The sequence below is a fragment of the Brevibacillus sp. 1238 genome, from assembly GCF_029892995.1.
In the GTDB taxonomy this organism is placed as follows: Bacteria; Bacillota; Bacilli; order Brevibacillales; family Brevibacillaceae; genus Brevibacillus; species Brevibacillus parabrevis.
In genome coordinates, this window is sequence record NZ_JARXWC010000005.1 from 346,028 (window position 1) to 388,559 (window position 42,532).

Genomic DNA, 42,532 nt, shown 5'->3' on the forward strand with positions numbered 1-42,532 from the left:
CGTCGATTGCAGCGGGATCATCTCGCCATGAATTTTTTTGGCTTCTTCCGCAGACAAGCGAAGCGTATTAATCGTACGATCCAGTTCGTTCATCGCATCTTTGCGCGTTTTCCCGACTTCGCGGATGAGGGAAAGCTCCATCTCGTCCCGGCGCGCTTCCATCAGCTCAGACGCCTTCAGCAAAATTTTATAGCGCTGAAACGGCGTCAACCGATCGTTCCGAAACGTCTCCCACGCTGCCTCTACCGCTGTCTGGACATGGTGCCGTTCGGCGCGGGCAATCTGCGAGATGCACTCGCCGGTGTATTTGTGCAAAACAGGGATATAGCTGCCCGTTTTGATCCATTTTCCGCCGATGTACAAATCATACGCTTTCGCTTCCATACTCTCTTCCTCCCTTGTCTCTTTATCTCGTCCCCAAATAAATGTGCCGGACAATCTCGTCCCCCAACTCTCTCGTGGACGCCTTGCCCCCCAGGTCAGGCGTCAGCACCTTGCCCTCCTGGACAACTTGCTCGATTGCGTTCATGATGACAGCACTGATTTCCGGCAAATCGAGATGATCCATCATCATGCTCAGGCTCCATACTTGCGCGATCGGATTGGCGATCCCTTTTCCGGCAATATCAGGGGCTGATCCGTGGATCGGCTCGAACATCGACGGGTATTGGCGCTCCGGATTGATGTTGGCCGACGGAGCCAGCCCAAGCCCGCCGACTATGGCTGCCCCCAGGTCTGTCAAAATGTCTCCAAACAAGTTGCTCGCAACCACCACCTCAAACGTCTCCGGTCTGGTGATAAAATAGGCGGCCAATGCGTCGATATGATATAAGTTGGTGCGAACGTCCGGGTGCTCCAGGCTGATCTCCTTGACGATCTCATCCCAGAACGGCATGGAATGGTTGATTCCGTTCGATTTGGTAGCTGCCGTCACGCTTTTTGTCGGACGTTTCTCTGCCAGCGCGTACGCGTAGCGAAGAATGCGCTCCGTGCCATACCGGGTGAAGACGTTGTTTTGCACCGCCATCTCGTAAGGCGTCCCCTGGTGCATCCGCCCTCCCATGTTGGAATACTCGCCCTCGGTGTTTTCCCGCACGACGACAAAATCGAGATCGGCATGGCTTTTGTAGCGCAGAGGGCTTTCCAGACCTTTGAGCAGCTTTACAGGCCGCAGGTTCACATATTGCGAAAAGCTGCGGCGAATCGGCAAAATCAACTCCCACACCGATACGTGATCGGGCACCTCTGGCGCTCCAATCGCTCCCAGCAAAATCAGATCGTGGTCTTTCAATATGTCCAGTCCATTTTCCGGCATCATCCTGCCGTTCGTGAGGTAATACTGGCAGTTCCAGTCCATAATCTCGCGGGTAAAACGAATCCCTCCATGCGCTTCCTCTACGGCCGTCAACACCTTCAATCCCTCGTCCATCACCTCTGGACCAATGCCGTCTCCTGGTATGACTGCGATCGAATATTGCAGCAATCGTCTCCCTCCTTGAATTAATTCAATTTTAAAGAATAATCGGATGCACTGATCTAATGCACCTTTAATGCCAATCGTTCATCTTTGCACAGAAATACCCGAAACATTCAGTCTTTTTATTTTTTATATCATAATTTGGAAGTCATGCTTATTTTTTTTTAAAAAGTGTTGCAACAAAATGTTGCAACACTCAGACTGTCGGCAGTTTTTAATTGGTCAAGCAGCTCCGTTCATGCCCTTTCCTACATTCCATAATGTGACATTTTACTTGCAGGTCGTTTTTCAAGCGAAGCACTCCTTCATTGGATTTTCATTCTAAAAAAGACGAACTCTTTTTCTCCCATGCAGAGAAAAGCAATTCGTCAGTATTTCCGCCGAGTTGATTTACTTCGATGAAACCCCACTCTATTCGTCGTACAATGCCGACTTAGCCTGCAAGGGGTTTCCTCATTCAAACGTTGCGCTTCAAACGTAGGCTATAAATTAAGCTACATTCCACTTTCAGCTTATTTGATAACACTCTCTTCAATTTTTCCATTTACGTTACTGTAAAAATGAATATGTTTGTCGGTACCTAGATAAGTGATCGTAAACAACGTTATCTTTTCATTTTTCCAACCGATGAATAGCTCCACTCCTGCTTTTCCACTTAACATACCTTCTTCGTCTATCATATGATCCGGGCCCGCAGGCTTGTAATTGACATCTCCAAGGAATCGATACGTCCAATGCTCGTCATTCCCATTCTCAAGATCGCCGTTGTCGTTAACTAACGTATAGTTACTACCATAAAGCTGTTTTATTTCATTCATCGTTAGACCGATCTTGACTTCATTCTTTATTTTTTCAACTTCATTAATCACATCATTAGCACTGATCGACTGAGTTTCTTGTATGCTAACGGAGCGTCCAATAATGCCCGTTGAATATAAAATAACGAATACAACTACCAGCAATCCGAGAATGAGTAGGTACCCTTTTTTGTTCTTCATGTTATTCCTCCTTACTTGATATTGGAAAAATCTACACTCCCATGTTCAAATCACGGGAGTGTAGATTTTTTACTGATTTGCAGATGCGTTAATAACCTCTGCTTTTTCCTCTTGTGTCAACTTCGTGTTCATAATTTCTTCAATGTCATTATCGCTTAAATTAAATTGCTTTTTGAAATTTTCCGTCGTTCTTTCAGACTCTTCGACTGAATAGAACCAACTATAAAACGCATCCGACCCGACATAAGAAATAACCAGGAAGTCAAAGAAATCTTCATCTTCAGGATGAGTATGCCCATTTTCCTGTTCATGTTCTCCATGTCCTTGTACATCCAAAGCACTTAACGAGTTTGGCCTATTTTCTGGCCAGAATACCCAAGGAGAAAAAGTATCCCGATCTCCCGGTTTTTCCAAACCTTTTGCATTTACATCAAAGTGCAAATGATATCCAGTCGCTCCACTGGTTCCAGACATAGCAATCGTTGTGCCTTTTTTTACTTTTTCATTCGTTGTATAGTAAAGCTCTTTAGGTTCTAAGTGAAGGTATCTCGTAATTAGCTTCTTATTGGTATCTGGGTCTCTATCGTTATGTTCAATGGTAATAGCATAGGTAACCCCATCTTTAAAATGCCCGCTTTGAATGACTTTACCTTCGGCCACTGAATATACATCTTTCTTTTTAACTCCAATGTCAATTCCCTTATGCCAACGGTCACCAACATCACCATAATCATCGGTGATCCTTGTACTCGTTGTTGGCCAAGCCCATCGCATATCTTCTTCCTACTTCTTAATTTTGGGCCATTTCCATTGCCGATACTACCTATTCATGCATTGATAGAAAAAGGAGAGATATTTATGAAAAAATGGTTAATCATTTCTGCATCAGTTGCGATTTGTGCAGTTCTTTTATTTGTCGGTTTCATTAACTTCGAAAAATATAAGTTAAAAAGAGATGTTGAAGAATATCTTTTACAATGAAAGGATATAAAGGCAGCGACATCATATCTATTACCACTCACTATGGCAAACTCCCATCCTTTGGAGCAAGGGTGATTTTTGCCGATGAACCCGAAGTAAGACAGTATGCTACACCTGCTAATTTAGGCTCCGATAAAACGAATAGTGTGTTCAAGCACCAGGAGAAAAAATATTAGTCTTGGTTAAGACGCCATACAATACTAAAACGGCACCCGATAATACCGGGTGCCGTTTTTTGTAATGCAAATCGTATTGTTTAGTTATCATTTCCCTACTCCAATGAGTTGTGATTTTACAGCTTCAAGTTAATGCAGAAGAGTTCACGTTATTTGCTAAATGCTATCTGATCGAGTTTTTATCAAACTTGTACCACTTCGTCATGACTCCCCCATATAAAAAGGCGCCCCAAGCTGATACTCCGCCATCTTGCGGTACAGCGTATTCCGCCCGATCTGAAGCAGCTTTGCCGCTTTGCTGACGTTGCCGCCGCTCGAATGGAGCGCGCGTCTGATCGCCACAAGCTCGGTCTCCCGCAAAGACGGAATCCCTTGCTCATGCTCCGCTTCTTCCGTCAAGCCCTCCAGCTGGATGTGCTCCTCGCCAATATCATCGCCATCGGACAAAAAAGCGGCCTGCACCAGCACTCCTTGCAGTTCGCGCACATTTCCCGGCCAGGAATAGGCAACGAGCTTCGCTTTCGCACTCGGGAGCAATTCGCTTGGCTGCTCAGGGGCAATTTGCTGCATCAGATGCTCCGCCACCTGGATGATATCGCTTCGTTTTCGCAACGGCGGCAAGTGAATCGAGACTCCTTTGAGCCGATAGTACAAGTCAGCCCGGAAACGTCCCGCCTTGATTTCTTCCGGCAAATTGCGATGCGTTGCCGCAATGATTCTCGCCTGAATCGGCCGGGACTGGTTGCTGCCTACTGGCGTGACGACCTTCTCCTGCAACACCCGCAGAAGAGCGGCTTGTCCGCGCAAAGACATATCGCCGATCTCATCCAAAAAGATCGTGCCTTTTTTCGCCGCCTCAAACTTGCCGATCCTTCCTTCGCGATTCGCCCCGGTAAATGCCCCGCTTTCGTAGCCGAACAATTCGCTTTCGATCAAATTTTCTGATATCGCACTGCAGTTCACGGCGATAAAAGGCTCCTGCGCCCGTGGTCCCGTCTCGTGAACCATCTGCGCGAACAGCTCTTTGCCCGTGCCGCTCTCCCCCAGGATCAGCACGGGAAAGTCGACCTGCGCCGCCTTTTGCCCCAGCATTTTCGCCTGCAAAAACAGCGGGCAAGAACCTGCGAGACGAGGAAACGGCTTGAGCTGCGTCTTTGGCTTTTTCAAACTTTTCAAAGCATCCGCATCCGACGTCTTGGATGAAGCATCTGTCCATGAGCCTGACGTGAACAGGCGCGGGCGTTTGTCCTGCACCTCTCGTCCTGCGCGCTCGTACTCTTGCGGAAGCCTTTTCCCAAGTGCTTCCGTTCCCAGCTGCTGCTTGGCAGGCTCATTGAAGCCGATCAGTCGTCCGTCCCGATCCAGACCGACCAGTGGCACTTTTCCCGGCTCTCCTTTCACAACCGGACTCTCGCCAAGCGCGATGACCCGCTGTGCATCGGCGTACAAAAAGCGGTTTTGCAGCGTTTCCGCAATCATGCAAGCGATGGTCAAAGCAAACGGATGGGAGTATTCCTTGCGCGTACTGATGTCGATGACGCCGAGCAACTCGCCAGTCGGTGAAAAAATCGGCGCCGCCGAGCACGTGAGAAAGCGGTTCTCCAAAAAGTAGTGCTGCTCTCCTTGTATTTGAACAGGCTGCTGCGCGATCAGCGCCGTCCCGATCGCGTTCGTTCCTTTTGAATTTTCTGTCCAATTCGCCCCGATTTGCAGTTGCACTTTTTGCGCCTGATTGGCAAACACGGGGTCGCCGACAGTGTGAATGATATTGCCATCCCGATCCGACAACAAAGCGATGTGCTCTGTCGACAACAAAAAGGGAGCGAGCTTGTTGAACAGCGGGAGGCTTTCCTGAATCAGAGGGTGATTTTCCTGAATGATTTCTTTGATTCTTTTGCTGGAAATGATTTGGTCATTGGCTTTCTCCCAAGCATTGAGGTTCGATTCCTGGCAGCGCTTCCAAGATTGCTTGACAATCGTTGACAACACTCTTCCCTCCCCCAAAAATCATTCACTACCAGTATAGCACGAGTAAGTATGCGAATCTTGGCGGAAAAAGCAGTTCCTTGTCTAACGCTCCCAAATATTTACGAGGTGTCCCAAAACGGAACAACTTTTGCTCCATTATGGAGCATTTTTGCTGTCTTACTTTTTCGAAAACGCTGTCATTTCCAGCTTCCCGGCAGTTGGTACAGGATTTGCTTTTAGAAAAAGCCGTAAAGAAAAAGGTGATATTAGAGGAGGCGTTCGCATGATCTACGCTCAACCCGGTCAAGCCGGTTCCAAGGTGACTTTCAAAAATCGCTATGAAAACTACATCGGGGGCAATTGGGTACCGCCGGTGAAGGGTGAATATTTTGAAAACTTATCTCCTGTAAACGGCAAAGCATTTTGCGAAGTAGCTCGCTCCACTGCAGAAGATATCGAGCTTGCACTGGATGCCGCCCACGAAGCCAAAGACGCTTGGGGACGCACCTCTGTTACACAGCGATCCAACATCCTCTTGAAGATCGCAGACCGCATGGAAGCCAATCTGGAACTTTTGGCAACGGCTGAGACGTGGGAAAACGGAAAGCCCGTCCGCGAGACGCTGGCTGCCGATATCCCGCTGGCGATCGATCACTTCCGTTACTTTGCCGGAGCGATTCGCGCCCAAGAAAGCTCGCTGGCTGAAATCGACAACGACACAGTCGCTTACCATTTCCACGAGCCGCTCGGTGTCGTCGGACAAATCATTCCTTGGAACTTCCCGCTGCTGATGGCTACATGGAAGCTCGCTCCCGCTCTGGCAGCAGGAAACTGCGTTGTCCTCAAGCCCGCAGAGCAGACTCCTGCTTCGATCATGGTGCTGATGGAGCTGATCGGCGACTTGCTGCCTCCGGGCGTCGTGAACGTCGTAAACGGCTTCGGTCTGGAAGCTGGCAAACCGCTCGCATCCAGCAACCGCATCGCCAAAATCGCATTTACCGGAGAGACGACTACAGGTCGACTGATCATGCAGTACGCCTCCCAAAATATTATTCCGGTCACATTGGAGCTGGGCGGAAAATCTCCGAACATCTTCTTCCCGGACGTGTGTGCCAAAGACGACGCTTTCTTGAACAAAGCAATTGAAGGCTTCGTGCTGTTTGCACTCAACCAGGGCGAAGTTTGCACATGCCCGTCCCGCGCCCTCATTCACGAAAGCATTTACGACCAGTTCATGGAGCGCGCTCTGAAACGCGTAGCCAGCATCAAGCAAGGCAATCCGCTGGATACCGACACCATGATCGGCGCCCAGGCTTCCCTGGAGCAAGTTGAAAAAATTCTCTCCTACCTCGATATCGGAAAACAGGAAGGGGCAGATTGCCTGATCGGCGGCTCCCGTGCGCAGTTGGAAGGAGACCTCGAAGGCGGCTACTACATCCAGCCTACCGTCTTCAAAGGACACAACAAAATGCGCATCTTCCAGGAAGAAATCTTCGGCCCGGTAGTCTCCGTGACGACCTTCAAAGACACGGACGAAGCGCTGGCTATCGCCAACGACACGCTGTACGGCCTCGGCTCCGGCTTGTGGACGCGCGATGTGAACACCGCGTACCGCGTAGGACGTGAAATCCAGGCTGGCCGCGTATGGACCAACTGCTACCACGCTTACCCGGCGCACGCCGCATTCGGCGGATACAAAATGTCCGGTATTGGCCGCGAAAATCACAAAATGATGCTCGCCCACTACCAGCAAACCAAAAACCTGCTGGTCAGCTACAGCGAGCAGGCATTGGGCTTCTTTTGATCGATGAGCCAGCCTGAGAAAGTGCTCGCTACAGACGCTGCCCTGGAGCTGATCGAACGGCTGCGCGCCAAGCATGGCGACTTGATGTTTCATCAATCAGGGGGCTGCTGCGATGGAAGCTCGCCTATGTGCTACCCGCTAGGTGAATTTCTCGTCGGGGAACAGGATGTGCTGCTGGGCGAAATTGGCGGCTGCCCGTTTTACATGGGAAAAGCGCAGTACGAGTATTGGAAGCATACTCAGCTGATCATTGATGTTGTCACGGGTCGTGGCGGAATGTTCTCGCTCGAAGGGCCCGAAGGAGTGCGTTTCCTTACACGTTCGCGCGTCTTTCCAGACAGCTGATCGGAATACACAAAAGACCGTTCCTGCCTTTTTCCCGGCGGAACGGTCTTTCTTTTTCATCGCTTTATTTCATTCAGCGCTTCTTGGTCCTTCGAGCGGTGCTGCCGCGTTTTGCTGGCGCCGGACTTGGCCGTTTGCCTGTCTGTTTTTGGCCATCAAAACGAGCGCTGCCACCATGCTGCTTCTCTGCTCGCTTATGGGAAAAAGCCCCCGGCTTGCGCGAAGCATTTGCGGATTTGCCCGCAAAATCGCTTCTGCCTGCCGCTCGCTCGCTGCTCTGCCCTGTTTTCGTCATCCGTTCCTGGGTTCGCTGGTCATCCCCATTTTTTGGGGCCAAGCGAGCGGTTTGCTGCTGGCGATCGGCTCCGTGCTGCCCGCGTTTTCCCGTCTCGCGCTTCCCTTTTCCAGCCTGTTGCTTACCCTCGGCTTTAAGTGGTTTGCCCCCACGTTGACCGCCCTCAGCTCTGGCTGGCCTGCTCCCACGGTGCTCGCCTTCTGCTCTGGTTGGCCTGCTTCCACGGTGCTCGCCTTCTGCTCTGGCTGGCCTGCTCCCACGGTGCTCGCCTTCTGCTCTGGCTGGCTTGCTCCCACGGTGCTCGCCTTCTGCTCTGGTTGGCCTGCTTCCACGGTGCTCGCCTTCTGCTCTGGCTGGCCTGCTCCCACGGTGCTCGCCTTCTGCTCTGGCTGGCTTGCTCCCACGGTGCTCGCCTTCTGCTCTGGCTGGCCTGCTTCCACGGTGCTCACCTTCTGCTCTGGCTGGCTTGCTCCCACGGTGCTCGCCTTCTGTTCTGGCTGGTTTGCCTCCACGCTGACCGCCTCTGCCTGCGCGCTCCTGCCCCTTATGCTTTGTCTTGTGCTGCTTATGCTCCTCGTTCTCCCCGTAATCCGCCGCCCGCTCGCTCGCACGCCGCTCCAAAGTCATGGCGATTCCTTTTTCAATCTCTGCGAGCTGTGCCCGATCCTTGGCCGCCACCATCGTATAAGCGATGCCCTTTTCTTTGGCCCGGCCCGTTCTGCCGATCCGGTGAATGTAGCTGTCGACATCTTCCGGGATGTCGTAATTGAACACGTGAGTGACTCCCTCGACGTCAAGCCCGCGCGCTGCTACATCCGTTGCCACCAGTAGCTGGATTCTCGCCTCCCGAAAACGCTTCATTACATCCTCGCGTTTTGCCTGCGACAAATCGCCGTGCAGCTCGTCCGACAAATAGCCAAAGCCTTGCAGGGCGGCATTCAACGTGCTCGCCCGGCGTTTCGTGCGACAAAAGATGACTGCCAAAAACGGGCGTTCTTCATCAATCAAGGTACGCAAGGCAGACTGTTTCGCACGATCCGTCGTTTCCACGGCGATTTGCCGGATATTCGCCAGTGTAATCCGTTTGCCTTGCACCCGGATATCTTCCGGATTTTGCATGAAGCGCTGCGCCAGTGCGCGCACCTGCGGCGTCATCGTCGCGGAAAACAGCATCGTCTGCCGCTTGTCAGGCAGGCTCGCCGCGATGTCTTCCACCTCTGGCAAAAAGCCCATATGCAGCATCTGGTCTGCCTCATCGAGAACAAACATGGAGACGGTCGACAAATCGATCGTTCCTCGTCTCATGTGATCCAGCAATCTGCCGGGAGTAGCGATCACCACCTGCTTTTTGCCCGCCAGCTTGCGCAGTTGCCGGTCGACGTCTTGTCCGCCATATACGGCCAGCACGTGCAGATCATCTGTGGCAGCCGTCAGCTTTTTCACCTCTGCCGTAATTTGCAGAGCCAGTTCGCGGGTAGGTGTGAGCACCAGCGCCTGCACATCGTTTGAGTCCGGGTCCGCTTTCTCCAAAATCGGCAGGACAAAAGCAAGCGTCTTCCCCGTTCCTGTCTGCGCCTGGGAAATCACATCCTTGCCTGCCAACAGCGCAGGAATCGCTTTTTCCTGGATCGGGGTCGGCTCTGTAATTCCATTTGCTTGCAGCGCATCTATCCATTCTTTTCGTATGCCCAATCTAAAAAAATCCGTCAGTTTCGCCATCTCCAATCATCATGTATCCGAGCAGGATCATTTCGTACAAACAGCCACACCGATAAAGTAGCGCACGCCATCTCGCGGCTTTTCAAACGTCGGCCCTCGCTGATAGTAAATCTCCACCTGCGAAAACCGGACAAACAGCTCCTCAAACTCTTGGGGAGTCAATTGATGCACATGAAAAGGCTCGCTCGTCTCCTTGCCTCTCCCTCGGCCAAACGGACTGGACAAAACCAGTGTTCCGCCCGGTTTCAGCATGCGATACAGGTTGTCCATGAACAACAGATCGTCCGCTACATGCTCAATCGTTTCAAAGCTTAAAATCGTATCAAACAAGCCCAGCTTCTCGGGAAGGGCGGGATCGAGAGCGTCGGCTTTCTGGTACGTAATTTTTTGATGGTGATATTCCCGATTCGCGTAAAAAATCGTGTCGTCATCAATATCGACAGCGATCAACTCGGTCAATTCCCGCTTCCGATCCTTGGCAACCATATGACAGCCGTATCCTGTCCCGCATGCAATATCAAGCACTCTTCCTTTAATATAAGGAGTAGCAAAGTAATAGCGGGCGATGTGCTCCAGAAGCATGCCATTCGTCGGCTTCAGCAGCTTGGGGATGATTCTCTCCCCGGTCCATTCCAGCAAGGTCATCACCATTTCCTCGTTTTTACTTCCTCACATCTTACCCTATTTTTCGTCCAGTTCCTATCTCGGACAACTATTAAGAAATTTGTAAGAGATTTCTATGCTGTTTTGTCAAAGCTTTTCGTTAAGATAAAAACATGAATGCATTCATAAGGTGGGAAAACAATGGCGAACTATCATGTCCTCGTAGTCGACGACGAGGCAGAGATCAGAGATGCGATCGAAATCTATCTCAAAAACGAGTCTCTGATTGTGCATCAAGCGAGCAATGGTCTAGAAGCATTGGATATTTTGGAACGGGAAGAGATTCATCTCATTCTTTTGGACATTATGATGCCTCAGATGGACGGAATTACGGCAACTTTTAAAATCCGGCAGGACAAAAATATCCCGATCATCATGCTTTCTGCCAAATCGGAGGACACCGACAAAGTTCTGGGCTTGAACATCGGGGCCGACGACTATGTGACCAAGCCTTTTCATCCGTTGGAGCTGGTGGCGCGGGTCAAGTCCCAACTCAGGCGTTATACCAATCTCGGCAATTACAAGGCAACCGAAGACGAGATTCAGGTGCGTGGATTGTCGCTGAACAAAAGTACGAAGTCCGTCGCTGTAGATGGCAACGAAGTCCGCTTGACCGCTACCGAATACAAGATTTTGGAGCTGCTGATGGAAAACAAGGGCCGGGTCTTTTCCATTGAGGAAATTTACGAACGCGTCTGGCGAGAGCCATATTTGAATGCAGAAAACACGGTTGCTGTTCACGTCAGGCGCATTCGGGAAAAAATCGAGATCAACCCGAAAGAACCGAAATATTTGAAGGTGGTATGGGGAATTGGATACAAGATCGAAAAATAGCCGCTTCACGCTGCCAGCGCTGCTCGCCCTGGTTGTCAGCGTCGCGCTTCTCGTACTGATTATGGCGGATATTTACCGCAACCGCGAGTATTTGCAACGGGACAACTACTTCCAGAGCGAAAGCTTCAATAGCGAAGTCAGACTGTTTGTAGGTCTGGTGAAAACGGTTCATGTCGACTTTGCCGACTATGAACGCAAGACGCCAGAACAAAAGCTAGGGAAAGCAGCCGTAGAGCAGTTCCAGCAAGACCGCAACAATGCTTATCAAGAGATCAGGCAGCGGTATGCTGACATGCACCCCGACGATGCTGCAGCGAAAAAGTCCGAGATGATCCGCGAGCTTGACGAAGCAACAGCCGAATGGGATGCGAAATTCAAACAAATGGTCGCGGAAAAAGATGCCGAGTACGAAGAACGGAAAAACAGCCTTGCCCTTCGCAACCCATCGTTCCACTACTATGTCAACGACTACAAGACAGGGAAAATTTACTCCAATAGCCACACGCCAACGGATGCAGAATTAAGCGAGAATGCCCGCTACGTAATCCGCTTTCCGGAAAACTCAGATCAAAGGTACGGCGATTTTGCCGACATTAACCGCATGTATCAACTGAATCAATGGTCCGGCACTTTTTTTGTTCCGAAAATTCCTGATGGCTACAGCCAAGTACATGCAGATGCTGCCTACTTCGATGCCAAAAGGGATCGGCTGCGCGGAGAAGTCGTCCTGTTGATCGTGACATTGCTCTCTACCGCTGTCCTTTGCTGGTTTTTGCACCGGAACAAAGGCATTGAGCAACCGATTGTCGGCAAAACGCTGAGACTGTTCCGGCGTATCCCGCTCGATATCCGCATCCTCTTGCTGTTTCCGCTAGGCGCTACTTACCTGGCTATGATTTTCAGTCTGCGCTTCTTCTTTTTGCCGGTGGATGTCGAGCATTTCTTCACTCTCGGATTCATGTCTTTGTTTACCGCCTATTGGCTGCTGCAAGTTCTGGAAGCATGGCATATGTATCAGCAACCTGAGTCTCTTTCGCAACAGTGGCAAAGAAGCCTGTTTGCCCGACTGAAACTTGTTCTGCGTGAAAGCTACGCGCACAAAGGCTTGTTCTTCAAGTCTTCCCTGTTGTTCATTTTGACTGTCGGATTCGGCATGAGCGCAGCACTCGGCCTCGTCTCCATCGCGAAAGGCTCGGAAGAGTTGTTCGTGCTCAGTTTTCTGTACGGCTTGTTCTACCTGGCAACCGTCGTTCCGTACATTTTTCGCCGTTTGGCACTCATGAACCGCATCATGCGCGGAGCTTCCGAGATGTCAGCGGGAAATATGCAGGCCACGATTGAAAAAATCCATAAAGGGAGCCTCTCCGATCTCGCGCACTCGCTCAACAACATCAAGCTGGGCTTAAAACACGCGCTGGAAGAACAAATGAAGAGCGAGCGCATGAAGACGGAGCTGATTACCAACGTCTCGCACGATTTGAAAACGCCGCTCACCTCGATTATCAACTACGTGGACCTGTTGAAACGGGATAACCTGTCGGCGGAAGAGATCAAGAGCTACGTCGATGTGCTGGACCGAAAAGCGGGCCGTTTGCGAGTGCTGATTGATGACCTGTTCGATGCCGCGAAAATGTCCAGCGGAGCTGTCGAGCTGCACATTGAGCAAGTAAACCTCTCGGCACTGCTCAACCAGGCGATCGCAGAGTTCAGCGAAAAGATCGAGCAATCCTCTCTCAAGTTTCGCGTCCAAACCGAGCAGCCGAAAATCATGGCTCCGCTCGATGGCAAAAAAACATGGCGCGTTTTCGAGAATCTGATTGGCAACGCCTTGAAGTATTCCATGCCGAATACGCGCGTCTTGATTGATTTGATCGAAAAACAGGATGAAGTCGTGCTGACCTTCAAAAACGTCTCGGCCTACGAAATCGACTTCGATGCCCAGGAACTGTTTGAACGATTCAAACGCGCCGATCAGTCCCGCCATACGGAAGGTTCCGGACTGGGGCTGGCGATTGCCAAAAGCATCGTGGAGCTGCAAGGCGGAAAGCTGTTGCTGGAAATCGATGGCGATTACTTCAAAGTAACGGTCGTGTTTCGAAAAAGCCTCTGATCGATAAAAATCCGTTGCCCGAACATGAAAAAGCCAATGCCCGCACTGTCAGGCATTGGCTTTGCGATTTTTTATACGGCAAAGTTCCGCTGAAACAGCGACTGCAAAGCCGACGCTGTCTCCTGCTCGTCGATGCCCTCCACCTCAAACGTCATTTCATCGCCGGTCTTCGCCCCCAGCGCCATGACGCTCAAGATGCTTTTGCCGTTGGCCTGCTTGTCATTGTAAATCATTTTGACCGACGAGCGGTATTGATTGAGCAAGTTGACCAGTACAGAAGCCGGACGGGCATGAAGGCCGCCGCTTACGGTGATTTCTACATTAAATCGGACCATTTCACACCTCCTTTTCTGCATCGTGTATGCCGAAAAATTTCTGGATGACGGCCGCCACCCCATGTTGATCGTTCGTGTCTGTCACATGTCGTGCCAGCCGCTTGACTTCGTCTGGAGCATTGCCCATGGCGACGCCCATCCCGACAAATTGCAACATTTCCAAGTCGTTGTAATTGTCGCCGACAGCCACAATTTGTTCCGGACTGATTTCCAGTCTTTTTGCCAAAAGCGCAAGCCCGCTCGCTTTGGAGATTCCCTCTGGCAATATCTCCAGATTGCGTGCACCGGAAGTCGTTACCCGAATTTCCGGCAAGTCGGTTGTCTCCAACTCTTTTCTGGCTACCGCAATCTCGCTTTCCTCGCCCATGACGAAAATTTTCGGTACGCGCACCGCATGCTCCTGGACGTGCCCGATCAAATCAGCGGAAGTCATCAGTTTGACCGGATAGCGCTCCCGCCAAAGCTGGCGCAAGGTGCGCGTGTTCACCAACGGATACAAGTCCTTCCACTTCCAGCGCCGATTGGTGAGCGTATAAGCTTCGTGCAGCAGCATGACATCCAGCTCGTACTTCGCCAAAATGTTTGTCACCGAAGCGGTCGTTTCAACAGGTATCCGACTGACGTGCAGTTCCTCGTCTGTCAGCGGATCAGCCACATACGCCCCGTCATGCGACACGAGCGGAGTGCTGATGTTCAACTGTCGGGCCAAAGCTTTCGCTGACGGATACGCCCGTCCGGTAGCCAGCGTTACGAACACGCCTCTGTCTGCAAGCCCGCTGATCGCTTGCTGCGTGACTTTTGCCATCGAATGATTCGACATCAGAATGGTCCCATCCACATCCAGGGCGAGCAGCTTGTATCTCGCGCTCTCGTTTTTTCTCTCAGCTTGTTCCACGGTTTTCCATCCTTACGTTACTGGCTTGAAAAACTGTGGCAAATGCTCTTTGTGCGCCTCCAGCATCTCGTCGAGAATTTGCTTGGCTACCACATCGGACGGCACCAAAGGATTGATCGTCATGGCGAGCAAAGCCTGGTGATAGTCACCCGTTACAGCCGCTTCCGCCGCCACTCGTTCAAACGACTTGATCTGCTGCACCAACCCGCGCACAGGCACTGGCAAATCCCCTACGGCAAGCGGGACTGGCCCTTCCCGGGTAATAACGCAGTTTACTTCCACAGCAGAGTCGTCAGGAATGCTCGCAATCGCCCCGTTGTTGCGGACGTTCACTGGCTGAATATCCCGTTTGTCGTTGTAGATCGAGTAAATCAGATTGCAGGCTGCTTCGCTGTAATAGGCACCCCCGCGCTTTTCCAGCTGCGGCGGCTTGATGTTCAGGTCAGGGTCTTCATACAGCGCGAACAGCTCCGCTTCCACCTGCTTGACCACTTCTGCCCGCGTGCCGTTTTTGCTCGCTTCCTCCTGCTCGTGCTCCAGCATGGTGCGAGTCTGGTAGTAGTAGCGGTGATACGGGCAAGGAAGAATCCCCAACGCTTTGATGAAATCTTTGTCCCAGCCAAGATCGAGAATGTTTTGCATCGTAATTCCCGATTGTTCGCCAGTCAGCTTGTCGATGATCTGCGGAGTGACGTTGTTTCCGTCCAGGTAGACTCCCAGCCCGAACACCATATGGTTCAGCCCGGCAAAGTCAATGTGTATCCGCGACTGATCGACCCCCAATATGGTCGCGACTCCCATTTTCATCCCGATGGGCACATTGCACAGCCCGATTACTTTCTTCCGGTTCGTGTATCGCAGAACAGCTTCCGTCACCATGCCAGCCGGATTGGTGAAATTAATCAGCCAGGCATCCGGGCACAGCTCTTCCATATCGCGGCAAATGTCCATGATGACCGGAATCGTGCGCAGCCCTTTGAACAGTCCGCCAGGCCCATTCGTCTCCTGACCGATGACCCCGTACTTCAGCGGAATGCGCTCATCCTTGATTCGGGCGTCCAGCAGCCCCACGCGCATTTGCGTTGTGACGAAATCCGCGCCCGCGAGCGCTTTGCGCCGATCCAGCGTCAGATGCACCTTCATAGGTACTCCGGCCTTTTCCACCATCCGCTTCGCCAGAGCACCGACGATTTGCAGCTTCTTCTCACCCTCGGGAATATCGACGAGCCACAGTTCGCGTACAGGCAACTCGTCGTATCGTTTGATCAGACCTTCCACAAGCTCTGGCGTATAGCTCGATCCCCCACCGATCGTTACGATTTTGATTCCGCTCACACTCCCGCCTCCTTTGCCGCGTGGACATGGCTGTACAGCTCGACAAACTCGCTGGCCAAATCCTTGATCGTCATCGCATTCATCAAATGATCCTGCGCATGGATCAACAGCATGCTGATCTCCGGTTTCTCACCCGCAATCTCCTTTTGGATAAAAGTCGTTTGGTGGTGATGGGCCCGGCTCAGCTCTTCGCCAGCTCGTTTCAGCGCATCTTGTGCGCCCGCCATGTCTTTGTTTTTCGCCAGTGCGATTGCTTCCATCGCCAGGCTTCTCGCGTTCCCTCCGTGTAAAATCAGCTGAAAAATAACGTCTGTATGGTCCAAATAGATCTCCACCTATCCGAGTTCTTTAAATGTCACGAGCTGTATCTGCCGTGTTTGCACGTACTCTTTTATCTCTTTTGCCGTTAAAATTTGCAGCTCCCGTGTACGCGGCAGCGCGTATGAACTGCCTGTCAAAATCGCTTCATCCAAATATGCGGGATGGGTCATCATCTCGGCCACAGAGCAGTCCGCCAGCTCCTCGACAATATCGAAGAAAGTTTGAACAGACAGGTCGTCTCCGTAAAAGCGGTGGGAAAAGCCTTCCGTGGTCAGCACATCCGGCTGCTTCTCCCTTTTCCCTGCTTGAAACCCCCACGGATTGCGCACCGGAAGCCGATATTCTTGTGCCAGGCGCAAAACGATCGGCAAAATCGCTGCATGAGCATGGACGTGATGATGACTGTCGATGTGCGTCGGGGTAAGTCCCGTCGCCAAATACTTTTCGATTTGGCTGCGCAGCTCCCTTTCTACATCCTCCGGCGACGTCGTGCCCAAATAGTCGTATCCACGGTGAAACCGCCCATGCTCATCTGTCAGGGATGGTACATCGTGGCTGACTGGAGCGCCACAGGTGAGCACCAGATGGATGCCCACCCCGAGTGTCGGCGTTTCCCTGGCCAATTGTACCGCGTGTTCGAAACCGCCCATGTTCACCATGGTCGTTGTAGAGGTGACGACGCCCGCCCGGTGCGCCTCGATGATCCCCAGATTCACCCCTTTCGAATAACCGAAATCGTCCGCATTCACAATCAGCTTCATAAAGCGCCTCTCCTCTGGTAAATTACAAGTTTACGGCTTGGTTCGAAGCGGCATTCGCCTGCTCCTCGCTCACCTTTTGTTTATCCCACAAGCGGAAGAACGGATAGTAAATCACCAACGCAATGACGAAATTCACAAGCTGGAGGACGCTGCCCGAGATTTTCCCGCCGGAAGCCAAATAGCCGCTAATAATGACAGGAGTCGTCCAGGGAACTGCCACGCCGCTTGGCTTTGCTACCCAGCCCAGTGACATCGCCACATAGCTGACAATGACCAGCACAACGGGCGCAAGAATAAACGGAATAATCAGAATCGGATTCATGACGATCGGCATCCCGAAAGTGACAGGCTCATTGATGTTAAACAAGCCTGGACCGATGGAAAGTCGGCTAATGTTTTTCATTTGCTCGCTGCGCGCACGGAACAGCATGAGCACCACGAGCGCTAAGGTCGCACCTGAGCCGCCCGCGTACACCCATAGATCAAAAAATTGGGTGGTGATGATGTTCGGCAAATCTCCATTCGGGTCCGCCTGGAACGCCGCCCGGTTTTGATCCATCAAAGTGAGCCAGATCGGGCTCATGATTCCGCCGACAATCGCCGCTCCATGCAGACCGAGCGCCCAGAGCAGATGGACGAGCAACACGCAGACAATCGCTCCAATCAAGCTGCTGCCCAATGCACTCAGCGGGCCGACCAGCAAATCTTTCACGATGTTGTGGATGCTTTCAAACGAAGTATTTTCAATGAGGATGCGCAAGAGCCAGACGACCAGAAGCACGGCCGAAGCAGGGATCAAAGCGACAAAGGAGCGGGAGACAGCGGGAGGCACACCATCGGGCATCGACAGGACGATTTTCTTTTGAATGATCTTGCGGTAAATCTCGGTGGACAGCACCGCCAACAGCATCGCCACGAACAGCCCCTGGCTTCCCATCAAGGCGACCGGGATCACTCCGCCTACCTCTTGGGCTGCTGTAGCTCCCTCAGGGGTAAACATCGTCTTGTACGGGGTCGCGAGCAAGAAGGCAGCGACAGAAATCGCACCTGCCGACAGCGGATCAACCTTGTACTTTTCAGCCAATCGGTACGCTACTCCGAAGCTGACGATGAGCGCCATGATGTCAAACGTGGCATTCACCGGATACAAAAGCTTGGTTCGCCACAAGTCGCCAAACAGCCCAACCATGAACTCGTTGTAACCAGGGATAGGTATGAAGCCGATAATGAGAAAAAGAGACCCGATAATCAGCAAAGGCATGGTGAGAATGATCCCGTCACGAATTGCCTGCAAATGCTTCTGCTCCGCGATCCTGCCCGCCACAGGCATCACGCGGGCCTCCAGAAAAGAATTGAACCCTGCCATACGCATCCCCCTCTACTGTTTTAGACGAAGAGCAAATTCCAGCACGTTCTTCCCGTTCAGAGAACCGTAGTCAACCGTACGGATTACATCGACTGGAATCCCTCTTTCTTCCCCTACTTTTTTCATTTCCGCCAGCTTGTAGCGCACCTGAGGCCCCAGCAGGAGTACCTCGGCTTGGTCAATATGACTTTTTACGTCATCTGCTGATACCGCCCAGATTTTCACTTCCAGCCCTTTTTCCCGTGCAGCCTGCTCCATTTTTTGTACCAGCAAGCTCGTTGACATCCCAGCTGCGCAGCATAGCAAGATATTCAATATAACTTCCTCCCCTCAGTTGGTTATGTCCTTTTTCTATAGCAAGTCGCGTGCCAAAACACCTTGTTTGTATGCGCTTTCACCAAAAAGGGCACCGTTGTCGCATTTTAAGAGTCGCAAAGTCAGCTTGCGCCAAAAGTGTTTGAATGAAAGCGCTATAGTGTTTGGGAAACAGGGACAATTTGGCAAAAAATAAAACACTAGCTACACCAGTGTTTTATTGTGTATGAAGAAATTCATGACGAAACAGACATCGTCCTCACTAAAAGTCACGTCGTATTTGTCTGCCAACGGCTGCAACTCATGGCGGATCAGGTTGTGCAGCGTGCGATTGCCCGCTAAAAATACGGCTTTGTCTGTATACGCGATGGAATGCTCTCCTGCTTTCAGCCGATCGACGAGACAACAAATGTGCAAATAGGCTCCGATTCTCGTATCAAAAGTAAGCGTGTTGCCCAGTCTTTCTTCCATGCGGGTCACACACGTCCTGACGTCATCGAGAATGTCCTGCCCTTTTACCATTTTCAGATGTTCTTTGAGCGATTGTTTCATTTTCACGTACGCTTCTTCCAGGTCGATCAGCTGCTGGATATCGGACAGCGCCTCGCCGTTCATCACATCATCCATGCTGTAGCAGCGCAAGCCGCGATCGAGCATGTAATTGCTCACGACGCACAAAACGGTCCGTTCTTCCTTGATTTTTTTCAGCCGACTTTTGGCCTGTGCTTTGTCCAGCAGTTGCAGCGGCACAAATTCCAACAGCTTTTCGTCATATCGCAGCCGCGATTCCAGCAGTTGTTTTAAAAATAGCGCGCTGCCCTCGCCCGACAGGCAGGCTGCTACAATCGTCAAAGCTGGCGACAGCTTGGCTGGCGGCTCCTTGGGCAGCTCCTCCCGATGTAGCATCGATATGCTGACGACATCGCGGTACACATCCTCCAAAGAATGTCCGAGCATGGCCTTGCGCGTCGCTTCGATGACGTGCGGGGTGCTCACCATCGGCACTACCTTTACCGGGATTCCCAGTTCCTTTTCGATCATTTCCCCAAAACCGAGCAGCGAGCCCATATCGACGAGCAAAAGCAGGCCGGATGCGCTACCGATGTCCCGCGCTGTCTTGATCGCCTGCTCCAGCACAAGCATGGAGTCTTCTTCCAGCGGCAAGTCAATTGCCCGCGCGTATTGGGTGACAAGCAACCGATTGGTCACATCGACCATGGCTGTCGCGCCTCCGCTGCCGTGTGTAATGACAAGCACGCCCACCGTTTCCCGCTCCTCTTGCATGCTCTCGTCATCCAGCACGAAAAACATGGTGAGGTAGCCCGCTTCGCCAATCGGCAAGTCCATGAGCAAAGCTTCCTCGATCATCCGCACGCATTCCAATGCTACAGCGAACTCTTTTTTGTACTTGAGCCGCACGCTGTTGATATGCGGATGGACGATCTGCTTCCCTTGCGACAATCGCTCCTTTGACGTCTGGATGTGCAGCGCCAGCCCGAAGATTACTTTTTGGCTCAAAATTTTCTCCAGCTTCGCTTCCGCATAGCGCACGATGTCTTCGACCAGGTGGATAATGATCGGATCAATGATACGTGCCATATCTCCTTTGTTGATTCGCTGATGAACCCCTTTGATGAAGGTCGTGAAGTAGTTTTCTATGTCAAATTCCAGCTCTTCTTCGCTGACTCCCTGATTTTGCAGCTCGTATATTTTCTGCTCGATCTTTTCATAGACGCTGTTGGCAGCATCCTCCTGCTCGCCGCCAAACCAGATGCTTTCCTCGGACGGCTGCACGACAAAACATTTGTGCTCGGTGCCAATCAGCTCGTCCATCTCCTGCCTGTAGTCTTTTGCCATGAGCAGTCCCTGCTTGACGTGATGGGGCACATCCTGAATGGAGATGTGCAAAACATGCTTTTTCAGGGAGATATACTCGGCATAAGCGCTGGCGCAGGTCAGCTGGATGTCGGTCTTCAGTTGTCCGATGTTGTTGGGGCAGTGATAGCAAAGAAACGCCTGCAACACGCTCGCTGATATTTGAATCTCCCGGCCCAAGCGAAACGCTTCTTCACGGAAAATTTCCATGACGAGCCCGAGACGCTCCTCCATCCCCCGCTCCAGCAATGAGGGGAGCTTGATCACCATCGGTATGCGGCGCATGAACGTCTTGAGCAAGCTCGACTCCGGATTTTCGGTCGTCGCCATGACGATTTGCACCTGAGCCGTACGTTCCACTTCCGTCTCGCCGACCCGCCGGAACGTCCCTTTGTCCATGAAGGTAAAAAAGATTTCCTGGCCTTCCGCTGGCAGCCGATGAACCTCATCGAGAAACAGAATGCCGCCGTCCGCCTTCTCTACCAAGCCTTTGCGATCCATTTCCGCTCCGGTGTATGCGCCCTTTTTGACTCCGAACAATTGACTGATCAAAAGCTGCGGATTGTTGGCGTAGTCAGCGCAGTTAAAGACGATGAAGGGCGCCCCCTTGTCCAGACGGCCGATATCCACAGCAAACTCGTGAATCATGCCCGCAAACCACGACTTGCCCACTCCCGTCTCCCCGAGAATCAGACAATGCATGCCGCGCGGCGGATACAGCACAGCCGCTTTGGCCTGCTCGATGCGCGTAATCAGGCTTTTGTTTTTCTTCGCCAGCCTGTCCAATGCGGTTTGCGCCAGGTAGAGCGAATCCTTCGCCTGTTTGACATAAAACAGGGTAGGACGCCCCTCCTCCTTTTCGATGCGGCCTTCCTTCCACAACCGGTTCAAATCACTGCTTACGTTGGCGCGGCTAAGACCCAGCAGCTCAGCCAGTTCGCTTGCACTGAGCTTTGTATCAGGACCTGAATCAAGCAGCTTCTGGTAAATGAAATCCACTCGTTTCATTGCGATCACCTGCCTCACAACTTGTCCGTTTTCATTTCAACAATATTTTGGAAAAACCTGCTTACCCATGAATATGATGGATGTACATGCCTCATCACGAAAAAACAGCCACCCTTCCAAACAGACAGGGTGGCTGTGTACAGTCGCTATACATTGACTTGCTGAATCGCTTTTCTCATGTCCAGCGTGTTGGCATTCAGGACAGCAGAAGCATCGTACACTTGCTTCATCATCTCCAGCTGCCTGTTCGTCATCGTCCGAATCTGTTCCGTCTGCTCGCTCACACCGGAAGCGATGTGCGCAATGCTGTTGACCGTAGCCGCTACTTCCTCAGACCCGGCAGACAGCTGCTCTGTCGTGACGGATACTTCCTGCACCTGCTCACTGACCAGCATGAACGCCTTGACCGCATGCAAAAACGATCGCTCTGCTTCAGTCGACAACTCTACGCCCTCTTTGATCTCTGTCGTGACCGTCTCCATCTCGACACTGATTTTCTCCGAATCTTTTCCGATGTTGCCCAACAAAGCAGTGATTTGCTGGACAGAAGCGGCCGAGGCATTCGCCAGCTTGCCTACCTCCTGCGCCACAATCGTAAAGCCGAGTCCGTGTTCGCCCGCTCTCGCCGCTTCAATCGAGGCGTTCAGCGCGAGAATTTTCGTCTGCTCCGTGAAGCCTTGGATCGTGCCTAGCACATGCTCGATTTCCTGCGAATACGCTTTCAATTTTTTGGCGATCTCATAAGTCTGCTCAGCCGAAAGCGAAATGTCTTGCATCTGCTGGCTCATCCGTTTCATTGCCGCGTCACCGGATTGGGCGATTTCCAAAGCGTGAATGGAAGCATCGGACACCGTAGCGGAAGATTCAGCGATCCGCGCTATGCCAAGTGCAATCTCTTCAATCGCATTCGCACTGTCGTCCGCGCTTTTCTTTTGCGCGTGCGCTCCGTCGTAAATGACTTTGACGCTGTCATTCATGCTCTCTCCCATCTCCAGCATCTCATCGGCACTCACTGCCAGTTCTTTCGATGAGAGGACCAAATGATCGGACGTCTTGTCCATATTCACTACCAGTCCGCGAACCCGGCTGTGCAGATGTTCGGACATCGTCAGCATAGACTGATAGACGGTGCCGATTTCATCCACGGACTTTACCGGAGAGGAACGCAAAATGACTCCGGCTGCCGCCAGATCGCCCTCAGCCAGCTTCTCCGCGCTCTCCTTGACGACATGCAACGGACGCAATGCCCGCTGGACAAACCAGACAATCGCGAGCACAGCCGCGAACATGACAACGAGCATCAGGATGTAGATCGGAACGCTTTTCCACAGCACGTTGGTCGCCAACTGCTCGTACACCTTTACATCGGTATCAATCCCCAACGCCCCGAGCACTGCACCGCTTTTGTCTTTGACAGGAACATACGCCGATATGTAAGTCCCGTACTCCGGATTTTCGATAATGGGCGAGCTTGCCTTGTTCCCCGCCATAATCGCCTTCACAGCATCTGGGGGCATATCTGTCACTTCATCAATCGGAGAAGCAGCCGGATCGTTGGGCGGACGTCCATCAATCATAATTTTCGGCACTTGATTCTCATCAAATCGCACGAAGTAGACGTAAATCGCTCCGATTTGTGTGCGGAACACATCCAGCTCCTGTCTAAGCTCCCAGTACAGGTCCGTTTCCTTCGGCTGCTTCAGAAAATCAGCATACTGCTCCGGCTTCATTTGAGCAGCATAGCTTTCTGCAATGCGCATGTTGTAATTGTTGATTCCTTCTTCAACCGCATCTCTCGTCTGCACAATCTGCGTGGCAATGTTTCCCGCAGCGACCAGAACCAAGACGGAGATGATGACACACAAAATACGAACAATCAGATGCTTTTTCATAAATGACATCATTCGTCTGCTTCTCCTCCGCGTCTCATGATCAATAAAAATGAGTTCTGTATGACTATCTGCATGAATACCATCATAGGCGATTTTTGGAATCAGGAACAGAGCATATAGTTCAAAATACCCATATCTGTCACAATTTTTTCACTCTTCCCGGCAGATCGTCTCTGTTCGCTTTTCATGGACAGTTGATTAATTTTCGTTTCATTCTCCGCAGGTACGATATAATGGTTTTATCATGACTGACAGGAGATCACGATTGCCATGATGGTTTTCACCTTGTTCACCATGTGGGCATTGGGCCTGCTGGCTCTGTTCACCGACCCGAAACGGACGTCGATCCGCTGGGCCTGTGCCACTGCATTTGTCGGAGGGGCTGGCTTTCTCTCTGCGGTCATCGATGAAACGATCATGCCGCTTTGGGCGGAGATGTTCACCATGACGCCTGGTACAGAACAAACCTTGCTTTTTCTCAGCCGCCTGTCGTCTTTTATTTGTCAGGTCGGACTGCCTTATTCGTTTCTCATGTTCGCCGTGCATTCGGCGGAGTTTCTTGCGCGCAGAACCAAACTCATCACGCAGTTTGCTGCGCTCTGCTTCCCGGTCTCGATGCTTGCCATTACGCCGATCCACCCGGTTTTGGCCTTCAACTACTGGATCATGGTCGCCTGGGTCATTCCTTTTTTTCTGGTTTCGTGCACGCTGCTCATCGTACAGTACCGGAGCGAGAAAGACCCGCTGGTCAAAAAGAACAGCTTTTTCACCAACGTGCTGATTATCGTCCCGCTCTTTTTCGTCTTTATTTTTATTTACGTCATGCGCATCCAAAACGATTACGAAGCCTGGCGGTACAACATGCTCGTCGTCGCCATCCAGTTCATTCTGATTGTCGCCATCAGCCTGAAATACGGGTTCCTCGGCGTCCGGCTGCGCGTAGAAAAAAGACGCCTGGACAGCACGCTGCGTGCTCTCACATCCGGTGCGCAAATCATTAATCATACGATCAAAAACGAAGCAGGAAAAATCTCCTTGTACGCGGATCGCATCGAAACGTATGCAAAGGAAACAAACCAGCCAGGCTTACAGGAAGATGCCGTAGTGCTCCTGCAATCGTCCCAGCACATGCTGGACATGATGAACCGCATCCAAACCCAGTTGCGCGACGTGGAGCTGCAAGAGTCCCCCACTGCGCCGAGCGAAATCGTCACACAAGTCATCCACAATTTGAAGCCGTACACGGAAAAATATCAGGTTCAAGTGGAAGCCGAGCTGGATGAGAGCCTTCGTCTGCGCTGCGATGCCGTGCAGCTGCGGGAAGTGTTGACCAATCTGTGCATGAACGCGATCGAAGCGATGCGCTCGGGCGGAAAGCTCCATGTGCAGCTCTTTTTGTCCAATCGGCATCTCGTCATCGCCGTCGCGGACACGGGAACAGGCATTTCCAAAGAAAATTTGCCGCATGTCCTCGATCCGTTTTTCTCTACCAAAAGAACCGGACAAAACTTCGGGCTTGGCCTGTCTTATTGCTACAATGTCATGCAAAAACATCAAGGAATGCTGGAAATATACAGCGAGCAGGGAAAAGGCACGACCGTCTTTCTGTTCTTCCCGAAAAAACGCGTCATAACACATTGATGAAAGCAGGAAGGGGGCTATCGGCATGGAAGCCATCAAAGTATTTCTCGTAGAAGATGATCCCGTCTGGCGAAAAGGTCTGATCGATTACTTGAACAAAGAGCCGGGTCTGGCCGTGGTCGGCGAGGCAGGGACCAAAGCAGAAGCTGTGGAGCGGTTTTTGAACGCAGGCGCTGACATCGTCCTCATGGATATCAACCTGACCGAAAACAATCTCGATGGCATCGAAACGGCCATGGAGCTGATTTCCCTGCAAGCGGACTGTAAAATCATCATGCTGACGTCATTGACAGCCGAGGACGTCATCGTCGAGTCCTTTTCCGCTGGTGCCGTCAATTACATCAGCAAATCCAGCTTCAAGGAAATTCCCGAAGCGATCCGCGCTGCCCACAACCGCCAGTCGGCGATTCACCCGACCGCCGCAGCCGCTTTGCGCAACGAGTTTTTGCGCCTGAAAAACGAGGAGAACCAAAAGCTGCTTTCCCCGGCAGAAAAGGACATCCTCCAACTGATTCACCAAGGAAAAACCCAGACGCAAATCGAACAATCCTTGCACATCACCAAGCGCACGATCAAAAACCACATCAACCGCATCCTGAAAAAAATGGGCGTGAAAACGAGCAAGGAAGCGGCCTCCAAAGCCAGCCAAAAGAAGCTGTTCTAGGTCTTATTACCAGGTACCAATGAATGTTGGTACTTTTTTTACTTCCCCCACTCCTTACAATGAAAACATAAAGCAACGCCATTATTCCTTGTAAAGGTGTGGTCCACATGGTCCTCATTCATTCCTTCCTGAAAATGATTTTAATGCTGTGGTTTCGACCTCGCGTTCACGGACTAAACAAAATCGATCTGACGCAGCCGTCTCTGATCATTCCCAATCACGTCTCCCTGCTGGACGCGGTGCTCCTGTCGTTCTGTTTGCCAAAAGGAGCGACCTTCGTCGTCAACACGGAGATCGCCAAGCGCTTCGCCTTCTTCCTGCGCTTCCGCAAGCACATCGCCATCGATCCGCTGAACCCTTACTCGATCCGCCATATGCTGCGGGTGATCCGCAAAGGGGAGACGCTGGTGATCTTTCCGGAAGGCCGCATCACGACGACTGGCGGCCTGATGAAAATTTACAGCGGCGTAGGCTACCTCGCCATGAGAACGGGCGCGACTGTTTATCCGATCGCGATCAACGGACTGGAGCGCTCGATCTTCTCCTATCTGAAAGGCAAGCTGCGTCTCTTGCTGTTCCCGACCATCACCATGACCGTAGGCACCCCGTTCACCATCGCACGCGAAGAAAACCGTTCGATGCGCGAGCAAAAAGCAGCAGCCAATGACCTGATCCTCCGCACGTTGCAAGATGAAATTTTTCAAAGCCGAATGAAGCAAAATGTAAACCTGTTCGATGAAACGATTGCAGCCGCGCGCCTTAACGGATCAAAAATGGAAATCGCCAAAGACTTGACCACAGCGATCAACTATCGCACGTTGCTGATCGGAAGCTACTTGCTCGGCAAAAAATTGCAGCAGCCGCTGACGGGAAAACCAGTGGTCGGCGTGTTCCTCCCGAACTCGGTCGGTCACCTGATTACGTTGCTGTCCTTGTTTTCGATCGGAAAAACGCCTGCGATCCTGAACTTTTCGCTCGGCATCCGCTCGCTTCTGGACTGCTGCGAGACGGCTCATATCGACACGATCCTGACATCGCGCGCCTTCATCGAAAAAGGCAAGCTGGATCACATCATCGCTGGCCTGTCGCCGAGCATGCAAGTGATTTATCTCGAAGATTTGAAAGCATCGGCGACCGCTTTTGACAAACTGGCTGCCTTTGGCTCCTATCTGACTGGCAAAAAAGCGGCGCACGGCGCCAATGAGCTGATCCTGTTCACTTCCGGCAGCGAAAGCAAGCCAAAAGGCGTCGTGCTGACGCACACCAACCTGTATGCGAATATCCAGCAGGTGACCAGCATGATCGACATTACGAGCCGCGACAAGTTTTTCAATGCATTGCCGATGTTCCACAGCTTCGGCTTGACTGCCGGCACGCTTTTGCCAGTCGTCAAAGGGATTCCCGTCTACTTGTACCCTAGCCCGCTGCACTACAAGGCGATTGCGGAGCTGGTGTACGACCAGAACGCGACGATTTTGTTCGGCACCTCGACGTTTATGGCAGGCTACGGACGAATGGCGCACCCGTATAACTTTTACTCGCTACGCTATGTGTTCGCAGGAGCGGAAAAACTGAAAGACGATGTTCGCAAGCTGTGGATGGAGAAATTCGGCGTGCGGATTTTTGAAGGGTACGGGGCAACCGAAACGGCACCGATTCTCGCTCTGAACACGCCGCTGGCGAACAAACCCGGTACGGTGGGACGCTTGGTGCCTGGCATGTCGTATCGCCTGGACCCTGTTGCCGGAATCGACGCAGGCGGAGAACTGCTCGTCAAAGGCCCGAACGTCATGAAAGGCTACCTGATCCACGGAAAAGGCTTCGTTCCGGCAGAAGAGTGGTATCACACCGGAGATTTGGTGACAGCCGACCAGGAAGGTTTTCTCAGCATCCAGTCCAGACTGAAACGCTTCGCCAAGATCGGCGGCGAAATGGTCTCGCTGAATCTGATTGAAGAATTGGCGATGCAATGCTTTGGACATTCCGGCTTCGCTGCGATTACCGTCAATGATCAGCGAAAAGGCGAGCGCGTCCTGCTGTTTACGACAGACGAAAATGTGGCGCTCGGTCAACTGCGCTCGTATTTGACCGAAAAGCAATACTCGCCACTGCTCATCCCTGGCACCATGCAGTTCATCAAGACATTGCCGCTGCTCGGGAGCGGGAAAACCGATTACGTCAGTCTGAAGCAACTCGCAGAAAGTGGAGGAAACTGATGTGAAAACGCGACTACAACCATTGCAAGCTCTGTATTTCACGCAATTCCTTTCGGCTTTTGCAGACAACATGATTTTGTTTGTCATCGCCAACTTGTTGCGGGAGAACGGTTTTTCTCCCGCGATGCTCGCACTCGTATCGATTTCCTTTTTTCTGCCTTACGTATTTCTGGCTCCGCTCGTCGGACCTTTTGCCGACAAACATGCCAAATCGTTTGTCCTGGTGATCGGGAACTTGATCAAAGCACTCGGCGTCGTACTCTTGTTTGTGATCGATCATTCGAGCATTTTGCTGTTGATGCTCAGTTACTTTACGGTAGGCGTGGGAGCCGTCGTATACTCGCCTGCCAAGTACGGCATTTTGCCAGAGCTGACGCGCAATGAAAATGAGTTGTTCCAGGCCAATGCGCGCATCGAAGCGTATACGATCGTCGCCATTTTGACCGGAATCGGCGGAGGCGGAGCGATTGCCTCCACGACCGCACCGCTCTTGTCGTCGAGCATCTGTCTCGCTCTCTACTTGCTGTCACTGGGCATGACCTTTTTCATCCCGCGCATCAAAGGAAACAGCCTGATTCGCTACGGTGCGGAGGCTCGCCGCTTTTTCATCGACTTCCAGCACTTGATGAACCGCCCGGAAACGAGCTTTTCTTTGATCGGCACAGGGGCGTTCTGGATGAGTTCCGCTGTGCTGCGGGTAGCTGTGCTTGCCTGGATTCCCGTCGCTCTGGGGATCAATCCGCAAAGCTTCTCCGTCTCGCTGATTTTGGCTACGACTTCCATCGGAATCATCATCGGCGCGTTTCTCGCACCGAAGCTGATTCCGCTGTCCCGCTTCACGCGCTCGGTCGGTTACGGCTTCGGCATGTTTCTCATCATCGTGCTGTTCCCGTGGATTCACGTAATCGGCATTGCCATCTCCCTGCTGCTTTTGGTCGGGTTCATGGGAGGAGTATTCATCATTCCGATGAACACCGTCCTGCAAGAAGAAGGCAAAAAGATGGTCGGCTCCGGGAAAACCATCGCCATTCAAAATTTTATCGAAAATTTCCTGATGGCAGCCGGCTCGGGGATTTACTACCTGATTGTTTACCTCGGCGCTTCCATCTCCGCAGCGATTGTCGGCCAAGGCTTGCTGCTGCTCGTGTTCTTGCTGTACCTGGTGAAGCATCGCAAGCGAATCGTCGGTTAGTCGATTAGTTCCTGAAAAAGCTGCGAAAAGAAGACCGCCTGAACAGCAAAAAGCCGTGACTGTAAGCGTCACGGCTTTTTTGGTGCGGTTCGAGACCAAGCTGCGTTATTTCTTCTGTTGCGTAGTCGTCGCAGGGGCGGCAGGGGTTGCTTGCGCTTCCTTGGCCGCCGCTGCTTTTCTCGTTTCGTTCAGCAGGCGATAAAACTCGCCTTTTGTTTTCACGTTCGCGAATTTCGCTGCGTCGACTTTTGCCTTCGCTGTCAGTTCCGCGATTTCTTCTTTGGTCACCGCATCTTTGATGTTGATCGAAGCGATATTGGTGTATTTGCCGTCTTCTGTTTTCGAAACGCTCAGGACGCCAGCATTGATCAGCTCTACTACGTCTTTGCGCTCAGGAGCAGAGGTGTCGACGCCGATGATCTTCCAATTGTTTTGCACTTTTGGCTCATATACGCCTTTTTTCACTTCTTGCAAGTACGCGATAGCGCGGTTGCGGATTGTTCCGCCTGTTTCTCCAAAAGCATCATTTGCTTTGGACGTCCACAGCTGATCGAACTTGCGTCCTTCCAGCGCGCCGCCTTTTGCTTGCAGGGCTTCCATCCGGTACGCATTCATGCCGAGCTTCAAGCTGTCCTCTGGCTTGATTGGTGTTCCGTCGAGCTTGCGCAAGTTGGTGATGCGGCTGCCGTATGGCTTGGTCAGGTCAATCTCGTATTTCACGCCGCCGAAGAAGTCGTTGGTGCTGTATTTGGAAGCGCGGCGTTTCGGGTCAAAGCTGACAGTTACGTCGCCAGGACGAGTGGAATTGAAGTAGCCTACTGCCCACTCCATGTAATCTTTCAAATCTTTTCCGGTCACTTTGTATACCGTGATTTCGCCGAATGTGTACTGATAGTTGTAGGCGATGTCTTTTTTCTTGATCGGGCCGACATCGAGTTTTGCCTTGTCGTTGTCGATCTGGTGAGCGACGACGTCTGCCTTGCTGTAGTAGAGCATCACTTCGTGGAAGAAGTCGGACAGTGGCGTCTCCTGAATTTGCACAGTCGGGATGCCTTCTACCTCGTTTTTCGGCACCAGGTTCATGCCTTTCAGCTCGGCAACAACGATGTTCGCATCTGCGCGGGCAAATTCGTGGAACGGCTTGAGCTTCGTTTCCAGCTCTGGATCGGAAACAGCCGGAGTGCCGTCAGCGCCTTTTACAGGCAAAGCAGTCGCTTCCTTGCTGGTCAGCACAACTTTGCCGTCTTTCTTTTCAAAAGTCAGGTCAATGCGCGACAGGTGCGTACCGTATTTGTCCGGCTCGGAAATCAGCACACCGTTGATTTCTTCTTTTTTCACCAGTTTGTGCATGTGGCCCGCAAAAATGGCGGTCAGCTCCGGTACGGCGTTGGCGATATCGGCTACGCCTGTGCCTGGAATGCCGTTTTCGTTCTCGATGCCCATATGCATGACGCCGATCATGACGTCTACTTTGCCTTGCAGTTCTTTTACGGCTTTCTTCGTTTCTTCTACCGGATTTTTGACCACGAGGCCATCCAGATGGTCGGTGCCTTTTTCAAAATCGGTAATCATTGGCGTGTTCATGCCGATCAGACCGATTTTTACGCCTGCGCGCTCTACGATCGTATAAGCAGGCAAGAAACGCTCGCCATTTTCTTTGTAGATGTTGCCTGCGAGAACTGCCCCTTTATACTGGCCGCTGATCTTGTCCAGCACATCCAGCCCGAAGTTGAACTCGTGGTTGCCAAACGCCCAGGCGTCGTAGTTCATTTCGTTCATGGCGACCATCATCGGCGACTGCGGCTGGTCGTTGAACAGTTCAGCGGAGTTGTCTTGTATCGAATCACCTGCATCGACCAGCACGGTGTTCGGATTTTCTTTGCGAATGTCCTTGATCATGGTGAACAGCTGCGTCAGGCTGCCGTTTGTATTCGGGCCGTCGAGCGCATAATCCCATGGCATGAAGCGGCCGTGGATGTCAGATGTGCCCAACAGCGTGATTTTGGTCGGCGCTTCCGCCGCTTTTGTCGGTGCAGCGATTCCCGCCAAGGCACTGCCCAGCACCATTGTGGTCATCGCTACGCTCATCAAGCTTTTTGCCAGTAAAGCTACCTTCTTTTTCATAGTTTCCCCTCTGTTTCTCTCATTCTGTCAGATCCCGTGCGCTGGTAAAGCTTTTCGCTCCTCCTGTTCTCTATTCTAAGAAAATTTTGGCTTTCTCTCTAACTATAGCAGGCAGTGCCGGCGAATGGGACGATTTTTGCTGATTCTCCCCACAAAAAAGCCGCGACAAAAGAAGTCACGGCTTGACGGCAGCGTAGTTTTGCAAGCACTCAAGGAAGAGCTGCCCGTACTTGTCGAATTTGGATTCGCCCACACCTTTGATCTTGAGCATGGCCTGTTTGTCAGTCGGGCAAAGGCTGCTCATTTCCTTCAAAGTGCTGTCGTGGAAAATGACGTACGGCGGCACGCCTTCTTTTTGCGAAATTTCTTTGCGCAGCGTTCGCAGCTGTTCGAACAGCTCATCATCTTCCGTGAGGGCAACCGGACGGATCGAGATTTTTTGCACGACGCGCTCTTCGCCCATCAAAACGGGCAATGCCCGCTCTCCCAGCTTGACGATCGGGTATTGGCTCTCTGTCACCTGCAAGTACCCTTCCGCGATCAGCAGCTGGATCAGGTCGGCAATTTCTTTTTCCTTGTACTCCTTCATCAGACCGTACGTGGGAAGCTGATCGAATTGGAGCTGGGTCACCTTTTTGTTTTTCGAACCTTTGAGCACCTGTGCGACCAGTGCCGCGCCGAAGCGTTCCCGCATGCGTTTCACGCAGGAAAAGATTTTTTGCGCTTCGAGCGTGATGTCGCTCAGCTCTGTCTCATCGGTGCAGTTGTGGCAGCGGCCGCACTCCGGGGCATCGGCTTCCCCGAAATACTGCACGATATACTGCTGCAAACACCTCGGCGTCCGGCAGTAATCGACCATGGCGTAGAGCTTTTTGTACTCGTGATCTTTGCGCTCGTCCGTCAGCTGGTTTTGCTCAATGAAAAACGACTGGGTCTGAATATCCTGCGGCTGGTACAGCAAAATGCACTCGCTCGGCTCGCCGTCACGCCCGGCGCGCCCGGCCTCCTGATAGTACGCCTCCAGGTTTTTCGGCATGTTGTAATGAATGACATAGCGCACGTTGGACTTGTCGATTCCCATTCCGAACGCATTGGTGGCAACCATCGTGCGAACGTCGTCGAACAGGAAAGCTTCCTGATTGGCAGCACGCTCTTCCTCTGACAGTCCGGCGTGGTATTTGGTGACCGGAAAGCCGCGCTTTGCCAGATCGGCATGAAGGGCATCGACGTCTTTTCTCGTCGCAGCGTAAATAATTCCGGCCTGCTGTCTGTTCGCCTTCAAATAAGATTGGATGAACTCGCGGCGATTTTCCCCTTTGCGCACGGACAGGATGAGGTTGTCCCTGCCAAAGCCCGTGATGAAAAGCCGCTCGTCTGCAAGCGACAGCTGGCGCTTGATATCAGCGGTTACTTCCGGTGTCGCTGTCGCAGTCAAGGCAGCGACGATCGGACGCTCTGGCAGCGTGTCCAAAAAACGGGCGATTTCCAGATAGCTTGGGCGGAAATCATGCCCCCACTGGGAGACACAGTGCGCCTCATCGACAGCGATGAAGGAGATCGGCATATTCCGGATCAGTTGTTGAAACGATTCCGATTCGAGCCGTTCCGGGGCAATGTAGAGCAGCTTGTATTCGCCACGCGCAGCCATCCGCAGGCGCTCCTGCACCTCGCTGTAATCGAGCGAGCTGTTGATTTGCGTAGCGGCAATCCCCATGCTGACCAGTACGTCAACCTGATCCTTCATCAAGGAAATGAGCGGCGAGATGACGATGGTTACCCCGTCAAAAAGCATCGCCGGAACCTGGTAGCAGATTGATTTTCCCCCGCCCGTCGGCATGATGCCTACCGTGTCGTGTCCTTCCAGGAGGCTTTCGATAATTTTCTTTTGTCCCTCGCGAAATGTTTCGTAGCCAAAGTATTTTTGCAAAACTTCTTGCGCTTTATGCAGCAAAGAGAATCACCTTCTCTTTCGATAGAATAGGTCGTAGCTTTCAACTAATTATTAGTGTAAACATAGGCGTTGGGACAAAACAAGGGGAACTGTCAGCATAAAAAAGAGCACCTCGGCGGGTGCTCATGATACTGATCATCCATTTGCGTTTCATGCACTTTCCCCTGCTCTCCGTGTTCGCACCATATACTCCCATTCGTATTCCTTGAACAAAAGCAAGCTGGTCAAGCTTTGTTGCCTGGTTTGGGTGCGAAAAGACAGCTGTTCGTACAATTGCTTGGCACGCTGGTTTTTCCCGGAGACATGCAAACTGAGCTGATCCAGCTGCGGGCGGTCTTGCCATTCATTCAACGCCCATTGCATCAAAAGTTTGCCGACTCCCTTCCCCTGGTGCAGCGGGTGGACAGCTACATCGGCAATATAGCACTCGCCCACTTTCAACTGATGGGTGAGACAGTACAGGCCGATAGTCAGCTTCAACAGCTGCCATTTCCCGAATGTTTTGAACTCATCCCACGGAGGAAACAGACTTTCTTGCTTCGCTTCCTCGGCGGTCTTCCATTTGAGCGAGAGCGTCCCGACAACCTCTCCGTTTTGAACGGCAACGGCTCGCTGACTTGCCGGTTCATCGGGAAAATGATGGAGCAAAATTTCAAAGCACCGCGCCAACTCACTGTCGCTCATTTTGGTTAATGGCTGAAACTTGTTGCGAAAGCTCTCAACAAGCAGACGGCTGACTGGTTGATTGTACTTCGCCTGCATCGGTTCCAGCGTGATCGGTGAGACATTCATAATGCCTGCACCTCCTTTTTACAAGTCAGCAGCGTCCAGCAGTACCCGTAGCTCGTAATGCAAGTGCTGGCCGCTGAACAAAGACAAATACGATTTTTCAATCAGCACAAGCGGTCCGGTCGCGACGAGAGATTGAGCCGCCAGATACTCGTAAAAGCGCTCGATCAACTGGTCGGTTGCCGCATCGCCATTCGCCAGCCCTTGAAAAGACAGGTATGAGCCGCCAGGCAACGTAATGTTTCCAGACTCCGGCGCTTCCAGACACAAGGACACCGTTCCCGAACCGTCGTACAAATAGTGGACGTCTGTCTCGAACAGGTCTGGCACCAGCCTGGCCTGTTCAGCAAGTTGTCTCGCCTGAATGTGTGTCTGTTCGTCCATTTCCAGCCAGCGCATGAGACGGACAGGTTCGTACCGCTTTATTTGAAAGGAATCGGGCCGACTCGCAAAATCATGCTGCTCTCGCAATACTTTTTGAATGAATGCTTGCAGTTCCAAAAGCTTGCGAATTTGCGCGTTCGTTTCCAGCAACGACTGGCGGAGCAATTGCTGATATTGATCTGCGGTGAAAGCTGTCAGGCAATCCTTGATGGCAGATACGGATACCCCCAGTCTGCGCAGCAGCAAGATGTGAGACAGCTCGTAAATCTGCTCGATGCTGTACATTCTGTACTGGTTGTCATCGATATAGGCAGGCTGGAAAATGCCTTTCTCTTCAAAGTAGCGAATTTGATGCACAGACACATTCATAATGCGCGCCAGCTCGCTGATTGTGATTTCATTTTTCATGCAACACCACTCCCGGCCAGGATTACCTTAACCTTACACCTTAGGTCAGACCTAAGGTCAACGGCTTTTTGCCTGATCGGTTAATTTCTTGTGGAATGAACAGCCACGGAGCTTCTCCTGTTTTGGACACGCGGAAAAAAGGCCAGCCGCACCAGTCTGTACATGACATAACCCAAAAACCCTCCTGACGTGTTCAGCAAAAGGTCGTCGACGTCAAATGTCCCGCAACTCATGACCAGCTGAGTTGTCTCCAGCAGCAGGCTCAGCAAGAACGAGAGCCACACGACTTTTCCCATTCCGCTCGCCTTTTTGGCAAACAAAAGCGGCAGCAAAAAGCCGAACGGCATAAAAGCCACTATGTTCCCAGCAAAGTTCACCAGACTGTGCCCGCTGCGATGTTGCTGAATCGCGTGCAAATAGCTTTGGATTTCATGAAAAGGCACCAAATTGGCTCGCGTGTGAAAACGCTCCAAAATGGCTCCGGGGTCGCTGCGCACAATCTCCCATTGCGCTGTCAGCAGCTCTCTGTCCAGGCTGCCGAATTTGAACAGCAATATTTTGACCACCAAAAACAAATACAGGGCGAACACGATATAGCCAACGATGGTCACCAGCCCCAGCGGGTTACCCTTTTTTTCGGTCTGACTCAAGGTCGAATCCCCTCTCCAACAACTTCTTCGTCTCCGTAAAACGAATCGCCTCATTTTCTGCGCCCATCACTACGGAGATCAAGCGTTTATCGCCTTGTTTGGCGGTTCCGGTGAAACAGTAGCCTGCCTGATCGGTGAAGCCCGTTTTCAGCCCATCCAGTCCGAGCACGCTCATCGAATGGTCGTCTGCTTGCACCATCAGATTGGTGTTTTTCACTCTTTCTCCTGTTGTAAGCCGCACAGACGGCTGCGCGGTCAAATCCACAATCTCGGGAAAATCCCGGATCAAATAGTAAGCGAGCATTCCCACGTCTCTCGCTGTCATTTCGTTTTGTCCATAATCATAATCCAGTCCGGTCGCATTCACAAATGACGAGGCTGTCAAACCAAGCTCCGCCGCTTTCAAATTCATCTGCTCAGCAAAGGCCGGGGTGCTGCCTGCCAAATATTCGCCAATCGCCACTGCCGCATTGTTCGCTGAGCCGACTGCCATGGCTTCGTACAAGTCTTTCAACGGATAGCTGCGCCCCGGCTCAAGACTGACTCTCGCTCCCTCGGCGCTGGCAGCATTGACGGAAACAGGCACCTCGTCTTCCCACGTTACCCGCTGTTCCTGGATCGCTGCGAGCAGCAGGTACTCGGTCATCATTTTGGACATACTCGCCACCGGATATGCTGTATCGGCGTCTTGCGCATACAAGACTTCGCCTGTCTGACTATCGATCAGGATGGCTGCCCGCGCATCTACATTGGCGTCCAGCACCCGCAAATTCCCCAAGACTTGATTAAGCCGCAGGTCAGCCTCTACGGAAATCGTATCGCGAAAAAACGCAATTCCGACCACCAGAGCCACCAACAACAGCAGCAAATTGCCTCTCCTCATAAAAAAAGCCCTCCTTGCCCGCATGACACGTTCTGCATCCATGCTGATAAGGATAGGCTTTCATATTTAAAAAAATCGCAACCAATGGTAAAGAAAGAGTAAAGGATTTATAACGTTCCGCTTATAGTGCGGGGAAGCCATACGGTGAACGTCGTCCACTCCGGCGTGCTCTCCACAGAAATCGTGCCCTGGTGCAAGTCGATAATGCTTTTGGCGATGGCGAGTCCAAGACCTGATCCGCCTGTTTCTTTGGAGCGCGAGCCTTCCACGCGAAAAAACCGTTCAAACAAGCTCGGCAAATACTCAGCCGGGATGGGCGCCCCGTTGTTGGCAACGGTAATAGCCACTCCCCGCCCCTCAACAAATACGCGCACGAGAATGTCCGTACCGTCACGCCCGTATTTTACCGCGTTGGAAATGAGATTTTCCAACACGCGCACGAGCTTGTCGGTGTCTCCGGTCATTTCGATTTTTTGATCCGGCGTATCGACGTGCAGAGACAGCCCCGCTTCCTGCGCGTCGATGCGAAAACCAACCGATACTTGCTCGACCAGCTCGACCAGATCAAATTGCGTGTGGCTCACATGCGCTCCTCTGTTTCGCACCTTGGTATATTCAAACAGATCGTTGACCAGCACGTTCATCTGTTTGGCCTTTTCATAAGCGATATGGGCGTACTGCTTGATCTGCTGTTCGTCCGTGTACTTGTTCTGCTCGATCAGCCCCAAATATCCAATAATCGAAGTCAACGGAGTGCGCAGGTCGTGGGAAACGTTGGTCACCAGATCATCTTTGGACTGCTCCAGCCGCCGCTCCTCCTCCATCGCATCGCGCGTGCTTTTCACCAGCGCATGAATGCTGTCCACGACATTCCCCAAATTGCCTTCGGGGCGTATGGAAATAACGTGCTCATAGTTTCCTTTGGCAATGTAGTGCAGCTCGGAAATAATTTGCTCCATCTGCTTTTGCTCGACGTATTTGCGAATACGGACGATCGTCCAGGCGGCAAACAAGCCTGTCGCCAAGAGAATGATCGGGATTTTGAAAGAATCTGTCCCGAATGTGCGTCTCAGCATCCAGACGTACTCTTTGATCTGGGGAATGCTGTACAAATATTTGTTGGCGAAATAAGCGGCTGTCTGGAACAGGGCGTAAAAAATCAGCAAGCTGAGCAACAGATCGACGAGAATGCGAAAAAAATACTTGGTACTAAGCTTCAATTTTATAGCCCACCCCCCAGACCGTTTGGATCACCTTCTCGCCCTTCGTCGCTTTCTCCAGCTTCTCCCGCAAGTTGCTGATGTGCACCATGACGGTTTTGTAGGACACGTAGTTCTCCATTTTCCAGCAGCGGTCGAAAATTTCTTCGGAAGAAAATACCCGGTTGGGGTGGCTCGCCAGCAAAAACAGCACGGAAAATTCGAGCGCCGTCAGCTTGATCGGGATGCCGTCCTTCGTCTGGACGACGTGGCTTTGCTTGTCGATAATAAGCGGCCCCGCCTCGATCACATGGTCTTGTTTTTGCTGCTGCACGTAGTTCGCCCGCCGCAGGAGCGACTTCACCCGCGCAATGACCTCCAGCGGATTGAACGGCTTGACGACATAGTCGTCGGCTCCTGTCATCAGTCCCATGATTTTATCCATGTCGTTCGTCTTGGCGCTGGCCATCAAGATCGGGATGGTGGAATTTTTGCGTATGCGTTTTGTCACTTCCAGTCCATCGATATTGGGCATCATCACGTCCAAAATGACGAGATCCATGCTTTTTTGCGCCAGCTTTTCCAGCGCCTGCAAGCCGTCGTAGGCTTTTTCGATTTCGTAGCCTTCGTTGCCCAAATAAATCGCCAGCAAGTCCACAATTTCCTTGTCGTCATCAACGATCAAAATTCTCATTGTCCGCACCTCCGCACGAATCCGAGTCGTTACTGACCACTATAGCAAAAATGTTTAAAGAAAAGCTAAAGCTGCGTCAGGCAGCCCAAATGCTCGGCGAAAATCGCAAGTCCTGGAGCGAGTTCGCCCGCTTCTACACGCCTTCCCAAACAAAAAAGCCGACGGCACTCGCGCCATCGGCTGGATCAGTCGACTCACACACTGGCGTGCGCAAGCTTCCGACTGCTTTCTATTCTTTTGGATGAATCATTTGCTCAGGACGCACTACCGCGTCGAATTGCTCCTCTGTCAAAAGGTTGCTCTTGATCGCTGCTTCCTTGAGCGTAATGCCTTCCTTGTGCGCCAGTTTCGCTACCGCTGCCGCATTTTCATAGCCGATATGCGGGTTGAGCGCCGTTACCAGCATCAGCGAGTTGTTCAGGTTCTCCTTGATAACAGCAAGGTTCGGCTCAATGCCTACCGCGCAATGGTCGTTGAACGACTTGATCGAGTCTGCAAGCAGACGTGCGGATTGCAGGAAATTGTAGATGATAACCGGCTTGAACACGTTCAGCTCGAAGTTGCCTTGACTAGCGGCAAAACCGATAGCGGCATCGTTGCCCATGACTTGGCAAGCTACCATCGTGATCGCTTCGCTTTGCGTCGGGTTCACTTTTCCTGGCATGATGGAGCTGCCCGGCTCATTGGCAGGGATCACGATTTCACCGATGCCGCAGCGCGGGCCGCTCGCCAGCCATCTGACGTCATTGGCGATCTTCATCAAGTCGGCTGCCAGTGCCTTCAACGCGCCATGTACATGCACCAGCTCATCGTGGCTGGTCAGCGCGTGGAATTTATTTTCCGCCGTGACAAACTTTTTGTTGGTCGCTTCACTGATTTCCGCAGCGACCATCTCACCGAAGCGCGGATGTGCGTTGATGCCTGTTCCAACCGCGGTACCGCCAATCGCCAGTTCGCGCAAATACTCGTTGCTTTCCTTGATCATTTTCTCCGTTTTTTCCAGCATGCGCACCCAGCCGCTGATTTCCTGACCGAGTGTCAGCGGGGTAGCATCCTGCAAGTGAGTCCGGCCGATTTTGATGATGTCTATGTATGCTTCGCTCTTTTCTTTCAGCGTCTGTTTCAGCAGGGCGAGTGCAGGCAAAACTTGATCCTCGACTGCGACCAGTCCAGCCATGTGCATGGCAGTCGGGAACGTATCGTTGGAGCTTTGCGATTTGTTCACATCGTCGTTGGCGTGAATGCGCGCGCTGCTGCCTTTTGCCTCCAGCAGTTGGTTGGCGCGGTGCGCGATGACTTCGTTGACGTTCATGTTGGACTGGGTGCCGCTTCCCGTTTGCCAGACAACCAATGGGAAATGCTCGTTCCATTTTCCTGCGATGACTTCGTCTGCTGCTGCCACGATCGCTTCGGCCTTTTCCGCATCCAGCTTGCCCAGCTTTTGGTTAGCCAAAGCTGCGCTTCTTTTCAGAATGGCAAACATGCGGACAACTTCCAGCGGCATTTTTTCTTCACCGATCTCGAAGTTTTGGAAGCTGCGCTGCGTTTGCGCCCCCCACAGCTTGTCGGCAGGCACTTTCATTTCACCCAACGTGTCTTTTTCAATACGAAATTCCATCTCGCATCCTCCTCTATGAATGATTGCCTCTTTTATCATGTCCACTTCTTCCCTTTTGGAATAAAGGCAGACGTATTCAATTAAAATGATAATGATTTTCATTCTTGTTATCAAGAGGAGAAGTGTATATAAAAAACCGCAGCGCCTCTTGTGTGGCAAACTGCGGTTCTTGTCCAAGTGCTTATCTGCTTTCTACCTCGACGGACATCACGTGATCCACAGCTTTCAGCAAGCTGTAAATATCAGTCGTATATGTATTCTCCGAAGCGGTAATCATCATCTCCAGCTTTTGCAGTCCGTTCTCCAGGTCCTTGACCTTGACCCGCTTCACCTGCAGGTCGATGTGCTTAATCTGCTTGAAAATGCCATCCAGATCGCCGCCGCTCTCGACCACGATCTTGATCGACAAATCTCGTTGCCGCAAAGATTCGGGTCCGACCCATTTGAGGATGAGCGGAAACAGGTTGATCGCCAAAATGATCAGGACTGTCGCGGTCACAGCCTCAAAGTAAAAACCTGCTCCCACCGCAATACCCAGTCCGGAAGCCGCCCAGACCATGGAAGCTGTCGTCAGCCCGGAAATCACATCGTTGCTTCTGCGCAAAATGACGCCGGCGCCGAGAAAACCGACCCCGCTGACAATTTGTGCAGCAAGTCGCAACGGGTCCATATTGGTGTGCCCAGGCAAGGAGAACCGATGGACAGACTCAATCGAAACAATCGTAATCAAGCAGCTCGCCACCGATATGACCATGCTTGTCTTCACGCCAAGCGGCTTGTGCTTCAACTGTCTGTCCATCCCGATCAGCAAGCCCAGAAACATCGCAATCCCCAGCTTCATCAAAAAATCATAAGCCATTCGTTTCTCCTCCCCTCTCGTTTAATGTCAGCTTTTCTTCCATCACTCTATTAGAAAGTATATACGCTCTCCCTGAAAAATAGGAGAGAAATTTTTCATCTGCTGCTCCTATTGTAATCCGGCCCCTCTGTCTTCATGCAAAAAGCGGAAAACCCCCTCGCCAGGGATTTTCCGCTTCGCTTTTGCTTTATGAATGACTGCGAATCATGCGTTTTTGTAACGACAGCAGACGTCCAAAAAGGAAGATGGCTCCGGCAGCCAATCCCGTGATCAGACCAATCCAGTAGCCAAATGCGGCGAGCGAAGTGAACTTCGCCAGGATATATCCCAAAGGCAAGCCAATCACCCAGTAGGATACCAGCGCTACGATAAAGGGAACGGTCACATCCTTGTACCCGCGCAGCACCCCTTGGATCGGGGCAGCGACAGCATCAGAGATCAGGAAAAGGATCGAGTACATCAAGAAATGCTGGGCAAGCTCCAACACCTCTATGTCCGTCGTGTAGAAACCGGCTACTTGCTTGCTAAACATCAGCAAGCTGACCCCAAACATCAGGGCGATGCCAAGCGCAATCCCTATGCCCAAATAACTGTACTGCTTCGCGTCCTGAAACCTTTTGGCTCCGACCTCAAAGCCGACGACGATCGTCAACGCCATGGATATGCTCAGTGGCACCATGTACAGGAATGACGCGAAGTTCATCGCTGCCTGATGCGCCGCAATCGTAATCGTGCTGTATTCACTCATGAACAATGTGACGGCAGCAAAAATGCTGACCTCGCAGAAGATGGAAAATCCGATAGGCAGCCCGAGCTTCAGCAGCTCTTTCCATGCCTTCATGGAAATGCGATAAAATGTAGAGAACATGCCAAATTCGACAAAAGGGTGGACGCGATTCACGACGACCAGACTAATGAGCAGGATACACCAATACGTAATGGCAGAAGCGTACCCGGCACCGATTCCCCCCAGTCGAGGCAAGCCAAAATGACCAAAAATAAATGCGTAGTTCAATAGCACGTTAATGGGTAAAGATAGCAAGGTAATGAACATCGTTACCCGTGTCTGTCCCAATGCGTCGATAAAGCAACGGAGCACAGTATAGAGGAACATCGGAATAATTCCGAGGCCAATTGCATGCAGGAAGCCACGCGCAATCGTGCTCACCTCCGGCTCCAGTTGCATCCAGTTCAGGATCGGATCAAGCAGCAAACCGCCGACGATCATGACACCAACTGCAATCGCTACACTCAAATACAAGGCTTGCATCACGGTATAAGGCACCTGATCTCGTTTCCCTGCCCCAACCATCTGTGCAACCATTGGCATGACCGCCATCAAAATCCCGGTCAAGCCTGCTTGAACAGGTGTCCACAGACTCGCCCCAATCGCTACACCCGCCAAATCTGTCGGACTCGCATGCCCTGACATAATCGTATCGGCGAACGTCATGGAAAACAGCGCCAGTTGCGATATCAAGATAGGAAGCAATACAGTCAAAAACTGTCGCCATTTTTCTTTTAGCGAATAGGTTTCATTCATTTTTTCGTTTCCTTCTAACCTTATAAGATGGGAAAACAATCATGCACCGATGTAACAGAGAACTGTTTATCTCTTAAATTATAAGTATAACAAAACAAGCAGGAATCGGCAAAATAATGGCAGTACATAAAAAACAAAGCCCAGGCTGTTGGGACTGACCCCGTAATGTGAGACAAATCAAAACACCTTTAAGAGAACCTGACCATGTCGTAAGATATGGGGACAACCTTGGAGGTGTTTTTGC

35 protein-coding genes and 1 pseudogene (1 of these 36 only partly in view) are annotated in these 42,532 nt (G+C 51.8%); 9 read left to right on the plus strand and 27 right to left on the minus strand.

Features of this window, described 5'->3' with window-relative positions:
- The 4 genes from M2298_RS15185 to M2298_RS15200 all read right to left on the minus strand — a co-directional run.
- Positions 1-384, minus strand: the 5' portion of a protein-coding gene (locus M2298_RS15185) for an aldehyde dehydrogenase family protein (protein ID WP_280648674.1). Its footprint begins 1,041 nt before the window's first position; only the first 384 of its 1,425 coding nucleotides appear in the window; it begins with the start codon at positions 382-384; the stop codon falls past the left edge of the window.
- A 22-nt stretch (positions 385-406) separates the two neighbouring features.
- A complete protein-coding gene (locus M2298_RS15190) occupies positions 407-1,483 on the minus strand; it encodes a tartrate dehydrogenase (RefSeq protein WP_173596307.1) in 1,077 nt (358 codons plus the stop codon).
- Positions 1,484-1,989: 506 nt separating this feature from the next.
- Positions 1,990-2,475, minus strand: coding sequence for a hypothetical protein (locus M2298_RS15195; RefSeq protein ID WP_280648675.1), 486 nt, complete (start codon positions 2,473-2,475; stop codon positions 1,990-1,992).
- A gap of 69 nt (positions 2,476-2,544) precedes the next feature.
- A complete protein-coding gene (locus M2298_RS15200; protein ID WP_280648676.1) occupies positions 2,545-3,249 on the minus strand; it encodes a M23 family metallopeptidase in 705 nt (234 codons plus the stop codon).
- An 84-nt stretch (positions 3,250-3,333) separates the two neighbouring features.
- Here M2298_RS15200 and M2298_RS15205 point away from each other — a divergent pair, with 84 nt between their 5' ends.
- Positions 3,334-3,456, plus strand: coding sequence for a hypothetical protein (locus M2298_RS15205; RefSeq protein ID WP_280648677.1), 123 nt, complete (start codon positions 3,334-3,336; stop codon positions 3,454-3,456).
- Between the two features lie 377 nt (positions 3,457-3,833).
- Here M2298_RS15205 and M2298_RS15210 read toward each other — a convergent pair whose 3' ends face one another.
- The gene (locus M2298_RS15210) at positions 3,834-5,618 is read right to left on the minus strand and encodes a sigma-54-dependent Fis family transcriptional regulator (RefSeq protein ID WP_122962463.1); all 1,785 of its coding nucleotides are present in this window, start codon (positions 5,616-5,618) and stop codon (positions 3,834-3,836) included.
- A gap of 265 nt (positions 5,619-5,883) precedes the next feature.
- Here M2298_RS15210 and adh point away from each other — a divergent pair, with 265 nt between their 5' ends.
- Complete coding sequence (gene adh, locus M2298_RS15215; RefSeq protein WP_122962462.1) at positions 5,884-7,404, plus strand: aldehyde dehydrogenase; 1,521 nt, start codon at positions 5,884-5,886, stop codon at positions 7,402-7,404.
- A 3-nt stretch (positions 7,405-7,407) separates the two neighbouring features.
- Complete coding sequence (locus M2298_RS15220; protein ID WP_063228830.1) at positions 7,408-7,749, plus strand: DUF779 domain-containing protein; 342 nt, start codon at positions 7,408-7,410, stop codon at positions 7,747-7,749.
- A 672-nt stretch (positions 7,750-8,421) separates the two neighbouring features.
- Here the strand turns inward: M2298_RS15220 and M2298_RS15225 are convergent.
- Positions 8,422-9,769 (minus strand): annotated as a pseudogene (locus tag M2298_RS15225) (DEAD/DEAH box helicase); the annotation flags it as partial.
- Positions 9,770-9,790: 21 nt separating this feature from the next.
- Positions 9,791-10,414, minus strand: a complete 624-nt coding sequence (locus M2298_RS15230; protein ID WP_122962460.1) for a class I SAM-dependent methyltransferase — start codon at positions 10,412-10,414, stop codon at positions 9,791-9,793.
- A 153-nt stretch (positions 10,415-10,567) separates the two neighbouring features.
- Between M2298_RS15230 and M2298_RS15235 the strand changes: the two genes are divergently transcribed.
- Both M2298_RS15235 and M2298_RS15240 read left to right on the plus strand, forming a co-directional pair.
- On the plus strand, positions 10,568-11,260 hold the full coding sequence (locus tag M2298_RS15235) for a response regulator transcription factor (protein ID WP_173596301.1): 693 nt from the start codon (positions 10,568-10,570) through the stop codon (positions 11,258-11,260).
- On the plus strand, positions 11,238-13,370 hold the full coding sequence (locus M2298_RS15240) for a sensor histidine kinase (RefSeq protein ID WP_173596300.1): 2,133 nt from the start codon (positions 11,238-11,240) through the stop codon (positions 13,368-13,370). Before M2298_RS15235 ends, M2298_RS15240 begins: the two co-directional genes overlap by 23 nt.
- Before the next feature lie 71 nt (positions 13,371-13,441).
- Here the strand turns inward: M2298_RS15240 and M2298_RS15245 are convergent, their stop codons facing one another.
- The 9 genes from M2298_RS15245 to M2298_RS15285 form a co-directional block, all read right to left on the minus strand.
- Entirely contained in the window at positions 13,442-13,705 is a 264-nt protein-coding gene (locus M2298_RS15245) for an HPr family phosphocarrier protein (protein WP_122962457.1), read from the minus strand.
- 1 nt (position 13,706) lies between these two features.
- Positions 13,707-14,600 carry a Cof-type HAD-IIB family hydrolase gene (locus tag M2298_RS15250; protein ID WP_229049768.1) on the minus strand — a complete coding sequence of 298 codons (894 nt, stop codon included), beginning with the start codon at positions 14,598-14,600 and terminating at the stop codon, positions 13,707-13,709.
- 12 nt (positions 14,601-14,612) lie between these two features.
- Positions 14,613-15,935, minus strand: coding sequence for a 6-phospho-beta-glucosidase (locus tag M2298_RS15255; protein WP_173596299.1), 1,323 nt, complete (start codon positions 15,933-15,935; stop codon positions 14,613-14,615).
- A complete protein-coding gene (locus tag M2298_RS15260; protein ID WP_122962455.1) occupies positions 15,932-16,258 on the minus strand; it encodes a PTS sugar transporter subunit IIA in 327 nt (108 codons plus the stop codon). Before M2298_RS15260 ends, M2298_RS15255 begins: the two co-directional genes overlap by 4 nt.
- 12 nt (positions 16,259-16,270) lie before the next feature.
- Positions 16,271-17,017 (minus strand): chitin disaccharide deacetylase, encoded by a 747-nt coding sequence (chbG, locus tag M2298_RS15265; protein WP_173599552.1) that lies wholly within the window; start codon positions 17,015-17,017, stop codon positions 16,271-16,273.
- 22 nt (positions 17,018-17,039) lie between these two features.
- Positions 17,040-18,383, minus strand: a complete 1,344-nt coding sequence (gene celB / locus M2298_RS15270; RefSeq protein WP_370641087.1) for a PTS cellobiose transporter subunit IIC — start codon at positions 18,381-18,383, stop codon at positions 17,040-17,042.
- A gap of 12 nt (positions 18,384-18,395) precedes the next feature.
- Complete coding sequence (locus tag M2298_RS15275; protein ID WP_063228821.1) at positions 18,396-18,698, minus strand: PTS sugar transporter subunit IIB; 303 nt, start codon at positions 18,696-18,698, stop codon at positions 18,396-18,398.
- A 204-nt stretch (positions 18,699-18,902) separates the two neighbouring features.
- Positions 18,903-21,581 (minus strand): sigma-54-dependent transcriptional regulator, encoded by a 2,679-nt coding sequence (locus tag M2298_RS15280; RefSeq protein ID WP_173596296.1) that lies wholly within the window; start codon positions 21,579-21,581, stop codon positions 18,903-18,905.
- A gap of 146 nt (positions 21,582-21,727) precedes the next feature.
- Positions 21,728-23,485: a methyl-accepting chemotaxis protein gene (locus M2298_RS15285; RefSeq protein WP_122962451.1), complete on the minus strand. Its 1,758-nt coding sequence runs from the start codon at positions 23,483-23,485 to the stop codon at positions 21,728-21,730.
- Between the two features lie 258 nt (positions 23,486-23,743).
- Here M2298_RS15285 and M2298_RS15290 point away from each other — a divergent pair, with 258 nt between their 5' ends.
- From M2298_RS15290 to lplT, 4 genes are all read left to right on the plus strand, one after another.
- Complete coding sequence (locus M2298_RS15290) at positions 23,744-25,114, plus strand: sensor histidine kinase (RefSeq protein WP_122962450.1); 1,371 nt, start codon at positions 23,744-23,746, stop codon at positions 25,112-25,114.
- Between the two features lie 25 nt (positions 25,115-25,139).
- Positions 25,140-25,778, plus strand: coding sequence for a response regulator (locus tag M2298_RS15295; RefSeq protein ID WP_122962449.1), 639 nt, complete (start codon positions 25,140-25,142; stop codon positions 25,776-25,778).
- Positions 25,779-25,885: 107 nt separating this feature from the next.
- Positions 25,886-27,994 carry an AMP-binding protein gene (locus M2298_RS15300; RefSeq protein WP_122962448.1) on the plus strand — a complete coding sequence of 703 codons (2,109 nt, stop codon included), beginning with the start codon at positions 25,886-25,888 and terminating at the stop codon, positions 27,992-27,994.
- A 1-nt stretch (position 27,995) separates the two neighbouring features.
- The gene (gene lplT, locus M2298_RS15305) at positions 27,996-29,186 is read left to right on the plus strand and encodes a lysophospholipid transporter LplT (RefSeq protein WP_122962447.1); all 1,191 of its coding nucleotides are present in this window, start codon (positions 27,996-27,998) and stop codon (positions 29,184-29,186) included.
- Positions 29,187-29,291: 105 nt separating this feature from the next.
- Here the strand turns inward: lplT and M2298_RS15310 are convergent, their stop codons facing one another.
- From M2298_RS15310 to M2298_RS15360, 11 genes are all read right to left on the minus strand, one after another.
- Positions 29,292-31,253, minus strand: coding sequence for a bifunctional metallophosphatase/5'-nucleotidase (locus M2298_RS15310; RefSeq protein WP_481752855.1), 1,962 nt, complete (start codon positions 31,251-31,253; stop codon positions 29,292-29,294).
- 232 nt (positions 31,254-31,485) lie between these two features.
- A complete protein-coding gene (gene recQ, locus M2298_RS15315) occupies positions 31,486-33,261 on the minus strand; it encodes a DNA helicase RecQ (protein ID WP_280648680.1) in 1,776 nt (591 codons plus the stop codon).
- A 150-nt stretch (positions 33,262-33,411) separates the two neighbouring features.
- On the minus strand, positions 33,412-34,053 hold the full coding sequence (locus M2298_RS15320; RefSeq protein WP_280648681.1) for a GNAT family N-acetyltransferase: 642 nt from the start codon (positions 34,051-34,053) through the stop codon (positions 33,412-33,414).
- Positions 34,054-34,071: 18 nt separating this feature from the next.
- The gene (locus M2298_RS15325; RefSeq protein ID WP_242773650.1) at positions 34,072-34,842 is read right to left on the minus strand and encodes a MerR family transcriptional regulator; all 771 of its coding nucleotides are present in this window, start codon (positions 34,840-34,842) and stop codon (positions 34,072-34,074) included.
- A gap of 80 nt (positions 34,843-34,922) precedes the next feature.
- Positions 34,923-35,492 carry a VanZ family protein gene (locus tag M2298_RS15330; RefSeq protein WP_242773647.1) on the minus strand — a complete coding sequence of 190 codons (570 nt, stop codon included), beginning with the start codon at positions 35,490-35,492 and terminating at the stop codon, positions 34,923-34,925.
- Positions 35,467-36,375 (minus strand): D-alanyl-D-alanine carboxypeptidase family protein, encoded by a 909-nt coding sequence (locus M2298_RS15335; protein ID WP_122962441.1) that lies wholly within the window; start codon positions 36,373-36,375, stop codon positions 35,467-35,469. Before M2298_RS15335 ends, M2298_RS15330 begins: the two co-directional genes overlap by 26 nt.
- A gap of 107 nt (positions 36,376-36,482) precedes the next feature.
- Positions 36,483-37,595 carry a sensor histidine kinase gene (locus tag M2298_RS15340; protein ID WP_122962440.1) on the minus strand — a complete coding sequence of 371 codons (1,113 nt, stop codon included), beginning with the start codon at positions 37,593-37,595 and terminating at the stop codon, positions 36,483-36,485.
- Positions 37,585-38,277, minus strand: a complete 693-nt coding sequence (locus tag M2298_RS15345) for a response regulator transcription factor (RefSeq protein WP_370641088.1) — start codon at positions 38,275-38,277, stop codon at positions 37,585-37,587. The genes M2298_RS15340 and M2298_RS15345 overlap by 11 nt, the downstream gene beginning before the upstream one ends.
- Before the next feature lie 220 nt (positions 38,278-38,497).
- Positions 38,498-39,886 carry a class II fumarate hydratase gene (gene fumC / locus M2298_RS15350; RefSeq protein WP_122962438.1) on the minus strand — a complete coding sequence of 463 codons (1,389 nt, stop codon included), beginning with the start codon at positions 39,884-39,886 and terminating at the stop codon, positions 38,498-38,500.
- 181 nt (positions 39,887-40,067) lie between these two features.
- Complete coding sequence (locus M2298_RS15355; RefSeq protein WP_063228806.1) at positions 40,068-40,745, minus strand: MgtC/SapB family protein; 678 nt, start codon at positions 40,743-40,745, stop codon at positions 40,068-40,070.
- A gap of 187 nt (positions 40,746-40,932) precedes the next feature.
- Positions 40,933-42,288 (minus strand): MATE family efflux transporter, encoded by a 1,356-nt coding sequence (locus M2298_RS15360; RefSeq protein WP_122962437.1) that lies wholly within the window; start codon positions 42,286-42,288, stop codon positions 40,933-40,935.
- Between the last annotated feature and the right edge of the window lie 244 nt (positions 42,289-42,532).

Bases quoted from the DNA above. Each gene is read 5' to 3' on its own strand.
- M2298_RS15195 (WP_280648675.1), bottom strand. From the start codon at position 2,475: ATGAAGAACAAAAAAGGGTACCTACTCATTCTCGGATTGCTGGTAGTT.
- M2298_RS15200 (WP_280648676.1), bottom strand. From the start codon at position 3,249: ATGCGATGGGCTTGGCCAACAACGAGTACAAGGATCACCGATGATTAT.
- M2298_RS15205 (WP_280648677.1), top strand. From the start codon at position 3,334: ATGAAAAAATGGTTAATCATTTCTGCATCAGTTGCGATTTGTGCAGTT.
- adh (WP_122962462.1), top strand. From the start codon at position 5,884: ATGATCTACGCTCAACCCGGTCAAGCCGGTTCCAAGGTGACTTTCAAA.
- M2298_RS15220 (WP_063228830.1), top strand. From the start codon at position 7,408: ATGAGCCAGCCTGAGAAAGTGCTCGCTACAGACGCTGCCCTGGAGCTG.
- M2298_RS15230 (WP_122962460.1), bottom strand. From the start codon at position 10,414: ATGGTGATGACCTTGCTGGAATGGACCGGGGAGAGAATCATCCCCAAG.
- M2298_RS15235 (WP_173596301.1), top strand. From the start codon at position 10,568: ATGGCGAACTATCATGTCCTCGTAGTCGACGACGAGGCAGAGATCAGA.
- M2298_RS15245 (WP_122962457.1), bottom strand. From the start codon at position 13,705: ATGGTCCGATTTAATGTAGAAATCACCGTAAGCGGCGGCCTTCATGCC.
- chbG (WP_173599552.1), bottom strand. From the start codon at position 17,017: ATGAAGCTGATTGTGAATGCGGACGATTTCGGTTATTCGAAAGGGGTG.
- celB (WP_370641087.1), bottom strand. From the start codon at position 18,383: ATGGCAGGGTTCAATTCTTTTCTGGAGGCCCGCGTGATGCCTGTGGCG.
- M2298_RS15280 (WP_173596296.1), bottom strand. From the start codon at position 21,581: ATGAAACGAGTGGATTTCATTTACCAGAAGCTGCTTGATTCAGGTCCT.
- M2298_RS15285 (WP_122962451.1), bottom strand. From the start codon at position 23,485: ATGATGTCATTTATGAAAAAGCATCTGATTGTTCGTATTTTGTGTGTC.
- M2298_RS15290 (WP_122962450.1), top strand. From the start codon at position 23,744: ATGATGGTTTTCACCTTGTTCACCATGTGGGCATTGGGCCTGCTGGCT.
- M2298_RS15295 (WP_122962449.1), top strand. From the start codon at position 25,140: ATGGAAGCCATCAAAGTATTTCTCGTAGAAGATGATCCCGTCTGGCGA.
- M2298_RS15300 (WP_122962448.1), top strand. From the start codon at position 25,886: ATGGTCCTCATTCATTCCTTCCTGAAAATGATTTTAATGCTGTGGTTT.
- M2298_RS15310 (WP_481752855.1), bottom strand. From the start codon at position 31,253: ATGGTGCTGGGCAGTGCCTTGGCGGGAATCGCTGCACCGACAAAAGCG.
- M2298_RS15320 (WP_280648681.1), bottom strand. From the start codon at position 34,053: ATGAATGTCTCACCGATCACGCTGGAACCGATGCAGGCGAAGTACAAT.
- M2298_RS15325 (WP_242773650.1), bottom strand. From the start codon at position 34,842: ATGAAAAATGAAATCACAATCAGCGAGCTGGCGCGCATTATGAATGTG.
- M2298_RS15335 (WP_122962441.1), bottom strand. From the start codon at position 36,375: ATGAGGAGAGGCAATTTGCTGCTGTTGTTGGTGGCTCTGGTGGTCGGA.
- fumC (WP_122962438.1), bottom strand. From the start codon at position 39,886: ATGGAATTTCGTATTGAAAAAGACACGTTGGGTGAAATGAAAGTGCCT.
- M2298_RS15355 (WP_063228806.1), bottom strand. From the start codon at position 40,745: ATGGCTTATGATTTTTTGATGAAGCTGGGGATTGCGATGTTTCTGGGC.
- M2298_RS15360 (WP_122962437.1), bottom strand. From the start codon at position 42,288: ATGAATGAAACCTATTCGCTAAAAGAAAAATGGCGACAGTTTTTGACT.